Source organism: Ruegeria sp. S263, assembly GCF_056780525.1.
The window spans coordinates 1,253,513-1,309,094 of the sequence record NZ_CM165558.1 but is presented as its reverse complement, the minus strand read 5'-3'; the positions used below and the strand labels follow the sequence as shown (position 1 = coordinate 1,309,094).

The 55,582-nt window shown below is 57.3% G+C and carries 57 protein-coding genes (2 of these 57 cut by a window edge); 26 read left to right on the top strand and 31 right to left on the bottom strand.

Going from position 1 to position 55,582, the window contains the following annotated elements:
- Window positions 1-842, bottom strand: partial view of an SMP-30/gluconolactonase/LRE family protein gene (locus tag ACT2B1_RS06530; protein WP_171121896.1) — the 5' portion only. Its footprint begins 235 nt before the window's first position; only the first 842 of its 1,077 coding nucleotides appear in the window; the start codon lies at window positions 840-842; the stop codon falls past the left edge of the window.
- 94 nt (window positions 843-936) lie between these two features.
- Here ACT2B1_RS06530 and ACT2B1_RS06525 point away from each other — a divergent pair, with 94 nt between their 5' ends.
- The gene (locus ACT2B1_RS06525; protein ID WP_171122331.1) at window positions 937-2,043 is read left to right on the top strand and encodes a pyridoxal phosphate-dependent aminotransferase; all 1,107 of its coding nucleotides are present in this window, start codon (window positions 937-939) and stop codon (window positions 2,041-2,043) included.
- Window positions 2,044-2,071: 28 nt separating this feature from the next.
- On the opposite strand, the gene ACT2B1_RS06520 is transcribed toward ACT2B1_RS06525, so the two are convergent.
- The 6 genes from ACT2B1_RS06520 to ACT2B1_RS06495 all read right to left on the bottom strand — a co-directional run bounded on the left by ACT2B1_RS06520 (window position 2,072) and on the right by ACT2B1_RS06495 (window position 10,872).
- Window positions 2,072-3,262, bottom strand: coding sequence for a pyridoxal-phosphate-dependent aminotransferase family protein (locus tag ACT2B1_RS06520; protein ID WP_481668793.1), 1,191 nt, complete (start codon window positions 3,260-3,262; stop codon window positions 2,072-2,074).
- A gap of 50 nt (window positions 3,263-3,312) precedes the next feature.
- Window positions 3,313-3,945: a bifunctional 4-hydroxy-2-oxoglutarate aldolase/2-dehydro-3-deoxy-phosphogluconate aldolase gene (locus ACT2B1_RS06515; RefSeq protein ID WP_171239983.1), complete on the bottom strand. Its 633-nt coding sequence runs from the start codon at window positions 3,943-3,945 to the stop codon at window positions 3,313-3,315.
- Window positions 3,946-3,948: 3 nt separating this feature from the next.
- Window positions 3,949-5,754: a phosphogluconate dehydratase gene (edd, locus tag ACT2B1_RS06510; protein WP_481668792.1), complete on the bottom strand. Its 1,806-nt coding sequence runs from the start codon at window positions 5,752-5,754 to the stop codon at window positions 3,949-3,951.
- Window positions 5,755-5,756: 2 nt separating this feature from the next.
- Window positions 5,757-7,202, bottom strand: a complete 1,446-nt coding sequence (gene zwf / locus ACT2B1_RS06505) for a glucose-6-phosphate dehydrogenase (protein WP_171121893.1) — start codon at window positions 7,200-7,202, stop codon at window positions 5,757-5,759.
- Between the two features lie 140 nt (window positions 7,203-7,342).
- Window positions 7,343-9,586: a phosphoenolpyruvate--protein phosphotransferase gene (gene ptsP, locus ACT2B1_RS06500; RefSeq protein WP_481668791.1), complete on the bottom strand. Its 2,244-nt coding sequence runs from the start codon at window positions 9,584-9,586 to the stop codon at window positions 7,343-7,345.
- A 47-nt stretch (window positions 9,587-9,633) separates the two neighbouring features.
- Window positions 9,634-10,872 carry an aspartate kinase gene (locus ACT2B1_RS06495; RefSeq protein WP_481668790.1) on the bottom strand — a complete coding sequence of 413 codons (1,239 nt, stop codon included), beginning with the start codon at window positions 10,870-10,872 and terminating at the stop codon, window positions 9,634-9,636.
- A gap of 165 nt (window positions 10,873-11,037) precedes the next feature.
- Here ACT2B1_RS06495 and ACT2B1_RS06490 point away from each other — a divergent pair, with 165 nt between their 5' ends.
- On the top strand, window positions 11,038-11,391 hold the full coding sequence (locus tag ACT2B1_RS06490) for a hypothetical protein (RefSeq protein WP_481668789.1): 354 nt from the start codon (window positions 11,038-11,040) through the stop codon (window positions 11,389-11,391).
- Here ACT2B1_RS06490 and ACT2B1_RS06485 read toward each other — a convergent pair.
- The 5 genes from ACT2B1_RS06485 to ACT2B1_RS06465 all read right to left on the bottom strand — a co-directional run bounded on the left by ACT2B1_RS06485 (window position 11,388) and on the right by ACT2B1_RS06465 (window position 14,433).
- The gene (locus ACT2B1_RS06485) at window positions 11,388-12,026 is read right to left on the bottom strand and encodes an SDR family NAD(P)-dependent oxidoreductase (RefSeq protein ID WP_481668788.1); all 639 of its coding nucleotides are present in this window, start codon (window positions 12,024-12,026) and stop codon (window positions 11,388-11,390) included. The genes ACT2B1_RS06490 and ACT2B1_RS06485 overlap by 4 nt on opposite strands.
- Window positions 12,027-12,028: 2 nt before the next feature.
- Window positions 12,029-12,484, bottom strand: a complete 456-nt coding sequence (locus ACT2B1_RS06480; protein WP_171121888.1) for a DUF1178 family protein — start codon at window positions 12,482-12,484, stop codon at window positions 12,029-12,031.
- Window positions 12,485-12,555: 71 nt separating this feature from the next.
- On the bottom strand, window positions 12,556-13,020 hold the full coding sequence (locus ACT2B1_RS06475) for an NUDIX hydrolase (protein WP_171239979.1): 465 nt from the start codon (window positions 13,018-13,020) through the stop codon (window positions 12,556-12,558).
- Window positions 13,021-13,141: 121 nt separating this feature from the next.
- Entirely contained in the window at window positions 13,142-13,885 is a 744-nt protein-coding gene (locus ACT2B1_RS06470; protein WP_171125646.1) for an EcsC family protein, read from the bottom strand.
- Window positions 13,886-13,938: 53 nt separating this feature from the next.
- Window positions 13,939-14,433, bottom strand: coding sequence for a GNAT family N-acetyltransferase (locus ACT2B1_RS06465; RefSeq protein WP_171121885.1), 495 nt, complete (start codon window positions 14,431-14,433; stop codon window positions 13,939-13,941).
- A 72-nt stretch (window positions 14,434-14,505) separates the two neighbouring features.
- Here ACT2B1_RS06465 and ACT2B1_RS06460 point away from each other — a divergent pair, with 72 nt between their 5' ends.
- A complete protein-coding gene (locus tag ACT2B1_RS06460; protein WP_481668787.1) occupies window positions 14,506-15,111 on the top strand; it encodes a flavin reductase family protein in 606 nt (201 codons plus the stop codon).
- 139 nt (window positions 15,112-15,250) lie between these two features.
- Here ACT2B1_RS06460 and ACT2B1_RS06455 read toward each other — a convergent pair whose 3' ends face one another.
- On the bottom strand, window positions 15,251-16,885 hold the full coding sequence (locus ACT2B1_RS06455) for a SulP family inorganic anion transporter (protein ID WP_171125652.1): 1,635 nt from the start codon (window positions 16,883-16,885) through the stop codon (window positions 15,251-15,253).
- A gap of 167 nt (window positions 16,886-17,052) precedes the next feature.
- Between ACT2B1_RS06455 and ACT2B1_RS06450 the strand changes: the two genes are divergently transcribed.
- Window positions 17,053-17,613: a hypothetical protein gene (locus tag ACT2B1_RS06450; RefSeq protein WP_171239978.1), complete on the top strand. Its 561-nt coding sequence runs from the start codon at window positions 17,053-17,055 to the stop codon at window positions 17,611-17,613.
- A gap of 72 nt (window positions 17,614-17,685) precedes the next feature.
- Window positions 17,686-18,558, top strand: a complete 873-nt coding sequence (locus ACT2B1_RS06445; protein ID WP_171239977.1) for an S-methyl-5'-thioadenosine phosphorylase — start codon at window positions 17,686-17,688, stop codon at window positions 18,556-18,558.
- Window positions 18,559-18,561: 3 nt separating this feature from the next.
- On the opposite strand, the gene ACT2B1_RS06440 is transcribed toward ACT2B1_RS06445, so the two are convergent.
- Complete coding sequence (locus ACT2B1_RS06440) at window positions 18,562-19,419, bottom strand: alpha/beta hydrolase (RefSeq protein ID WP_481668786.1); 858 nt, start codon at window positions 19,417-19,419, stop codon at window positions 18,562-18,564.
- A gap of 289 nt (window positions 19,420-19,708) precedes the next feature.
- On the opposite strand from ACT2B1_RS06440, the gene ACT2B1_RS06435 reads away from it, so the two are divergent.
- Complete coding sequence (locus tag ACT2B1_RS06435) at window positions 19,709-20,674, top strand: DUF418 domain-containing protein (protein WP_481668785.1); 966 nt, start codon at window positions 19,709-19,711, stop codon at window positions 20,672-20,674.
- Between the two features lie 52 nt (window positions 20,675-20,726).
- Window positions 20,727-21,356: a LysE family translocator gene (locus ACT2B1_RS06430; RefSeq protein ID WP_171210926.1), complete on the top strand. Its 630-nt coding sequence runs from the start codon at window positions 20,727-20,729 to the stop codon at window positions 21,354-21,356.
- Between the two features lie 4 nt (window positions 21,357-21,360).
- Here ACT2B1_RS06430 and ACT2B1_RS06425 read toward each other — a convergent pair whose 3' ends face one another.
- A complete protein-coding gene (locus tag ACT2B1_RS06425; RefSeq protein ID WP_219635839.1) occupies window positions 21,361-21,534 on the bottom strand; it encodes a hypothetical protein in 174 nt (57 codons plus the stop codon).
- Between the two features lie 106 nt (window positions 21,535-21,640).
- On the opposite strand from ACT2B1_RS06425, the gene ACT2B1_RS06420 reads away from it, so the two are divergent.
- The 3 genes from ACT2B1_RS06420 to ACT2B1_RS06410 all read left to right on the top strand — a co-directional run bounded on the left by ACT2B1_RS06420 (window position 21,641) and on the right by ACT2B1_RS06410 (window position 23,047).
- On the top strand, window positions 21,641-21,775 hold the full coding sequence (locus ACT2B1_RS06420; RefSeq protein WP_255431662.1) for a hypothetical protein: 135 nt from the start codon (window positions 21,641-21,643) through the stop codon (window positions 21,773-21,775).
- A gap of 80 nt (window positions 21,776-21,855) precedes the next feature.
- Window positions 21,856-22,395 (top strand): adenine phosphoribosyltransferase, encoded by a 540-nt coding sequence (locus ACT2B1_RS06415; protein ID WP_171121877.1) that lies wholly within the window; start codon window positions 21,856-21,858, stop codon window positions 22,393-22,395.
- 169 nt (window positions 22,396-22,564) lie between these two features.
- On the top strand, window positions 22,565-23,047 hold the full coding sequence (locus ACT2B1_RS06410; protein ID WP_171125662.1) for a fasciclin domain-containing protein: 483 nt from the start codon (window positions 22,565-22,567) through the stop codon (window positions 23,045-23,047).
- Here the strand turns inward: ACT2B1_RS06410 and ACT2B1_RS06405 are convergent, their stop codons facing one another.
- Complete coding sequence (locus ACT2B1_RS06405; protein ID WP_481668784.1) at window positions 23,048-24,499, bottom strand: FAD-binding oxidoreductase; 1,452 nt, start codon at window positions 24,497-24,499, stop codon at window positions 23,048-23,050.
- A gap of 38 nt (window positions 24,500-24,537) precedes the next feature.
- Window positions 24,538-25,359 carry an MBL fold metallo-hydrolase gene (locus ACT2B1_RS06400; RefSeq protein WP_481668783.1) on the bottom strand — a complete coding sequence of 274 codons (822 nt, stop codon included), beginning with the start codon at window positions 25,357-25,359 and terminating at the stop codon, window positions 24,538-24,540.
- Window positions 25,360-25,930: 571 nt separating this feature from the next.
- Between ACT2B1_RS06400 and ACT2B1_RS06395 the strand changes: the two genes are divergently transcribed.
- Window positions 25,931-26,119: a hypothetical protein gene (locus ACT2B1_RS06395; RefSeq protein WP_481668782.1), complete on the top strand. Its 189-nt coding sequence runs from the start codon at window positions 25,931-25,933 to the stop codon at window positions 26,117-26,119.
- 106 nt (window positions 26,120-26,225) lie between these two features.
- Here ACT2B1_RS06395 and ACT2B1_RS06390 read toward each other — a convergent pair whose 3' ends face one another.
- From ACT2B1_RS06390 to coxB, 13 genes are all read right to left on the bottom strand, one after another.
- Complete coding sequence (locus tag ACT2B1_RS06390) at window positions 26,226-27,332, bottom strand: Rieske 2Fe-2S domain-containing protein (RefSeq protein ID WP_481668781.1); 1,107 nt, start codon at window positions 27,330-27,332, stop codon at window positions 26,226-26,228.
- 9 nt (window positions 27,333-27,341) lie between these two features.
- Complete coding sequence (locus tag ACT2B1_RS06385; protein ID WP_171241106.1) at window positions 27,342-27,605, bottom strand: hypothetical protein; 264 nt, start codon at window positions 27,603-27,605, stop codon at window positions 27,342-27,344.
- Complete coding sequence (locus ACT2B1_RS06380; protein WP_171241105.1) at window positions 27,602-28,192, bottom strand: TetR/AcrR family transcriptional regulator; 591 nt, start codon at window positions 28,190-28,192, stop codon at window positions 27,602-27,604. Before ACT2B1_RS06380 ends, ACT2B1_RS06385 begins: the two co-directional genes overlap by 4 nt.
- 298 nt (window positions 28,193-28,490) lie before the next feature.
- Window positions 28,491-30,353, bottom strand: coding sequence for an adenylate/guanylate cyclase domain-containing protein (locus tag ACT2B1_RS06375; RefSeq protein ID WP_171241104.1), 1,863 nt, complete (start codon window positions 30,351-30,353; stop codon window positions 28,491-28,493).
- Window positions 30,354-30,581: 228 nt separating this feature from the next.
- Entirely contained in the window at window positions 30,582-31,166 is a 585-nt protein-coding gene (locus ACT2B1_RS06370; RefSeq protein WP_171121872.1) for a GNAT family N-acetyltransferase, read from the bottom strand.
- Complete coding sequence (locus ACT2B1_RS06365) at window positions 31,166-32,428, bottom strand: M16 family metallopeptidase (RefSeq protein ID WP_171241103.1); 1,263 nt, start codon at window positions 32,426-32,428, stop codon at window positions 31,166-31,168. Before ACT2B1_RS06365 ends, ACT2B1_RS06370 begins: the two co-directional genes overlap by 1 nt.
- Window positions 32,425-33,813: a threonine synthase gene (gene thrC, locus ACT2B1_RS06360; RefSeq protein ID WP_171241102.1), complete on the bottom strand. Its 1,389-nt coding sequence runs from the start codon at window positions 33,811-33,813 to the stop codon at window positions 32,425-32,427. The genes ACT2B1_RS06365 and thrC overlap by 4 nt, the downstream gene beginning before the upstream one ends.
- Window positions 33,810-34,487 (bottom strand): SURF1 family protein, encoded by a 678-nt coding sequence (locus tag ACT2B1_RS06355; RefSeq protein WP_171241101.1) that lies wholly within the window; start codon window positions 34,485-34,487, stop codon window positions 33,810-33,812. Before ACT2B1_RS06355 ends, thrC begins: the two co-directional genes overlap by 4 nt.
- A 156-nt stretch (window positions 34,488-34,643) precedes the next feature.
- Window positions 34,644-35,459, bottom strand: coding sequence for a cytochrome c oxidase subunit 3 (locus ACT2B1_RS06350; RefSeq protein WP_171121868.1), 816 nt, complete (start codon window positions 35,457-35,459; stop codon window positions 34,644-34,646).
- A gap of 22 nt (window positions 35,460-35,481) precedes the next feature.
- Window positions 35,482-36,057, bottom strand: coding sequence for a cytochrome c oxidase assembly protein (locus tag ACT2B1_RS06345; protein ID WP_171125681.1), 576 nt, complete (start codon window positions 36,055-36,057; stop codon window positions 35,482-35,484).
- Window positions 36,057-36,218 carry a hypothetical protein gene (locus ACT2B1_RS06340; protein WP_162896804.1) on the bottom strand — a complete coding sequence of 54 codons (162 nt, stop codon included), beginning with the start codon at window positions 36,216-36,218 and terminating at the stop codon, window positions 36,057-36,059. The genes ACT2B1_RS06345 and ACT2B1_RS06340 overlap by 1 nt, the downstream gene beginning before the upstream one ends.
- Window positions 36,215-37,171 carry a heme o synthase gene (gene cyoE, locus ACT2B1_RS06335; protein ID WP_171241100.1) on the bottom strand — a complete coding sequence of 319 codons (957 nt, stop codon included), beginning with the start codon at window positions 37,169-37,171 and terminating at the stop codon, window positions 36,215-36,217. Before cyoE ends, ACT2B1_RS06340 begins: the two co-directional genes overlap by 4 nt.
- A 73-nt stretch (window positions 37,172-37,244) precedes the next feature.
- On the bottom strand, window positions 37,245-38,156 hold the full coding sequence (coxB, locus tag ACT2B1_RS06330; protein ID WP_171121865.1) for a cytochrome c oxidase subunit II: 912 nt from the start codon (window positions 38,154-38,156) through the stop codon (window positions 37,245-37,247).
- Between the two features lie 175 nt (window positions 38,157-38,331).
- Here coxB and tldD point away from each other — a divergent pair, with 175 nt between their 5' ends.
- The 5 genes from tldD (at window position 38,332) to ACT2B1_RS06305 (ending at window position 45,316) form a co-directional block, all read left to right on the top strand.
- Window positions 38,332-39,753, top strand: a complete 1,422-nt coding sequence (gene tldD, locus ACT2B1_RS06325) for a metalloprotease TldD (RefSeq protein ID WP_481668780.1) — start codon at window positions 38,332-38,334, stop codon at window positions 39,751-39,753.
- Between the two features lie 238 nt (window positions 39,754-39,991).
- Window positions 39,992-41,122 carry a DNA-processing protein DprA gene (dprA, locus tag ACT2B1_RS06320; RefSeq protein ID WP_481668779.1) on the top strand — a complete coding sequence of 377 codons (1,131 nt, stop codon included), beginning with the start codon at window positions 39,992-39,994 and terminating at the stop codon, window positions 41,120-41,122.
- A 152-nt stretch (window positions 41,123-41,274) separates the two neighbouring features.
- Window positions 41,275-43,893, top strand: a complete 2,619-nt coding sequence (gene topA, locus ACT2B1_RS06315; protein ID WP_171241098.1) for a type I DNA topoisomerase — start codon at window positions 41,275-41,277, stop codon at window positions 43,891-43,893.
- Window positions 43,894-43,985: 92 nt separating this feature from the next.
- Window positions 43,986-44,690: a CoA transferase subunit A gene (locus ACT2B1_RS06310; RefSeq protein ID WP_171121862.1), complete on the top strand. Its 705-nt coding sequence runs from the start codon at window positions 43,986-43,988 to the stop codon at window positions 44,688-44,690.
- On the top strand, window positions 44,690-45,316 hold the full coding sequence (locus ACT2B1_RS06305; RefSeq protein WP_171241097.1) for a CoA transferase subunit B: 627 nt from the start codon (window positions 44,690-44,692) through the stop codon (window positions 45,314-45,316). The genes ACT2B1_RS06310 and ACT2B1_RS06305 overlap by 1 nt, the downstream gene beginning before the upstream one ends.
- A 41-nt stretch (window positions 45,317-45,357) precedes the next feature.
- On the opposite strand, the gene ACT2B1_RS06300 is transcribed toward ACT2B1_RS06305, so the two are convergent.
- Window positions 45,358-46,218 (bottom strand): lytic transglycosylase domain-containing protein, encoded by an 861-nt coding sequence (locus ACT2B1_RS06300; protein ID WP_171121860.1) that lies wholly within the window; start codon window positions 46,216-46,218, stop codon window positions 45,358-45,360.
- 355 nt (window positions 46,219-46,573) lie between these two features.
- Between ACT2B1_RS06300 and ACT2B1_RS06295 the strand changes: the two genes are divergently transcribed.
- The 10 genes from ACT2B1_RS06295 to ACT2B1_RS06250 all read left to right on the top strand — a co-directional run.
- Complete coding sequence (locus ACT2B1_RS06295; protein WP_171121859.1) at window positions 46,574-46,783, top strand: Flp family type IVb pilin; 210 nt, start codon at window positions 46,574-46,576, stop codon at window positions 46,781-46,783.
- Window positions 46,784-46,862: 79 nt separating this feature from the next.
- On the top strand, window positions 46,863-47,069 hold the full coding sequence (locus ACT2B1_RS06290) for a hypothetical protein (protein ID WP_171121858.1): 207 nt from the start codon (window positions 46,863-46,865) through the stop codon (window positions 47,067-47,069).
- 147 nt (window positions 47,070-47,216) lie between these two features.
- Window positions 47,217-48,092, top strand: a complete 876-nt coding sequence (cpaB, locus tag ACT2B1_RS06285) for a Flp pilus assembly protein CpaB (RefSeq protein WP_481668778.1) — start codon at window positions 47,217-47,219, stop codon at window positions 48,090-48,092.
- 191 nt (window positions 48,093-48,283) lie between these two features.
- The gene (locus ACT2B1_RS06280) at window positions 48,284-49,690 is read left to right on the top strand and encodes a type II and III secretion system protein family protein (RefSeq protein WP_171210950.1); all 1,407 of its coding nucleotides are present in this window, start codon (window positions 48,284-48,286) and stop codon (window positions 49,688-49,690) included.
- Window positions 49,691-49,707: 17 nt separating this feature from the next.
- Entirely contained in the window at window positions 49,708-50,331 is a 624-nt protein-coding gene (locus ACT2B1_RS06275) for an OmpA family protein (protein ID WP_171121855.1), read from the top strand.
- A gap of 195 nt (window positions 50,332-50,526) precedes the next feature.
- A complete protein-coding gene (locus tag ACT2B1_RS06270) occupies window positions 50,527-51,762 on the top strand; it encodes a CpaE/TadZ family protein (protein ID WP_171121854.1) in 1,236 nt (411 codons plus the stop codon).
- A 24-nt stretch (window positions 51,763-51,786) separates the two neighbouring features.
- Window positions 51,787-53,232 (top strand): TadA family conjugal transfer-associated ATPase, encoded by a 1,446-nt coding sequence (locus ACT2B1_RS06265; protein ID WP_171241095.1) that lies wholly within the window; start codon window positions 51,787-51,789, stop codon window positions 53,230-53,232.
- A gap of 12 nt (window positions 53,233-53,244) precedes the next feature.
- Entirely contained in the window at window positions 53,245-54,213 is a 969-nt protein-coding gene (locus ACT2B1_RS06260; RefSeq protein ID WP_481668777.1) for a type II secretion system F family protein, read from the top strand.
- A 10-nt stretch (window positions 54,214-54,223) separates the two neighbouring features.
- Window positions 54,224-55,204, top strand: a complete 981-nt coding sequence (locus ACT2B1_RS06255) for a type II secretion system F family protein (RefSeq protein ID WP_171121851.1) — start codon at window positions 54,224-54,226, stop codon at window positions 55,202-55,204.
- Window positions 55,205-55,277: 73 nt separating this feature from the next.
- A protein-coding gene (locus ACT2B1_RS06250) for a tetratricopeptide repeat protein (RefSeq protein ID WP_481668776.1) crosses the window boundary here: on the top strand, window positions 55,278-55,582 show its 5' portion. The gene runs 220 nt beyond the window's last position; 305 of the gene's 525 nt are visible here — the first part of the coding sequence; it begins with the start codon at window positions 55,278-55,280; its stop codon lies beyond the right edge, outside the window.

Below are 55,582 nucleotides of genomic sequence, written 5' to 3'. Positions count from 1 at the left end.
GGATAAGGCATCAAAACTTCGGTCGGCACGCGCGGGCTGGCGAACGCCATCCAATAGGTGCCGTCACCCTGCGCCTCGATATTGTCCGGATAGCCTGGCAAGTTGTCCATCAGAACTGCGCGCTCGCCCGCCCTTGGGCCGGTCAGCCACAGTTTATGGACCCGCGCACGCCCGGTTTCCGCGATCAGCAGAAAATCTTCGTCCGGAGACAGCGCAACACCGTTCGTGTAGACGAACCCATCGGCCACCTTTTCGGTGCTGCCGTCGGGCGCGTACTTGGCGACATACCCGGTGTCCGATTGCTCCCAGATCGTCATCACGGATGTGGGTTTGGTACCGCCCATTGTTTCGGGGTCGAAACGATCTGAAGAGTTGGAGAAATATACCGTCCCGTCCCGGGCCACATCCAATTGGTTGGCATAGATCAACGGCTTCCCGTCAACTTCAGAGGTAAGCAACTCTAACGAACCGGGACCATTCCAACGCATCAACCCACGAAAGCTGTCCGCGATATACAGCGCACCGTCCAGGCCCGCCTTGAGGCCCAACGGGCGCCCACCAAGTTCGTCGACCTTGATGGGGGCTTCGCCGTCAATACGGAACAGAGCGCCGGACGCTGTGGTTGTATAAGCGGTTCCATCCGGCAATACGGCGATGTCTTCGGGACCCACCTCATCATCAGGAAATGCGATCAATTCAAGCTGATCCAGCGCGTTGTTTTCGGCAAACTCGCCTGCGAACTCAGGTGCTTGTGGTGGTTCCCACGCGACCGGCTCAACCTCAACCGGCCAAAAAATCAGATAGGCTAGCCCAATCAGGATCAACCCCAACAAAACGCGCATCTGCACCCCTCCCTCAACAATTTTGTGTAGGGTGGGCGGCAATCGCGCACAACACAAGGTTGCTCGCCCTGTGACCTTACGTTTATCTGCCTATATGACTGACCCACGCTACACCCCGCTTGCCCTGTCCCTGCCTGCGACCGTGCCCTTTGTTGGCCCCGAAACACAGGAGCGCCAGCGGGGTGCGCCTTTCATTGCCCGGCTTGGCGCGAACGAAAGTGTCTTCGGCCCCTCGCCGCGCGCGGCCGAGGCAATGGCAAATACTGAAATCTGGATGTACGGCGATCCCGAAAACCATGACCTGCGCCACGCATTGGCTGAACATCATGGCGTTGGGGCAGACAATATCGTCGTAGGGGAAGGGATTGATGGGCTTTTGGGCTACCTCGTCCGGCTTTTGATCGGACCCGGCGACGCCGTTGTCACCTCGGACGGTGCCTACCCGACATTCAACTACCACGTGGCAGGGTTCGGTGGTGTGTTGCACACCGTTCCCTATCGCGACGATCACGAAGACCCGGCGGCCCTGTTTGCTCTGGCCGTAGAAACGGATGCCAAGCTGGTCTATCTGGCCAATCCCGACAACCCTATGGGAAGCTGGCATTCCGGCAAGGATATCGTCGCGGCGCTGGACGACTTGCCCGACGGGTGCCTGCTGGTTCTGGATGAGGCTTACGTGGAATGCGCGCCCGAAGGGACCGAAGCCCCTGTCGCAGCCGATGATCCCCGCGTTATCCGGATGCGCACCTTTTCAAAGGCTTATGGAATGGCAGGGGCGCGCGTCGGATATGCGATTGGCGCACCCGAATTGATATCGGCGTTCAACAAGGTACGGAACCATTTCGGCATGAACCGCGCAGCGCAAGCTGGGGCGCTGGCAGCGCTGCAAGACGACGCCTGGTTAAAACGGATTCAGAACAAGATCGCTGAGGCCCGCACCCGGATCGGACAGATCGCAACAAAGAATGGTCTGACCCCCTTGCCGTCGGCCACGAATTTCGTTGCCATTGATTGCCGGCGGGACGGTAACTTTGCTAAGGCGGTTCTCGAGTCGCTTGTCGCGCAGGGTGTTTTCGTTCGAATGCCCTTTGCTGCGCCGCAGAACAGGTGCATTCGGGTAAGCTGCGGCGAGGCGTGCGATCTGGATGCCTTTGCCGCAGCTCTGCCAAAGGCGCTTGAGGCCGCAAACGCGCGCGCATGAACTGCGCCAATACGCTCGGCAGTTCGCGTTACGAAACCAACGCAGCCGCCGCAGCCTCCAACGCGCCTGTGCCGCGCGGGATCCCGAGTGCGGCCAGCCCGGTTTCAACCCCGCCCAAAATGGCCATGACCATCTGCCCATTCACATGCCCCATGTGACCAAGACGGAAACATCCGTCCCAGTCCTCCATCCCAAGGCCGATGCCCAAGGTAAGGCCCAGTTGGGTTTCCGTAAATTCCCGAAGGGCCGTGCCCCGACCGTCGGTCAGCCGCAAGGCGGTTACGGCACGGCTACGGTCTTGGCGATCTGCGACGTTCAAGTGCAAAGCACCGCCCTCGGCCCAGATTTCGCAGGCCGTCCAAATAGCTCCTGCAAGTCGTTCGTGGCGCGCCCAGACCTGTTCGATCCCCTCGGCATGGATGATATCCAAGGCAGCGCGCAGACCATATAGGTGATGGGTCGGAGCTGTCCCGTTGAAATACTGATAAAACAGCTCCGGATTAGCCCGCGGCACCCAATCCCAATATTGCGACACCCGGGGCATAGTGGCGCGCTTGGCCCGCGCCTTGTCATTAAAAAAGACAAACCCCACACCTGCAGGCGTCATCAGCCCCTTTTGACAGGCGGTGACCATGACGTCGACGCCCCAGGCATCCATTTCGAACCGATCACACCCCAGCGAGGCGATACAATCCGCCATCAAAATCGCCGGGTGGTTCAAGTCATCCAGCCACGCGCGAAGTGTTGGAATATCGTTTCGGATCGAACTTGAGGTATCCACATGCACGGCCAGAACCGCTTTGATTTCATGCGCTTTATCAGCGCGCAACGCGTCACCGATACGTTCGAAATCCCAGGCAGATGACGTGCCGAAGTCGATCAATTGCGCCGTTGCACCGATCCCTTCCGCCATCTCTGCCCAGCCGTGGGTGAACCGACCCGAAGCCGGTGCCAAAACACGTTCGCCGGGGGCAATGACGTTCGACAGGGCAGCTTCCCAAGTGCCGTGCCCGTTGGCGATATAAATTGCGACGTTGTGCTCGGTCCGGGCGATGCGACATAGGTCGCGGGTCAGCGCGGGCATCATCTCGATCAACTCGCCATCATAGATATTGGGCGAGGGACGGTGCATCGCTTGCAAAACGGCGTCGGGCATTACCGACGGCCCGGGAATAGCCAAATACTCACGCCCCTGCGCGAGAGAGTTGTGATTTTTCATGGGATCAACCTGTTAGAATTGGCCTCACCCTAACGTGTGGCCCGGCAGCGTCAATCCATCAGCTTGGACGCCTCGCGCGCAAGTGTTTCGATGCCCGCCCAATCTTGATCCAAAACCATCTGCTTTGGCGCAACCCAACTGCCACCGGCGCAGACAACGTTGGACAAAGACAGGTAATCGCGGGCATTCGCAGGCGAGACACCACCGGTTGGACAGAACGTGATCTGCGGAAGCGGAGCACCAATTGCCTTCAATGCAGGCGCACCGCCTGAAGCTTCGGCAGGAAAGAACTTGAGCATATCATATCCCTGCTCCAGCAGACGCATTGCCTCGCTTGCCGTGGCCGCGCCGGGCAAGAGGGGCAGGCCTTCGGCCTCACACGCAGCGATCAAAGCTTCAGTCGCGCCGGGAGAGACACCAAATTGTGCGCCTGCCTCTTTCGCGGCACGGACGTCATCAGGGGTCACCAGTGTTCCAGCCCCTACGACACCGCTCGGCACTTGAGACATTGCCCGGATTGCATCCAGCGCCGCAGGCGTGCGCAGCGTAACTTCAAGCGCGGGAAGCCCACCAGCGACAAGCGCCTCGGCCAGTAGGCGCGCATCCTTGGCATCGTCGATAACCAGCACAGGAACGATAGGGGCAAGCGCGCAAATTTCGCGGGTGCGTTGGGTTTTGGACATGAATTAAACTCCGAAAATGCTGGCACCAGTGTCGGCCGACCCGACATTCTGGCGGAACGCGCCAAAGAGGTCGCGGCCAACGCCGTGCTGGTTTGCCGAAAGGTCTGCGGTTGCCGGGGCGCGATCAAGTACGCCGGGGGTCATGATCTCCAATTCTCCGCTGACCGCATCTACACGCAGGATGTCGCCATCCCGTAAACAGGCGATGGGACCACCATCCAGCGCCTCGGGCACCACATGAATCGCGGCTGGAACTTTGCCCGATGCTCCAGACATCCGGCCATCAGTTACCAAAGCAACCTTTTGCCCCCTGCCCTGAAGGATCGAAAGCATCGGCGTCAGCGAGTGCAGTTCGGGCATTCCGTTGGCTTTCGGTCCCTGAAAGCGGACAACGACGATGACGTCATCCGTGAACTCACCCGCCTTGAACGCTGCTTTGACCTCTTCCTGGTCATGGAAAACACGTACCGGAGCTTCGACCACCTGATGCTCGGGCGCGACAGCAGATACCTTCATGACAGCGGTGCCCAGATTTCCGGTCAGGCGCGACAAGCCGCCTGTGGGCTGGAACGGATCCTTGGCCGGGCGCACGATCTTTTCGTTCAAGCTGTGTGCAGTGCCTTCTTCCCAGACCAGTTCACCATCTTTCAGCTTTGGCTCTTTGGTATAGTTGTGCAGACCCTGCCCAGCGACCGTCAGCGTATCGGGATGCAGCAGGCCGTCTTCAAGCAACGTGCCGATGCAATAGCCAAGGCCCCCCGCGGCATGGAAATGGTTCACATCGGCCAATCCATTCGGATAGACCCGCGCGACCAGCGGGACCACGGCGGAGATGTCCGAGAAATCCTCCCAATCCAGAACGATACCTCCGGCACGTGCCATGGCGATCAGGTGGATCAGCAGGTTCGTGGACCCTCCGGTTGCCATCAACCCGACGATACCATTCACAAAGGCGCGTTCGTCCAGCACCTGACAGACCGGCGTATAGTGATTACCCAGCGCGCTAAGTGACAAGGCACGGCGCGCGCCTTCTTCGGTCAACGCATCGCGCAAAGGTGTATTCGGGTTGATGAAGCTGGAGCCAGGAAGATGCAGGCCCATAAATTCCATCAACATCTGGTTGGTGTTGGCGGTTCCGTAAAAGGTGCAGGTGCCCGGCCCGTGATAGGCGGCCATTTCCGCCTTCATCAACGCGTCACGGCCGACTTCTCCGGTGGCAAACTGCTGACGAACCTTGGCCTTTTCGTCGTTCGGCAGGCCGCTTGTCATGGGTCCTGCAGGCAGGAACACGGCGGGCAAGTGACCAAACGCCTGCGCGCCGATGACCAGACCCGGCACGATCTTGTCGCACACCCCAAGGAACACGGCGGCGTCATACGTGTTGTGGCTAAGCGCCACTCCAGTGGCCAGCGCAATAACATCGCGCGAGAATAGCGACAACTCCATCCCCGCTTCGCCCTGCGTGACGCCATCACACATGGCGGGAACGCCGCCTGCGACCTGCGCCGTGCCACCCGCCGCACGGATCGCGTCACGGATCAGCGCCGGATAGCGTTCGAAAGGCTGATGCGCCGAGAGCATGTCGTTATAGGCGGTGACGATGCCCAGATTGCCAGCCGTTCCAGTTGCCATGGATTGCTGATCTTCACCCGCCCCGGCATAGGCATGAGCCTGACCGCTGCAGGATAGATGCGCACGGGCTGGCCCTTTGGACTTGGCGTGTTCCATCCTCTCAAGATGCGGGCCGCGCAATTCGGCGCTGCGGTCGATGATGCGCCGGGTGACGTCGGTGATGACGGAATGTACCATGATTACCCTCCGATCTGACGCCAACGGCGTCCATCGCGATGCATCAGCATCAATGCTTCTTCCGGCCCTGAACTGCCCTGATCATATTTGGCTGGCCGGTCACCCCGATCTTCCCACCCCTGAATGATGGGATCGACCCAGGCCCAGGCGGCCTCGGCTTCGTCACCGCGCATGAACAGGGTTTGATCACCCCGGATCACATCCATTACCAGCCTCTCATAAGCATCCTGAGCACGCGCATCCGTGCCCAGCGCCTCGGCGAAGCTCATGTCCAGCGACACATCTGACAGGCGGAATCCACCGGGACCGGGGTCTTTGATGGTTGTGCGCAATGTGATGCCTTCGTCGGGCTGCAACCGAATGACCAGAACGTTGCCACGCAAGGGGCCTACGTTGGGAAAAATAGTATGCGGTGGATCGCGGAAGAACACGGCAATTTCGGATTCGCGTGCACGCAGACGCTTTCCAGTCCGCAGATAGAACGGCACTCCGGCCCAACGCCAGTTACCAAGATGCACCTTTAGGGCGATATAGCTTTCGGTGCGGCTGGCCGGGTTGCCGACATGATCCAGATAACCGTCCTCTCCCTGATCAGCCCGATATTGGCCCCGCGCGATGTCCGAGGGGTCCACGGGTTCTAACGCCTCAATAACCTTGACCTTTTCGTCGCGCACCGCATTGGGCGAAAACTTGGACGGAGGCTCCATCGCGGTCAGGCACAACAACTGAACAAGATGGTTCTGCACCATATCGCGCATTGCGCCAGACTGGTCGTAGTAAGCCCCCCGCCCTTCAACACCTACGGTTTCCGCAACTGTGATCTGAACATGATCAACATGGGTCGAATTCCAAAGCGGCTCGAACAGGGAATTGGCAAAACGCAGGGCCATAAGGTTCTGGACGGTTTCCTTGCCCAGATAATGGTCGATGCGATAAATCTGATGTTCTTCAAAACAGGCACGCAACCCTTCATTCAGGGCCTTGGCAGAAGCCAGATCATGACCGAACGGTTTTTCCACCACAATTCGGCTGTCCGGTGTTGCCAGCCCGTTATCATTCAACCGCTGTGCAATGCCGGAAAACAGGCTGGGGCCTACAGACAGATAGAACGCGCGCACCACGTCGGGGCGCAATTTTTCAGCAAGGTCTGCCCACCCTGAGTCACCCAGCGCATCAACAGGGACATAGTCGACCCGGCTAAGGAACCGGTCCAATACATCCTGTTTGAACCCGGGGGCATATTTCTTCATGGATGCGCGAATCTGCTCTCGAAATGCATCACTGTCCATGTCCGACCGTGCTGTTCCGATGATACGGGCCTCTTCGGGCATTTGGTCCACTTCAAACCGGTGATACAGACCCGGCAAAATCTTGCGCTGCGCCAGATCGCCCGTTGCGCCGAACAACACAAGGTCGAACGGATTTACCGGTATTACGCGTGAAACCATCTGCAGGCTCCTTCAGTTGTCACTGGCACATCGTTTTGCCACACCAGTAATGTTATCGCTAACATTCAACGCGGGAGTATAAAAAACCATACTAAGAATCAACACTGGATTTGAAAAAAATTTCAAAATCTACGACTCGGTCACCCTTGGTTTCGCAGCCACTCCATCACAGCCGGACGAACGGATTGCTCACCCCGGTGACGCGCATCGGCAATGATCTTCCGCAGCGATTGCAAGTCGGCGCGCAACAACACGCTTTTGACAGGCCCGATCGAGGCAGGCCGCATTGACAACGAACGGATACCCATGGCTGCCAGACACAACGCCTCAACCGGGCGGCCCGCGTCTTCGCCACAAAAACTCAGCGGTGTATTCGATATGTTGCAGCGCTCGACAATACGTTCGATGAAACTGAGGAAGCTTACATTCAACGTATCATACCTGCGGCGCACCAGTTCATTTTCTCGGTCAGCCGCGAAAAAGAACTGCTTCAGATCGTTTCCCCCAATCGAGACAAAATCCACCTCATCATAAAATTTTTGAGGGGCAAAGCCCAAGGACGGGGTCTCAAGCATTGCGCCAACTTCTATTCTTTCGGGCAGGACATGCCCCAGCCGCTTTTCGCGTTCGATGGTCTTGTTGACCTCCCAACGCGCCTCGCGAAACTCATCCGCCTGCGCCACAAACGGGAACATCAGTGTCAGGGGGCGCCCGTTCGCTGCGCGCATCAGGGCCTGTAACTGCATCCGCATTACGCCGCGCTTGTCCAGACCGACCCGGATCGCACGCCACCCCAATGCAGGATTGGGTTCTTCTACGTGTTTCATGTAGGGCAGAACCTTGTCCGAGCCGATATCCAGCGTTCGGAACACCACTCGTTTTTCCCCGGCCGCGTCCAGAACTCGCTGATACTGGGTTACAAGTTCCGACCGCTTTGGCATCTGGTTTCTGATCAGGAACTGCAACTCGGTCCGGAACAGGCCCACGCCCTCGGCTCCGGAATTGTCCAGCGAAGGCAGGTCCGCCATAAGACCGGCATTCATCACGAGATTGATGCGCTCACCATCCCGAGTGACCGTCGGAGTATCCCTGATCGAGGCATATCGCTCCTGCGCCTTTGCCTGCATCGCAATCTTGTCACGAAACGCACTGACGACCGTGTCTTCGGGCCGCAATTGAACGGTGCCCTGATCCCCATCCACAAGAATATGGTCACCGTTCAGCGCCTCGGTCGTGATCCGGCCGACATGCACCACCAAGGGAATAGCCAGCGCGCGGGCAACAATCGTCGCGTGGCTGCCGACTGATCCTTCCTCCAGCACGATCCCCTTCAGAGATCGGCCATATTCCAACAGATCGCCGGGGCCGATGTTACGGGCAATCAGGATCGGATCAGGTGGCAGGTCCGCCCCGTTGGTGTTGCCCTGCCCAGTTAGAATACGCAGCAAGCGGTTGCTGAGGTCGTCCAGATCGGCGAGCCTCTCGCGCAGATAAGGGTCGGTAACCTGCCCCATCCGCGCACGCGCTTGTGACTGTTCCTTTTCAACCGCAGCTTCGGCACTCAGGCCACGGGCAATGTCCTCTTCCATCCTGCGCATCCAGCCCTTGGAGTTCGCAAACATCCGGTAGGCTTCCAGCACTTGTAACTGCTCGGTGTCGCCGTCCTTGGAAATCTCAAGCATTTTGTCGACGCCCACGCGCAGTTCCTCGACCGCTTCGGCCAGACGCTCACGCTCTCGATGGGGGTCTTCGGCGATGGGGTTGGTGACCACAACGCGTGGCTCGTGCAGCCAGACATGCCCTTCGGCGGAACCTTCCTGCGCCGGACCACCGGTTAGCTGCACAGATTGCTGGTGGCGGGGGGACAGGGCGGCGCCCTCACCCACGAACGCCCCCAGCTCGGTCATTTCGGCCAGAACCATGGCGACCACTTCCAACGCGTAAACCTCATCCGCCGAGTATTCGCGCGCATCGCGGGATTGCACGACCAGAACGCCCAGCTTTTCACCCAGACGCTGAATGGGCACCCCCAGGAAAGACGAAAACCGTTCTTCGCCCGTTTCGGGCATGTAACGGAAACCCTTGGCAGCAGGCGCATCCGGTGTGTTCACGATCTTGCCGTGCTTCGCGACGCGCCCCACAAGCCCCTCACCCATGCGCATACGGGTCTTGTGAACCGCCTCGGGCGACAGACCTTCGGTCGCGCAGAGTTCAAGAGTATCCTCATCCCGGAACAGGTAAATCGAGCACACCTCGGCCCGGATACTGTCAGCGATCAGATGAGTGATCCGGTCAAGACGTTCCTGACCGGCGGCTTCGTTCGCCATCTCTTCGCGCAGCCGCCCCAGCAGCTTGCGGGATTCTGTTTCAGTGCCGTCCGCCATGGCCCACCCAAATTAGTGCGTCAGGCGAGACCCTTGGCAGAAAATGCTCAGGCCGCCTTGTCCAGTTCAAAGGCATCATGCAGTGCCTGAACCGCAAGTTCCATGTATTTCCTGTCCACAAGGACGGAAATTTTAATCTCAGAGGTTGTGATGACCTTAATGTTGATCCCCTCATCCGAGAGTATCTTGAACATTTTTGCCGCCACGCCGGATTGCGACCGCATCCCGATCCCCACGACCGAGACCTTGCAGACGTCTTCATCCGCGACCAGTTCGGTGTAGTTCAACTCGCCCGCGTCCTTAATCGCCAGCAATGCTTTTTCCGCCCGCGCCACCTGATCGGTCGGGCAGGAAAAGGTCATGTCCGTGCGCCCCTCATCAGAGATGTTCTGCACGATCATGTCCACGTTCACGCCTTCATCGCTGAGCGCAGTAAAGATGATCGAGGCGATGCCGGGGCGGTCGGCCACGGACACGACAGTCATCTTGGCTTCGTCACGGGAATAGGCAACACCGGCCACAACATTGGATTCCATGATATCCTCCTCATCGACGACCAGTGTACCGGCCTCGTCGGATTGTTCTTCGAAACTAGAAAGAACGCGCAGTTTCACCTTATAGCGCATCGCCAGTTCCACCGAACGGGTCTGCAAAACCTTGGCCCCCAGGGAGGCCAGTTCGAGCATTTCCTCAAACGAGATTCGATCCAGCTTGCGCGCTTTTTCACAAATGCGCGGGTCGGTGGTATAGACGCCATCCACATCGGTGTAGATATCGCAACGCTCGGCCCCAAATGCTGCGGCAAAGGCCACAGCCGTAGTGTCCGACCCACCACGGCCCAGCGTGGTGATACGCCCTTCGGGGCTGATACCCTGGAACCCGGCGACGACGGCGACTTTCATACCCTCGTCGAATTTCTGGGTCAGGTTCTCGGTCGGGATTTCCTCGATCCGGGCCTGACTGTGGGCGCTGGTCGTCATCAGCGGAACCTGCCAGCCCTGCCAGCTGCGCGCCGGAATATCCATTTCCTGCAACGTCAGAGCCATCAAACCTGCGGTGACGTTTTCGCCCGAAGACACAACCGCATCATATTCGCGTGCATCAAACAGCGGAGATGTTTCGTTCACCCAGCCAGCCAACTCGTTGGTTTTGCCTGACATGGCCGACACGATGACAATCACATCAAATCCCTTGGCCACTTCAACGCCGATGCGTTTCGCCGCGCGGCGAATGCGGTCCAGATTGGCGACCGACGTGCCGCCGAATTTCATCACGAGTACGGGCATGGGGGCTAGTGTCTCCGCGCCTTGGAATTCAGGTTTCGTGCGTCTTATGTCAGGGGGGGCCCAAGGGCAAGTGTTCAAAACCGTTTAGGTCCTTGCGCTCGATCGCTTTACATCGGATCACGGGGGTGTCAGCTTGCCAACATCAGATTTACCAAGGGGTTCCCCATGCCACGTTTCGTCTTCGCTTTAGCTGTCCTTGCAACGCCCGCGCTAGCACAGGAAACCACTCTGGCCGGAACCGACGGCAAGAACTCTTTGGGCACCATCCCTTGCGCGACCATTGCAGGCGACGCCCTGCGTAGCTGCAACGCCGAGCTTAGGCGCCGTGACGATGGCGGTGCAACGCTGGCGGTAGGCATGGGCAATGGCGAGGCGCGCAACATCTATTTCACGGATGGCATCCCGGATTCGACCAATTCAACCGCCAAGCTCAGCTATGAAACGCGGGGCGACATCATGGTCATTTTTGTTGAGCCGGGAGAGGTGTACGAACTCCCCAAAGCCGCTTTGAATAATTAGTAATCGTGCGGCTGACCGTCATAGGTCTCAAAACATCCCGAAGTATCCAGAGACAGGGCTGCAAAACGGTCAACCAGACCATCCGCAGCCTCATCTACCGTGATCGCAGCCGCAGCACCGCCCATATCCGTCTGTACCCAGCCCGGATGATATATACCCACAGCAATCCCGTCGCCGCGCAGGTCTGCGGCAAGGTTACGCCCCAGATTGAGCGCGGCCGCTTTCGACGCGCGATAGATATAGCTACCTCCCGGTGCTCGCGTATGTGACGCCATTTGCGAGGACAGGATCGCGATTTTGCCTTGCGATGCGCGAAGATTGGGCAGCAAAGACTGAACGGTCAGGAAAACACCGGTCACATTCGCCGCAAATGTCTGCGCCCACATCTCGGCGGGATAACCATCAATGCGTTCCGCCTTGTCCAGATACACTCCGGCATTGCAGATCAAAAGGTCAACAGGCTGATCGCCCAATTGCGCAGCCATATCCGCATGGTGACCGGTGTCGGTCACATCCAGCACCACCTCGGCGCTGCCGTCCCGAGCGGTTCCTGTCACGTCATGGCCCTGCGCCCGATACCGGCCGGCAAGTGTCTTTCCGATGCCCCGGTTGGCTCCGGTAATCACGATATGCATGATCAGTTCGTCTTTCGGCTGGGCATGAAAGGAAGCGGTGCGACCGGCACCCCATCTTCGATTAGGGCTTTGGCCTCTTCCGGCTTCGCCTCGCCATAGATCGACCTCTCTGGTGCGTCGCCCAGATGCATTTTCCGGGCTTCGCTTGCAAAGTCCTTGCCGACGTAATCCGAATTTTCTTCGACCTTGCGCCGCAACTCGCTCAGAGCCTGCTCAACCTCCGGGGTCGGGCTGGTCATGTTCACGGCGTCTTCGGATGGGGCCGCCGTTTCGGTCCGTGCCTCAACACTGCGGGCAGAACGAACGCGCGGGGTCATGATCGCCTTCTCAACCTGCGCATCGCCGCAAACAGCACAGGTCACCATACCGGCGGCTGCCAACTTGTCGTAAGCTGTGGCCGACTGAAACCAACTATCAAAGGAGTGTCCCTTGCTGCACTTCAACGCGTATTGAATCATGATCCATCCAAAGTTCGATTGCAAAATAGATACTGACCCGCAAGCCAATAGCAAGGGTCGTTAAACCCGCGTCAGTGTGCAAACAGGGCTACCTTGCGTAACAATTGGGCAAGATCAGGTGAACGAACCCGACTGGCAGCCTTTTGCGGCGATAGCCACGCGCGCTGACGCTCATGGCATTCAGGATAAAACGCCGCCGTGGAACGGACCAAAAGCGGAAACACGTCCACCACACATAACACCGGCCCTTTCCGGCGCCGGTTTTTGTAATACAAGAAATTTCCGATCACGTCGGGCGTGCAGTCGCCGATTGCCCCCGCCTCTTCCCACGCTTCCTGTCGCGCCGTGGCTGACGGCGATAATCCATCAATCAGCCCACCCTTGGGTATGATCCAACGGCCTGACTTGCGCGTTGTCACAAGCAGGACCTCAGGGCCGTTTTCCAGAACACGATAGCACAAGGCAGCCGACTGCCTTTTGACCGGACCATGTCCGGTGAGTTGTTGATTTTGCTTCCAAAGCCTGTGCTCGATCACGCTTTGCCGCCCGTCGTCTGCCTCCGTCTCCGCAAGCCCCTTTGCGCTTTGACGCTTATTTGGTGGGACTTGGCAACAACCCTACCACATGAAGTGTTTTATTCCAAGCACTTACGGGAAATTACATACGAGCCGCCAGCTTTCGGAGCAGATCATCATGCGGAATGTCGGCATCCAGCGCCAAACGCCGCAAGCCAAAATGAACACGCGCAATCTGTTGGTAATACCGGGTGTAGACAAAATTTGTCCCTCCCCCCGCAATCGCCCCCAGAACAGGAACAGACTGCGCTGCCAACTTCTGTCCCAAGACAACGGACAATTTTGGCGCAACAGCAGCGATCAACCGCTGCATCGCGGGTCCCGTCAGGGTCAGCCGTACCGAGAAAAAACCAAGATCCGCGCCATCGTCGAAAGACAGCGGACCAGCAGCGGACAATACGCGGACACAGTCGAATTTCACGCCATCCTCCGAAGGATTAAAACCCTCTTGCGCTGCGGCACCCTGAATGGCCCGCAATAACATGGTGGTTGTCGCTGGCAGTTCCATCAATGCGGTTGAAACGCCGCCAATCCCTCCGGCCGCACCCATCGCCGTTGTCAGCGCCGTGTTGACCCAAGGCCGCTGATCCGGCACCGCCCGACGAGAGCTTTCCGCCGCATGCATGGCCATCCAAAGCGCCTGCTCAGTTGCCCCTGTCAAACCTTGCCTGACGGACGCAGGCAATTGTTCCAACAGGGATTCAGCCGATCCCCCGAGGCTGTTCAACAACTTGATACCTGGCCCACCGGCAGACTTGTAGTAGCGGGCCAAGCGGTCAAGTTCGGCTTCTGCATCCAGTTTTTCGACAAGAACCACGTCCTGCATACGTTCCCTCCTGCCCTAAAAACATTGGAATTTAGCTTTGCAAATTCAATAGCTCAGCGCGTCCAACGTGTAACAGGACCGCTCACGCCACGCCAAACGCCCGGTTCCAACTCTGCGCCCAATACACGGTCAGGGTTGGTAGGGGGCGGCATTTCCACCCCATTCAGACGCGAGAATCCAAAGCGCGCGTAATATGGGGCATCTCCGACCAACATAACCCTCTGCCAGCCCTTGTCGCGCCCGGCCTGCAACCCTTCGTGGATCAGAAAACCGCCAAGGCCCTCTCCCTGATGGGTCGGGTGAACTGCGACGGGGCCCAACAGCAATGCGTCGTGACCTCCCACATGCACGGGCCAAAACCGGATCGCGCCCGCCAGAATACCCTGCGCGTCGCGTGCCACCAAGGAAAGTCCCGAAACCGGCGGGACATCATCGCGCAGCCGATAAGACGACAGCGCCTCGCGGCCAGGCGCAAAACACAGGTCATAAAGCGCCTCGACCTCCCACCAATCGTCCGGCTCTTCCGGCCTGATCCCGAATTGCTGCACGCCTGCCCTCTTTTCCTTGCTGGAATTTGGCCTAACACTTCGTTACGCCTTGGGCAAATGCTTGGAGACCACATGTTCTATCGCCCCGAAGACGGCCACGGCCTGCCACATAACCCCTTCAATGCCATCATAACCCCGCGGCCCATCGGATGGATTTCTTCGCGAGACGTCGACGGGATAAACAACCTTGCGCCCTACTCGTTCTTTAACGGGGTTGCCTACACGCCCCCGCAGGTGATGTTCGCAACAACGGGCACAAAACATGATCAGGATGGTGGAAAAGACAGCGTCGCGAATATCGAGGCTACAGGGTTCTTCTGCGTCAATGTGGTTGCTCATGCACACAAAGACGCAATGAACGCCAGCTCAGCCAGGCTCGCGAAACACGTTGACGAATTCGAGCACGCAGGACTTACACCGATAGAGTGCGAAACGATCCCTTGCGCCCGTGTTGCGGACGCGCCTGCGGCGTTGGAATGCAAGCTCACCCAAATCGTGACGCTCCCCGGCGAGGCAAATCGCGTTGTGTTTGGGGAAGTTACCGGAATCCACCTGCGCGACGATTGTCTGAAAGACGGACTGTTCGATGTCACATCCTTCCAACCCCTGGCCCGGCTGGGGTATCGCGACTATTCGGTGGTCACCGACCTTTTCTCGCTGAATCGACCGGATGACTGAACGCGCAACAAGGGGGCTCTGCCCCCGCCGCCCTTGCAGGGCGACTCCCCCGGGATATTTCTAGCCAGATGAAGCGGGGGATCCGTACTTCATCTGGCTAGAAATATCCCGGAGCGCGAGGCAGAGCCTCGCAGAAGACTCAGTGACCGCCCAGAATTCCAGTTCGGACAGAATAGTCTACTGCGATTTCGTAATCCGGGTCATCGTCGCTATCGACCATCAGGTGACCTGCCTTGTTCAGCAGTTTGTGACAGTCGCGGCTGAGATGGCGCAGCATCACGCGCTTGCCGGCTGCCTCGTATTTGGCTGCGATGTTCTCGATGGCCTGCAATGCCGACTGGTCAACGACACGGCTTTCGGCAAAATCTACAATGACCGTTTCCGGGTCATTTGGAACATCGAACAGTTCGACGAACCCATCGGAAGACCCGAAGAAAAGCGGGCCCTGGATTTCATAGACCTTCGCACCTTTTTCGGTTTCGGATTCACGGGTGATAGCATGAATGCGCTTTGCGTTGTTCCAAGCGTAGGCCAGAGCCGAAACAATGACGCCGACGACAACAGCCACGGCTAGGTCTTCCATAACCGTAACAACAGTGACCAGAACGATGACGAATGCGTCCATCAGCGGCACCTTGCGCATGATATTGAACGAGTTCCAAGCGAAGGTACCGATCACAACCATGAACATCACACCTACCAGAGCCGCAAGCGGGATCTGCTCAATCAGGGGTGAGGCGAACAGGATGAAGACCAACAGGAACAAGGCCGCAGCGACCCCGGCGATACGTGTGCGGCCACCAGATTTCACGTTGATCATCGACTGGCCAATCATCGCGCAGCCGCCCATGCCGCCAAAGAACCCGGTGGCGACGTTCGCGACGCCCTGAGCGATACACTCCTGCGATGCACCGCCACGTTTTCCGGTGATTTCACCGACAAGGTTCAGGGTCAGCAGGGATTCGATCAGGCCAATGGCCGCAAGAATGACAGCATAGGGCAGAATGATTTCAAATGTTTCCCAGTTCAGCGGGACCATCGGAATGTGGAAGGGCGGCAGACCTCCCTCAATCGACGCCAAATCCCCGACGCGCGGAACGTCCAGACCAAAACCGATCACCAGAGCGGCCACCACGACAATCCCCGCCAAGGGTGCGGGAACGACGCGGGTAATGCGTGGCATGATCCAGATCACCGCCATGGTCAGCGCCACAAGCCCCAACATGGTATAGAGTTGGAGGCCCGAGAGCCACTCTCCGCCGCCAACGCCATGGCCGGTGTTCTCCATTGTACCGGGCACTTTGAACTGGCCCAACTGCGCCAGAAAGATGACAATTGCCAGACCATTCACAAAGCCCAGCATGACCGGGTGCGGGACCAGTCGGATAAACCGGCCCCAGTGCATAGCCCCGGCAATCATTTGCAGAATGCCCATCAAGACCACCGTCGCGAACAGGTATTCCACCCCATGTTCAGCCACCAGCGCCACCATCACAACGGCCAAAGCACCAGTCGCACCTGAAATCATACCGGGTCGGCCACCGATCAGCGCCGTGATCAGGCCCACCATGAAGGCCGCGTAAAGCCCCACCAGCGGGTGCACGCCGGCGACAAACGCGAATGCCACCGCCTCGGGAACCAAAGCCAACGCGACCGTAAGGCCGGACAACAGCTCAATCCGCAACCGCGAGACCGTTAGACCCTCGTCCGGCACCCAACGCAGGTCGGGTTTTGCAATTCGAGAGGCAAAGCTTGCCAGCATAGCTCGGGGCATTGGATGGTCCTGTCGGTCTGATCTGTTCGCGCGAAAGGGGTCTTCTACCCGGCATTGCCCCGCAAAGCCACCGCGTCCAGTGGGAGGCTGGTATGCGCCAGGCGCATATCAGGTATCTCGCAAAGTCGTGAATTGAACAGTTGAACCACCGCAGGCACCTATGCGGCATGCGATGGTTGATCCTTTTCCTACTGGCCCCGATCACTGTGCTTGCACAAGACCTGCAGGGCAATGACACTGCCAGCAATTGGCGTGTAACGCATTTCGAATCCCACGGCGTTTGGAATTCGATCTGCGATGAACGCGAAGAATACGGTGCCTTGAAACAGCGGTGCTACATCCGGCGCGCCGAGGTCTTTTCCTATCGCCCAAATTTCGGGGCGCAGTACATATTCATCACACCGGCCCCCGACGGCGTGGAAATCGAGTTTGGTATTGAACCGGGTACGCTGTTCTCGCACTCGGGCTTTCGCATTGATCGAGAACAGGGCGTTGCTTGGCGTACGCGCAGGCCGGGCTGCCTGACTGGGCTTGGCTGCACGTTCAAAGGGCCGCGCGCAGATGAAATCGTTCGGGCGATGCTGGAGGGCGTTGAATATCGCTTTGTTTTCCGCGACCGGCACGGGCAGGCGCAGGACCTGACTTGGCCGTTGCAAGAATTCGACGCAGCCTGGCAGGATTTTCAACAGCAGGCGCAAGCTCGTAACCTGTTGACGTCACAGCATTAGGCATTCCCTCTTGTCAATCAGAACGACACAGCCCACAAATCCAGATGCAGCCACCTCAACCGGAGAATTCACGTGACCCAAACCAAGATTGCAGTCATTGGCGGATCAGGCATCTACGACATCGACGGGCTGGAGAATGCCGAATGGGTCACCGTTGAAACCCCTTGGGGTGACCCTTCAGATCAAATCCTGACCGGATCGTTGTGTGGCGTGGGCATGGCATTTCTGCCCCGTCACGGGCGGGGTCACGTTCATTCGCCAACCGATGTGCCTTATCGCGCCAATATCGACGCGCTGAAACGTCTGGGCGTGACGGATTTGATCTCGGTATCTGCCTGCGGGTCGTTCCGCGAACAAATGGCGCCGGGCGATTTCGTGATCGTCGATCAGTTCATTGATCGGACCTTTGCACGAGAAAAAAGCTTCTTCAGTTCGGGTTGCGTCGCCCATGTCAGTGTCGCCCACCCGACCTGCCCGCGCCTGTCGGATGCGTGTGAAACAGCAGGCAAGGCCGCTGGTATCAATATCCATCGCGGCGGAACCTATCTGGCCATGGAAGGACCGCAATTCTCGACCCTGGCAGAATCCAAGATGTATCGGGAACAGTGGGGCTGCGATGTGATCGGCATGACCAACATGCCCGAAGCCAAACTCGCGCGCGAGGCCGAGCTTTGTTATGCATCAATCGCGATGGTCACTGACTATGACAGTTGGCACCCCGACCATGGTGAGGTCGACGTGACATCAATTATCGCAACGCTGACAGGCAATGCCGAGAAAGGCCGCGCGTTGGTCAAAGGTCTGCCGAACCTGCTGGGGGCCCAGCGCGCACCATGTCCGCACGGATGTGACCGGGCACTGGAATACGCCATCCTAACTGCGCCTGACAAACGCGACCCGGCGTTGCTTGCCAAGCTGGATGCCGTTGCCGGGCGCGTGCTCTGACGCTTATTGCGCCAGCGTTTGCTGAACTTCATCCCACAGCCCGTGGGACCAAAGGTCGTTATGGCTGCCCTCCGGGATAACGTGAAGCTGCGCGGTGTCGCCTGCCATGTCAGCCAGTGCCTGACCGTGATGCAACGGAACCGTTTCATCTTCTGTTCCGTGAAAGATCAGGGTGGGCACGGTAACGCGGTCGATTAAGTCTCGGGTCGCGAACTGATCTTTCATCAAAAGAGAAACCGGAAGGAACGGATACCGTTCTGCGGCCACGTCGACAGTTGCAGTAAATGGTGCCTCCAACACCAAGAGTTGCGCATTGGGACGCTGTTCCGCCACGGCTGCGGCAACACCCGTGCCAAGGCTTTGGCCATGCAGCACGACATCCGCGCCCTCGCCCGCCAATTTGTCGTACATCTGGATTGCGTCCGCTATCAGCGCAGGCTCGGACGGCTCGCTCTCGCTGCCGGGATAGCCGCGATAGCTGGGGGCGAACAGACCAAAGCCGCTATTGAGAATCTCGCGCATGCGATCCGCACGATCCCCCAAATTTCCGGTCTGGCCATGAAAAAACAGGACCGTCGGCGCGCCTTCTGTTGCCGGAGGCGCGCTCCACGCTGTCAGGACTGCGCCGTCTGCCATCGGGAGTGAGATCACATCCACATCCGCCAGACCGACTGCGCGGGGCTCTGGCAGGTCTCCGTCCGGCTTGAACAGCAGAGATTGCTGGTTGAGGTACATATACCCAACGATGCCAGCGTAGACCGCTGCACCAAGGACGACCGCCAAAATCAGAACGCTCTTGAATACTGCGGACCTTCCCTCGCGCTTGAACACAGTCGCGGTTTCGTTGTGCGTGTCGGTCATTGCTCTCCTCCCGGTTAGGTGCCGGATGATCTGAGTTTGGGGGAGCTGCCGCTCGTTTCAAGGTTCAGGCGCGCGGCTTAATGCAATCTTTAGACTGTTGCCGATACGCCAGACGCCCGGCCAATTCGCAGTCAACCATTGAAACTGCCTAGCTGACCTCCCGATTTGTTTACTGACCGCAGCCCCAGTTGCGCCACAAAGTTGCGACAAGCAGGGGCTGTTGAGGCAAGGACAGACATGAAACGACTAGACGCATTGGACGCCGCTCGCTTTTTTTGCATTTTGCGGCATGGTATTGGTGAATTTCCGCATTGCTGCGCAGGTTGCGCCCGGCAATGGTTGGGCATCCACCTTTGTCGATGCGCTGGAAGGACGCGCGGCGGCGCTGTTCGTCATTCTTGCCGGGGTAGGCGTGGGTCTGTCCAGCGTCCCGGTTTCTGCGCTGCTGCGGCGTGCTGCGTTTCTGTTTGTGCTGGGCCTGATCAACATGACCGTGTTCGATGCCGATATACTGCATTTTTACGCGCTGTATTTCGTGGTGGGCGCTGCGTTTCTGACCTCGACAACACGCGGCCTATGGGCAGGCGCTCTTGTAATCGTCGGTTTGGCATCCGCGGCGAACCTCGTATTCGACTATGATCGCGGGTGGGATTGGGCCACGCTGACATATGCAGACCTTTGGACAATGTCGGGGTTCTTGCGCAACACGCTGTTCAACGGCTGGCACCCCGTTCTTCCTTGGGCCGCGTTCCTTTTGATTGGAATGGCGATCGGTCGGTCAGAGCTAAACACAATCTGCATTCAGCATCGTCTGATCATGTGGGGGTTTGGTGCGGCAGTACTGGCTGCATTCCCTCAGATTCTGGTGTCTGACCCCGAACTTGCGACCTATCTGGGGACTGAGTCCATTCCGCCGGGGCCGTTCTACATCCTCGCGGGAAGTGGCACATCCTGCATGGCAATCGGGTTACTTTTGAAACTTTGGCCACTGATTGAAAAATCCGGTCTAGCCCCTGCCCTCACCACGCCCGGACGGATGAGCCTGACGCTGTATATGGCGCATATCCTGATCGGGATGGGCATTCTAGAGGCCGCCGGACTTCTGAACGGTTCGCTATCCGCGCTGCAAATCGTAACTTATGCGCTTGGGTTTTGCGCCGTGTCATCGGTTTTTGCGGTGATATGGGCGCGCAAATTCAAACGCGGCCCGCTTGAAGCGCTGATGCGCCGTGTTACCGAGCCTCGCCGGGCTTGACCTTCGCGCTTGGGCAAGGCTTGGTGTCACGACTGTCCCGAAAGGAACCCTCATGTCCCTAGAGCTTTGGCTGGCGTTTGTCGCTGCATCAACAGCACTGTTGCTGATCCCTGGACCGACTGTTCTGCTGGTTCTCAGCTACGCTTTGTCAAAAGGTCGAAGCGTCGCCGTTGCATCGGCCACTGGTGTGGCGCTGGGGGATCTTGTGGCAATGACGGCCTCGTTGCTTGGACTGGGCGCGCTGGTTCTGGCCTCAGCTACACTATTTTCTGTTCTGAAATGGGTTGGCGCGGCGTATCTGGTTTGGCTGGGGATAAAACTGCTGCGCAGCGCCCCGTCTGGCGGGCTGGAAACCGTGGAATCTGGGCGGGATGTCACGGCGCGCAGCGTGTTTGGCCATGCCGCCGCCGTCACCGCCCTGAACCCCAAGTCCATCGCATTCTTTATTGCGTTCGTGCCGCAATTTCTGCGCCCGTCAGAGCCTTTGGGCCCTCAGTTCGCAATTCTGATCGCCACCTTCGTGGGCTTGGCCTGGCTCAACGCGCTGGCCTATGCGCTGTTGGCTGATCGGTTGCGCGTTATGATCGGACGCGCGGGCGTCATCACCGCAATTACACGGTTCGGCGGATTGACCTTAATCGGTATGGGTGTGGCGACCGCGATATTACGACGCCCGGCCTGACCCGTCAGTCGCTGGCGTTTTCCTTCATGAAGCCGCGAATGAACCGACGGATTTCCCGTGCGGCCGACGTATCCAATTCCTTGCACAACTCGACAAAAGCGTCGCGTTCATCCTTATCCAGGCGCAAGACCAACTGACTGTTTTTCTTGGTAGAACCCTTGCCGTCTTTCTTTCCCACGCGCTTTGTCCCCATCAAAACCTTGATTCTTTAAGCGATGCATTGTATATACATAGCATAGAAGATGTAGTTATCGAGCAACTAACAACAAAATAGGATTATGGCAATGAACCTTCACGCAGCTCAGGCATTTCTGTTGCGAGATCAGCGTAACTGGCGCAAACCTCACCTCTCGTGGCTGCCTGCCGCATTGTATCGTTATTACGGGTTGCCGAACTCGGTTTCGAAAAACCGCAAGTAATGCGGCGGCAATCTTTTCTTGCATGACCGATGCCAATGGGCCAAACAGCCCAGCGTGTTTTCACGCCAAAGGGGTTGGACATGTCCAGAAACAAGTCGGTCAAGGATTACATACGAACAATCGTTGATTTCCCGCATGAAGGGATCATGTTCCGCGATGTCACGACGCTGTTTGCTGACCCTCGCGGGTTCCGCATGGCCATCGACCAGATGCTGCACCCCTATGCAGGCGAACAGATCGACAAGGTCGTCGGGCTTGAGGCACGCGGCTTCATTCTGGGTGGGGCAATCGCACACCAACTTAGCGTTGGCTTTGTGCCGATCCGAAAAAAGGGCAAGCTGCCGGGGACCACAATCAGCCAAGATTATAAGCTGGAATACGGCGAGGCGATTGTCGAAATCCACGATGATGCCATCCAGCCCGGCGAAAAGATCCTGGTTGTGGACGATCTTCTGGCAACTGGCGGAACCGCCGCAGCCGGTATCAAGCTGATCGAGCGGCTGGGCGGTGAGATCGTTTCGTGCTCGTTCATCATCGATCTTCCCGAATTGGGGGGCCGCAAAGTGCTGGAAGACATGGGTATGGATGTGCACGTTCTATGCGAATTCGAAGGGCTTTAGCGGTCAACCGATCACAGAATCGTGAGTGGAAACTTCAGCTCAGGCTGGCTTAGCGCCGGCCTGCCCTAGATCAACCCGACAAGATAGACATATTCAATGATCCTGTTTCGAGGGTTCACCGTACCCCTGTTGATGCCGCTGAAGGCATGCCAACAAGGGAAAGTCTATCATGTTTCGCAAACTCGCAATCGCTGGCGTAGCAAGCCTGTTCGTCTCATCAATCGCTTTCGCGGATGGTCACTCGAAAGACATCGTTGACACAGCCGTCGGTGCCGGCAGCTTTGAAACTCTTGTCGCTGCGGTTCAGGCGGCTGAACTGGTCGATACCCTGAAGGGCGAAGGCCCCTTCACGGTATTCGCGCCAACTGACGAGGCCTTTGCAGCCCTGCCCGAGGGCACGGTTGAAACCTTGCTCAAGCCCGAAAATAAAGACCAACTGGTTGCCATCCTCACCTACCACGTGGTTCCCGGCAAAGTCATGTCAGGGGACCTGTCCGATGATATGAAGGCCGCCACAGTCCAAGGCGGAGAGGTTACGATCGACCTGGACAATGGCGTCATGATCAATGACGCATCGGTCGTTCAGGCGGATATCGAAACGTCGAACGGCGTGATCCATGTGATCGACAAGGTCATTCTGCCCGACTCGTAATTACCTTCTAGCGGTCCGGGTGATCCCGGGCCGCTCTAACGTCTTCAACACCGCACCGGGGTTCATGATCCCTTTCGGATCAAGCGCCGCCTTTATGGCGCGCATCGCGTCCAGCTTGACCGGGTCTCCGTATCTTTCCAGATCCCCCACTTTCAGACGCCCTACGCCATGCTCCGCGCTCACGGATCCACCGAACGCGTGCACAAGGTCATGGACCGCGCCTTTGATTTCGGCTCTCACCCCATCAAATTCTGATCGGTCACGTCCCTGCGTAGGGAAGACGTTGTAATGCAGGTTGCCGTCGCCCAGATGCCCAAAGCAGTTGATGCGAAAGCGACCTATCTTTTCGATCACACCCGCGCCTCTGCGAATAAACTCAGGTATCTCAGCGATCGGGACCGAGATATCGTGGCTGGACACCGACCCGATTAACCTGTTGGCCTCAGGTATATGTTCGCGAACAGACCAAAGGTCCATGCGCTGCGCTTCACTCTGTGCGATCACCGCATCCACAACTAAATTTCGCGCATCCGCTGCTTCATAGAGCGTTTCAAGTGCATCTGTTGGTGACTGTCCGGCAGACAACCCGACCTCGATTAATACAGACCACTCAGGATGCGCGGTGAACGGCTGTCGGATGTCGGACAAAACCTCGGACAGGAATTGCAAACCCTGGCGGTGGATCAACTCAAACGCGCTGACGCTGTCGCCCATCTGGTCTCGGGCCAAGGCCAGCAGATCAATCGCCGCTTCGGGTGAGGCCACCTGCACCATCGCAGTTCCAGTGGCTGCCGGACGCGGAAACAGCTTAAGCGATGCTGCCGTGATGATCCCCAGCGTACCCTCGGCCCCGATCAGCAGATTGCGCAGGTCGTACCCGGTGTTGTCTTTCCGCAGGCGGCTTAGGCCATTCCAAATCTCGCCGTTCGGCAAGACGGCCTCCAGACCCAGACAAAGATCACGCGCATTGCCGTAGCGCAGCACATTGACCCCGCCCGCGTTGGTTGCAAGGTTCCCACCAATCCTGCAAGACCCCTGCGCCGCCAGCGACAGTGGAAAAATACGATTCTGACGCTGCGCAGCCAATTGAACATCTGCCAGAATTGCGCCCGCCTCGGAAATCATCAGATTTTCAGCAGGATACACGGCTCGGATTGCGGACATCCGCTCCAGCGAAACAAGCAACGGGGCCGGGCCGTCGGGCATGATCTGGCCACCAACCAGCCCCGTCCCGCCACCATACGGAACTACCGGTACAGTCGCCTCTGACGCCAACCGGACCAAAGTCGAAACCTCCTGGACCGACCGCGGCAGGGCCAACAGCCCGGCCTTACCGTGGAACCGGCGGCGAGGTTCCTCAACATATCGTTGGGATACGGGTCGCAGCACATCGTCACCCAAAGCGGCGCGAATGCGATGGGCAAAGGTATCATCTGCCGGGTGCAGTCTCATGCCCTTTCCATGCCCAAGCCGCGCCTGCGCCACAAGCCCTATTCCAGATCGATCAGGTATTGCGGCTCCAGAACAACAACGGTTGGCCGGTCGGGAAGTGTCTTCAAAGACACCGTAATTTCCGAAACCCCGTCCCGCTGCACAGGGAATTCATCGCGAATATCGACCAGAAACCGATCCAGCGAAAAGCCCGAAAACCAGTGCATCGGAATAATGACCGAGCTTTTCAACCGTTTCAGCACCTGGATCATATCCGGCAATGGCATGGTCGTACCACCATCCACGGCGGCCATTACCACATCCAACCTGCCCAGTGCCGCGAATTGTTCGTCTGACGGAACATGATGCAGATGACCCAGATGCCCGATGCACAGCCCTTCAACCTCGAATACGAAGATCGAATTGCCACGTTCTTCGATACCACTATAGGCCGAGCGGATGTCGGTTGAGACATTGCGCACCAGCATCTCACCCAGATCAAGGTAATGGTCGATACCTTGCCCGAACTCTCCCCAACCGGGCAGAACGTGCGGAATGGCTGGATCAGGATGAGCGGTCCAGTGGGTGCTGTGGGCGTGATTCATGGTGACAATGTCAGGAATCAGATCAGCACCGCCAATGAAGCCGGTGAAATCCGTCACCGCGTTCAATCCGCCCTGCGTCTGAATCAGGAAAGAGGCATGAGCGACATAGCTGATCCGAACCGAAAATTCGGGAACCGGGTCCTGCCACGAAGCCTTATGAACGTATTCAATTCCCGGCGCCGCATCGGCGATGGCAATACAGTGGCTGGGCCGCCGCTCCTGCGCCGCCGCCCCACCCGAGATCACCAACAATGCCGCTGCTACCGTCCAACGCATGACTTGATTGTAGCGCAAGCGTTCGCCAAGTCATGCCCCTTATTCTTCTGTTCAAAAATACTTCGGGGGAGGTGCCGCTTGCCGCGACGGGGGCAGCGCCCCCTACCCCGTTCGATCGGTACACTTCCCCTAACGTCGAGAAACCATCGCCCTTGAATGCGATCGCTAAGACAACGCCCCAAGCGCGAACGCCAAATTCTACCCTGAACGGCCAGTCGCCGCTGGATAGGCGGCAAGGGACGCTTCAACAGTGCCAGTCTCACTTATTCCGGAATTTCAGCTGCGCGTATTCGCTCATCAATCCTATCAGCATGACGGTTGTAGTTCCGGTTTTGCAGAAACAACGATCGGTATCTGCTGACCTAGGCGTCCGGCTCCCTTGCAAAAAGCTCACGCTTCGCCACAGCACACGCCTGCTCTTCACCAGCTTCGTGCAAACAAGTTACGAATTGGACGTATGTCGAGAAAATCGTCGGGTATTGGGCAAGTGCCGCGCGACCATGCGAAAGGTACTCAACGCCAGGTCGGTTGGAGTAGAAAATTGAACAACACATGGCGAGATGAGCTCGGAATGCCAATGGATCGCGCGGGCATAGGCGAATGGCGTGCGCGGCGCTCCGGTCATGCAGGTCTCCAAGAAGACGGGCAACATTCGCGCCGTGCCTTTGTTGTTAAAGACGCAGAGATGAATGGCACAGTAAGATACCTTGGCTTCGAACTCGAAGATGCCTTGGCAATAAGGGAGGCCATTGAAATCTGAGCCTCCCGCAACGATCCAGCGTCTTGGCCTACGTGCCAAATTCTGAAAATCTTTGGGTATCGCTCACCCGTGACTGTCGCTGGTGCTTGAGGCTTTTGCCGCGGATTTACCGCAGACCGTTCCAAGGCGCTTGATCCGCGACGTCTTCGATCTCGTACCCCATTTCTCCGACGCATGCGCAGGCATAGATATCCTCGGTCGTGAAGTCTCCGGACGTCATGGGGTCATCTTCACCAGCGGCATCATCCCCTTGGTATTTTGCACCCCCGAAATCCTTCCAGAAACCCCAGCTTTTCCACTGTTGCTTCTGAAACGCCCAGTCCGACGCATTCGCCAGCTTTGTCCGGTTCTCAATCCGTGTCAGGTCGGGGGCCAATGGCGTGATGATGAACAGGTTCCAGCTTTCTTCACTGGCACCGATACCAATGCCGGGAAACAGCATTGGAACCCACGCCCCGACATGCGGTTCGGGGATCGTGCGCGGCATAGGGATGTTTGAATCGTGGTTCTTTGCATACTCAGCCGACGGGGGTTCCCAAAAGTGGTAATGCGGCCCCTTCCACCCGTATTCGGCCTTGGCGTGGTCATACATATGCAGCGTGTTCGAATGCAGATGACTCAGGTGGTAGACGTCGATGTAGTTCTCAACAACGATCTTCCAGTTGGCCCTGATCTCGTAGCTGTTCCGCCCTTCGGCATATTCGACAAGTTCCTCAGGATTATGAGGGCCTAGGAAGGGATCAACCTCCCCAAACCATTCCGCCAAGTTCGGCGCGTCCGGGTCGGGGTGAACAAACAACATACCACGCCAGACATCCACGCTGGCCGGTTTTAAGCCCAGGCAGGACTTATCAATGCCATTGGGAAACTCGGTCGCCTCATCGGGCACCGAGATCAGGTTGCCTTCCAGATCGTAAGTCCAGTCATGATATGGGCAGGTCAGTGCCTTTTGCGTCTTGCCGACCGCGCGGATCAACTGTGTGCCCCGGTGGCGGCAAATATTGTGAAAGGCGCGAAGTCGGTGATCACGCCCCATCACAATGAACAGGTTGTTCAGGCCCGCCTGAACCGAAAGGTAATGTCCCGGGCCTTCGATATCCTCGACCAAACCCGCAAACCTCCACGTACGGGAAAAGATCGTCTGTTGTTCGCGGTCGAACCAGTCTTGCCCGGTATAAGCCTCGACCGGCAGATTGTGATACATTTTGGTCATCTCACATCCTCAGGCAAGCAGATGGGCGTATTGGGGAAACAGGCTGGCGGCGATCATCATCAGACCCAACGCTGCCCACAGACCGACGATCGCCCAATACAGGATCGGGTCCTCCGCGCGGTTGATCTCGAAAACCAGAAAGGCCTGCCCGTTCAAAAGTGTCGGGACGATCCACCAAACAAAGAGCAACCCCCAAACCCAATAGAGACCCAGCGCAGTACCCGCCAACAGTATAGGCAGCGCGATGTAGTTCGCAGCTCTGGCTCGGCTCATGGTGCGGTCTCCAATGTAGACGCAAGCATGGAGGCCGCCAATTTCAATTCCGCGCGCCATTGTGCGGGAAGCTCCAGCGGAGACAAGGCGTCCATGCTGACGAAAATCGCCGAGATTCCCTGTGTCACCGCCCGAATGTTTTCATCCGTTGCGTCCGGGCTTGCGCGTTTCAAGACGTCTTCGACAACGTCGAAGAACTCTGTAAGGCTGTCCATCAGGTCTTGTCTCAGATCCGGTCGATCCGGAACGGCTGCCACCAGCGCCTGATAGGCCAGCATTAGCCGTGGATCGGTTCCGCTATCATCGGCGAAAAGCGCGTCCACAAGATCAGACGGCGTGGCCCCGTTCGGCAAGACCTCACGAAGCCCATTCAGAGATTCCGCAAACCCGGCAACAACATATTCAGCCAACGCTGTGATCATATCATCCTTGTTGCCCAGATAATGACGCAGAAGCGGACGCTTGACGCCAGCTTCCTCGGCAATGCGCGCCAGCGTCGCCCCTTCAAGCCCATACCGCGCAACGCAGGACAGGTAAGCATCCAGAATTTCCTGGGATCTTTGGTCTTTTAGCGAAGGTCTAGGCATAAGGGCACCATAAATTGTCATGATTGATAAATAACAATCGAAAGTTATTTGTCAATCATGACAATTTACTTTCTTGTCGCCCCTTTTCACCTAACCTGTGTCGGAAGATTTTTGGCGCAGACGGAAAGGCAGCCATAGCTCTACGCGGATCTGTTCGTCATATTTGGCAGTATCAAACGTCTAGTAATGCCAATCACGCACCCCTAACGACCGTCTGCTTTCCGTCGATTCTGTTGAAACCGGTTCGTCGTTGAATAGGACAGCAGTGCGAACAAAGCGATCCTACGTAGCGGCTGCGCTACAAAGGCATTCCGGAAGATTCCATCGCTCCGAGCCAGCGATCGAGAACACCCGGTGCTATCCAAAGACCAGCATTAACGTCTCGTTCTCGGGCGACGGTCCAGTCTGGGTTTTCAGCAAGATAATCCGTCATTGCCTTTTTGGCTTCTTCGCCATTGCCAAGGCAGTTATGAATTGCAGCAAGCATCTTGTTGGCCGCTATTGGCATTGAATGAAACGCCTGAAACGTCTCAAGCGCTTGTTTACACTCTCCTACCTGCCACTGAATTCTCGCTTTTTCCCACTGAACGTCGTACCCATAAAATGGATCTACGAGTTCGGCTTCCGCGATCACTTCCAATGCCTCTTCTGTCTCGCCGATAAAGCCCAGCGTCTGCGCCAACGTGGTTCTTGCAAACGATGATGATGGATTGAGTTCGATCGCACGACGGAACGCATTTGCTGCGGCGCGAGGATCGTTGTTCATCGTCAAAGCGCGCCCCAATGCGTGATAGGCCATGAAATTATTTGGATCAAGCTCTACCCCCCGACGAGCCAGATCGAGCATCCTTATGCGTATCTTCTCTTCATCGCCTTCGATCCAACCATAGCGCAGGCCGATCCGCAGCGAGAGTGCCTGCCCAAGGTGACCCCAAGCAGAATCCGGGTAGTCTTTTAAGGATTGCTCCTGTTCCTCGATGTTCTTCAACAGGCTCTCGCGGCTGAAGTTTCTCATGATCCGGCTCTGTGCAGCATTCGCAATCATCAGCGCGCTGACATCGTCTTTCGTCATCCGCGCCACCTCGGTTTCAATAACCTTGTTTCCAACAGATTCAGCTACATTCAAACTGATCACATTGTTCGTTTTCAGCAAATCCTCGAGAGGGACATCCATATCATCGGCCCAGATATGTGCTTCGGTTTCGCCGTCAATCAAATGCGCCGAAATCTGCAGCCGTGCGCCATCGTACTGTTGCGTGCCTTCGAGAATAAAGTCGGCGCCCAATTGATCGGCAATGTCAGAGATACCCAGATCGGAGTCACGGAACTTGAAGCTGGATCGCCTTGAAATCACTTTCATCTGCGGATACCGCGCCAATGATGTGATGATCCCGCCACTCACCGCATCACTTAAGAAACCCTTGTGTTCCGGACTGCTAAAATCCTCGAAAGGTAGCACAGCGATAACCGGCGGCTTAGCAACCTCCGGTCGCAAGAAATTCACGACACCTGCGACAGCCAGAACCGCAATTGCAGCGGCCAGCAGCCACCTCTTCATCATGTGGTAGGGTAATTTGACGTCGGGTTTTGTGATCTTTGGAGGAGTGTCCAGAGCAAGCGCTTGCGAGCGCTCATCCAATTCGATCTGATAAACTTCTACCGGCGCGGAGATATTCTTAACCTCTTGCGGGCCCATAGATGAAAAGGTGAGATCGAGCTTACCGTTCACTTGATCAAAGGCAGTGCGCGTTATGCAAATGCCACCGGGGTCCGCAAGCCCTTCGACCCGAGCGGCAACATTCACGCCGTCGCCATAAATGTCGTCCCCCGCCGCAATGACGTCACCCACGTTGATCCCAATGCGAAACTGAATAAGCTTGTCTTCGGCACAACCTTTTTGGGCCGCAGTAATGGCGAATTGCACATCAACTGCAAAGCGTACCGCATCCATGACGCTGACAAATTCAACGAGGCTTCCATCTCCCATCAGCTTAACGATGCGGCCATTGTGCCGTTCGATACGGGGATCTATCTCAATACGCCGGAGGTCTTGGAGTGCCGTCAGGGTGCCGCTTTCATCGCGGCTCATTAGGCTCGAATAGCCCACGACATCAGCCGAGAGGATCGTCGTCAATCTGCGTTCATGTTCGTCGATTTCCAAGGTTCATATCTCCGCTAGGCCAAGCCTAACCCAAACAAGAACCATTCGTCGAGTAGACGGAGGTTGGCCAAAAAACCTTGGATATTGCTTCAAACGAACGGCGTCGGCTTGATTGCGCACACACCGCATTGCCGGTGGAAAATACGCGAGGGAGTAAGTGAATTGGGCTCACGCTGACAAATACGGGATGGTACCAGCCAAAAGTGCATTCGACGCCTTGGCTGTGCCCTACCCAGCGTCCGTCTTGCCGCGCCGATCCGAGCGCAGACAGGCGTACAACACATGCGTCCGCCACCGCCCGTTTATCTGTAAATAGGACTGCGCCACGCCCTCATATTTGAACGCCGACCGCTCCAACAACCCGCGCGAAGGTTTGTTTTCGGGCAAACACGCCGCCTCGATCCGGCTCAGGTCAAGTCGGGTAAACGCATGGTGCACGACCGCGCCAATCGCCTCGCGCATATAGCCATTGCGCGCATAAGCCTGCCCGGTCCAATAGCCCAGCGTCCCCGCCTGTGCCGGTCCGCGGCGGATGTTGTCCAGCGTGATCGCACCCACCAGCACATCATCCTCGCGCCGGAACAGAAACAACGGTATCGCCGTCCCACTCGCGACCGAGCGCTGCGCCCAATAGACCCGGTTGGTGAAGGACTTGCGGCTCAGGTGATCCTTGGCCCAGATCGGTTCCCACGGCGTCAGGAACTCTTTCGAGGCCCGCCGCAGCGCGGCCCAATCGTTGAAATCGGAATGAACCGGCGGGCGCAGACTAAGACGCGCTGTCTCAAGTTTCAGCTTACGTCGGCCCAACAGCATCACGCCGCACGCCTCTCCTGCAATTCTGCCAGCGTTGGCGCGCCGGATACCGGGCCGTACAAGGCCAGCGCGGCCGGAGCACTGATCGCCAGACGTTCAGCAAAATCGCGAACGTCGACGGTGCTGACAGCGTCAATTTTAGCGATTGTTTCTTCAAGCGGCGGCACGTCGCCCCAAATCTGAACCAGCCGCGCCAATCGCTCGGCCCGGTTCGATGGGCTTTCCAACCCCATCAGCATTCCGGCCTTCATCTGTGCGCGGGCACGGGCAACTTCTTCGGGGTTCATGTCATCGGCGGCGCGCTTCATCTCGTCGATGGTGATGGTCGCCAGTTCGCCAACCTGATCTGCCGAAGTTCCGGCATAAATCGTCGTGGTCCCGGTATCAGCATAGGCTCCGGTCTGCGCGAAAATCGTGTAGCACAGGCCCCGAGTCTCTCGGATTTCCTGAAACAGCCGCGAGGACATGCCACCCCCCAGCGCTGTCGAGTAAATCTGGGCCGTATAGATCGCATCATCACGGTAGCCCGGGCTTTCAAAAGCCAGCGCGAAATGGGCTTGTTCCAAATCCTTTTGCTGTCGGGCTTCCCCGCCTGTGAACCGGGCTGCTTCGGCAATCAAACCTTTGCGCGGATGCAGATGGCCGAACATCTCTTCGGCCATTTTCATCAACGCGTCGTGGTCCACCGCACCTGCCGCCGACAAGATCATCTGTTCCGGCCCATAGTGCTCGGACACAAAACCGGACAGATCCTCACGCGAAAACGCCGAGACCCGCTCGGTCGGCCCCAGAATGGTGCGGCCTAAAGGCTGGTCGTGATAGCTCTGCTCTTGCAGCCAGTCGAAAATCACATCGTCGGGCGTGTCATATGCCTGACCGATTTCCTGCAGGATCACGCCGCGCTCAACCTCGATCTCGCGCGGGTCGAAAACCGGGTTCAGAACGATGTCGCCGATCACGTCCATGGCCAGCGCCACGTCATCTTTCAGAACACGCGCGTAATAGGCCGTCACCTCGCGCGAGGTATAGGCGTTGATATATCCGCCCACATCCTCGATCGCTTCGGCGATTTGCAGCGCGGAACGCCGCTCGGTTCCCTTGAACGCCATATGTTCAAGGAAATGCGCGATGCCGTTCTGTTCGATCCGCTCATGCCGCCCACCGGCGGTCACCCAGATGCCGATGGCCGCAGATTGCAGCCCCGGCATATGTTCACTGACGATCCGAAATCCGTTCTTCAGCTGGTCTTGTCTGACAGTCACTCGGCGATATGCCCTTTGATATGATCCTCGAGGGCACCCAGATCATTGGCAATCCGCGTTACCCGTTCCGGACGTTCATACAGATCAGACATGCGGGATGGAAGAGGCGGATGCTCCCCGCTCGCCTTCTCGACCGCCGCCGGGAATTTCGCCGGATGTGCGGTGGCCAAAGTGATCATCGGAACCTCTGCCTTGCGATGCTCCTCACCGACCTTGATACCAATGGCCGAGTGCGGGCAGACCAGCTCAGCGCTATGGGTCAGCGTCTGCTTGATGGTCTCAAGCGTTTCATCCTCGGACACACGGCCAGAGTCAAAGCTTTCGCGCAGCGCCTCCATTGCGCCTTGGCTGACGTTAAAGCCGCCAGTCTTCAGTTCATCCATCAATTGTGCCACGGCGCTGCCGTCCTCGCCATAGGCATAATACAGCGCCCGTTCAAAGTTCGAGCTGACCTGAATATCCATCGACGGGCTGATCGAAGGGATGGTGTCGCCTTTGAAATACCCCTCACCCGAGAGGCAGCGATGCAGGATGTCGTTCTGGTTCGTCGCCACCACCAGACTGTCGATGGGCAGGCCCATACGTTTGGCCAGATAGCCCGCAAAGATGTCGCCGAAATTGCCGGTGGGCACGGTAAAGCTGACCTTGCGATGCGGCGCGCCAAGGCTGACGGCGGCCGAGAAGTAATAGACGATCTGCGCCAGCACCCGCGCGAAGTTGATCGAGTTCACCCCAGCCAGTTTCACCCCGTCGCGGAAGTCGAAATCGTTGAACATATCCTTCAGCGCCGCCTGACAATCGTCGAAGTCACCATCCACAGCCAGCGCATGAACATTGCTGTCGGCAGGCGTGGTCATTTGACGGCGCTGCACCTCGGACACACGGCCATGCGGGAACAGGATGAACACGTCCACAGCGTCCAGCCCCCGGAACGCCTCAATCGCGGCAGATCCGGTATCGCCACTGGTCGCGCCCACGATGGTCACGCGGTCATTGCGCCGTTTCAGGGCCACTTGGAACAACTGACCGATCAGTTGCATGGCGAAGTCCTTGAAGGCCAGTGTCGGCCCGTGGAACAATTCCAGCAGAAAGTGGTTTTCGTTCAACTGTTTCAACGGCGCGCGGGCGTCGTGACCGAAGCCTTCATAGGCTCGCGCGATGATGTCTTTGAACTCATCTTCCGAGAACGAGCCGCTGACATAGGGCCACATCACGCGAAACGCGATTTCTTCATAGGGCAGACCGGCCAATGCCGCGATCTCATCATGGCTCATCACCGGAATCTCGGCGGGCAGGTACAGGCCACCGTCGCGGGCCAATCCAGTCAGCATCGCCTCTTCAAAGGTCAGTTCCGGCGCTTGGCCACGGGTCGAGATGTATTTCATTGCGTTTCACTCTTTGCAGGGGCGCGGTTGCGCCACAGGAAATAACCGGTCATCGCGGCCCAGACCAGAGCCAGACCAAACCATGTGATTGCGTATTGCAGATGATCGTTTGGGATGCCCGCCGTATCCACTGGCAAGGGCGTTATGCCGGGATCGGTTTCCGATCGGGCGATCAACAGTATCGGCTCTGCCCCAAGCGCAGCGGCCAGATTGGGTACGTCGCGCGCGAACCAAATGTTGGCGTCGATATCGGCGTCGGGCGTATAACTGTCGATCTCATCCGGCCAGTGTAGGTTACCGGTCACGGTCATCGGCCCAATCAGACGCTCAGCTTGTTTTGCCGATGTCGGCACAAAACCGCGATCCACCAGAATGGTGCGGCCGTGCGTACTGAACGACTGAATAATCCGATAGCCCGCCCCGACCTGTTTGACCGAAACAAGTATATGGATTTCACCCGGCTCAATATCACCCGAAATCGTGACTGGCAGGTATTTGTCGGTATCTGCTGAAACGGTCTGCGGAAGGTCTACGGGTTCAGCCGCAATGCGTGCGTCGATCTCTGCCAGCACACCCTCTTTCCAGGCGAGCCGCTGCATCTGCCAGATGCCTAGCGAGATCAGCACGCCCAGACCGGCGACACCAAAGATCAGCAGGAACAAAATGCGGCGCATGGCGGGGTCGTGACCTTATTGCAGAAACCGGCGTCTTGTTAAGGGCGGAGCGGTCCCGATTGCAACCACGCAATTGTATGGGGCGCAATCTTGCGTCCAAGTAAGGAAAAAGCCGCCCCAACGGGCGGCTTTTGCATTTGGTTCACCTGATCAGCGTCACATCAACGGGGCTTGTCCCCAGATGTAGACAGCGAAGAACAGGAACAGCCAGACAACGTCAACGAAGTGCCAGTACCATGCGGCGGCCTCGAAACCCACGTGCTTTTCTGGGGTAAAGTCACCGCGAAGGGCACGGATCAAACAGACCGTCAGGAAGATCGTCCCGATGATGACATGCGCGCCATGGAAACCTGTTGCCATGAAGAAGTTCGAATAGAACTGATCGCCGCCGAATTCCCAGCCTTCATGGGCCAGCAGTTCATAGTATTCAAACGCTTGTAGGAAGGTAAATGCGATACCCAGTACAATGCCGATCGCCAGGCCATTGATCAAAGCCTTGCGATCATTGTCATGTACCAACGCGTGGTGCGCCCAGGTAATCGCGCAACCCGACAGCAGCAGGACCAGAGTGTTGATCAGCGGCAGGTGGAACGGATCAACCGCGTGGATATCCGGCTGAATGTATTCGGTGCCGGCATAGTCGTACATCGGATACATGCGATGCTTGAAGAACGACCAGAACCAGGCAAAGAAGAACATCACCTCGGACATTACGAACAGGATGAAGCCATAGCGCAGGCCGATACGCACAACCGGCGTGTGATCGCCCGCACGGCTTTCGGCCACCACTTCGGACCACCAGGCGAACATGGTGTAAAGAACGGCCACCAGACCCATCCAGAACATGAACGACGTAACGCCGTGCATCCACAGGACGGCTCCGAAAAGCATCACAAAACCACCGATCGCGCCGATCAGCGGCCAGATCGACGGGGCCAGAATGTGATAATCATGGTTTTTAGCGTGTGCCATCAGCGTCCCTCACCTAAAGGCATTAGTTCGTTGTTGTATCAGCCTGCGCATCGAGGGCGGCATAGCCCTCGGGCAGGTCAATTTCGTAGAATGTATACGACAGAGTGATCGTATGCACATATTTCGCTTCCAGATCCTCGACCATTTCAGGGTCGACGAAAAAGCTTACCGGCATCTGAACCCGCTCGCCGGGTTCAAGCACCTGTTCCTCAAAGCAGAAACAAGCGATTTTCTGGAAATAGCCACCCGCAGAATACGGCGCGACATTGTAAGACGCCTGCCCCGCAATCGGGCGATCGGTCGGATTATATGCCTCATAAAAGGCCAACCCGGTCTCGCCGATGCGCACTTCCATCTCGCGCTCGACCGGTTTGAATTCCCACGCCATATCTTTGGCTTTGGACGCATCAAAGCGGACGGTGACAGTACGGTCGAGAATGTCCTCGGGCGCGGCCTCGGCCACACCGGTCGTGCCGCCAAACCCGGTGACGCGGCAGAACCAGTCATAAAACGGCACCGCAGCCCATGCGAGGCTTCCCATCAGGATCACCACGCCAACGGTCTGCGCAACAGTCTTCTGAGGACCTGACAGCGCCATCAGTTCTGCACCTCTTGCGTGGCCATATTGAAGTCGGTGCCCGAGACTTTGACGATCGTCAGACCGAAGATGATCACGATAAACGCGGCCAACGTCAGGCCAACACCCAAATTGCGGCTGAACCGGCGCTGATGCAGTTCATGGCTTTTTCGCAAACTCATGACCAGCCTCCCAGACCATAGGGTCTCAGTAACGCCTCGATCAGAATCGCGCCGAAATGCAGGAAAAGGTACAGCAGCGACAACTTGAAGAAGCTCCGCTCAACCTTGAAGTTGTCAGCTTCTGAGTCGTCTTCGGTCCGACGCGCGATTGCCCATGCGCCCCGCAGGAACAAGGCATTCATCACGACGGCTACGGTCAGATAGATCGGGCCGCCAATGCCCGAAAACGCGGTACCTACGGCCAGCAGCGCCAAAAGCGCAGTATAGATCAAAATGTGCCAGCGGGTTGCACGGCGACCATGCGTTACGGTCAGCATCGGCACACCGGCATCGTCATAGTCCGAGCGCATGAACAAGGCCAGGGCCCAGAAATGCGGCGGCGTCCACATGAAGGTCAGAGCGAACATAAGCCACGGTTCGATCGACATCGAGCCCGTGGCAGCAACCCAGCCGATTACCGGCGGGAACGCCCCTGCTGCGCCACCGATTACGATGTTCTGGGGCGTCAAGCGCTTCAGCCACATCGTATAGACGACAACGTAAAAGAAGATCGTGAACGCAAGGAATGCCCCTGCGAACCAATTGGTTGCCAGCCCCAGCATGATGACGGACAGGCCCGACAGCGCCAGCCCCAGCGACAGCGCCTCGCGTTCCTGCACTTTTCCAGCCGGAATCGGGCGGCCCTTGGTACGTTTCATCACCCGGTCGATATCTGCATCCCACCACATGTTCAGCGCGCCAGACGCGCCGCCACCGATAGCGATGAACAGGATCGCACAGAAACCGACGAACGGATGCACCGATACCGGCGCCGCCACCAGCCCCACCAAAGCCGTGAAAACCACCAAAGACATCACACGTGGTTTCAGCAAAGCGAAATAATCGCCAAAGCTGGCCTCATCCACGTGCGCCGTGGCGGTCACTTGGCTGGCATTGATGCTTGCGTCGCTCATGTCCGGTCCTTTTGGGGCAAAAGCTGCGCGATCCCCGCGCAGCCTGCTTGTTTCAATCTAGGCCGTTTGCGGCTTAGTTCGAGGCAACCTGATACGAGGCTGGCTGACCCGCGTACTCTTCCAGAGCACCCTGCAGCCATTCCTCATAGGCCTCTTCGCTAACCACTTTGACGGTGATCGGCATATAGGCGTGGTCCTTGCCGCACAGTTCCGAACACTGGCCGAAATAGACGCCTTCTTTATCGGCCTGGAACCAAAGCTCGGCCAGACGACCGGGAACACCGTCCTGCTTTACCCCGAAGGACGGGATGGTCCATGAATGGATCACGTCTGACGCGGTCACCTGCATCACAACGATCTTGCCAACCGGAACAACGACGGCAGTGTCCGTGGCCAGCAGCCACTCGTCTTCACCATAGCCGGAATCTGCAAGCTTGGCCCGCATCGCATCATCCAGAACGAACGGCGTGACATCTGCGTCAGCCGGGCGCGCACCCTCGTCCAAGGTGGCCGGGTGGCCCAGCAGATAGCTGTCGAAGGCAAAGTCATGGTCAACGTATTCGTAGGTCCAGTACCACTGGTTGCCAACGACCTTGATAACCACGTCACCTTCGGGAATTTCCTGCTGCTTGAACAGAACCGGAAGTGAGAAGGCGCCGATGAAGACCAGAATCAGGATCGGGCCCAAGGTCCAAGCGATCTCAACTGGGGTGTAGTGAGAGAATCGCGCCGGCGTCGGGTTTACGCGGCTATTGTAGCGCACGATGCAGTAGACCAGCAGTCCGGCAACCAACAGGCAGATGGCGGTGATGATCACCAAAATCATTCCGTCCAGCCGGTGAATCCCCTCGGCCAGGCTGGTGGCTGCGGGTTGGAAACCCAAACCGCCATCAACCGGCTTGCCAATAATTTCAAGCTCCTGAGCCATGGCAGGCAGGCTGGAGAGGGCTGTCATGAGCCCCGAAAGCATCAAAGCATTCTTCATTTTCTGTCCTGATCGTTTGATCTTTGCGTCCCTGGCGAAAAGGTGTGAATTGGTCGCACCTCTCCCGTTGTCTTTGGCAGCGTTAAAAACCATATTCCGGGTGGTAGATAAAGCAAAATGCTTGCGTCAAACAGACGCTATTTTTGATCTGGATCAAACTCGAAAGGTCCCACCCATGACGAATGACCCGTTTCGCCCCTTTGAAAGCGCCCTTCCCCACGACGAAGCGCTTGCCGTTTTGCAATCTGCCACCGCCGGGGCCGAGGACGGAGAGTTGTTTGTGGAACGCCGAAAATCAGAAGCTCTGGTCTTTGACGACGGGCGTTTGCGCACTGCGTCTTACGATGCCTCCGAAGGGTTCGGCCTGCGCGCGGTTCAGGGCGAGGTGGCGGGTTATGCACATTCCACCGACGTCTCGATCCTGGCGCTGAAACGTGCTGCAGAGACAACGCGCCTGGCCGTCGGCGATGGTGGCGGCACCTTGGCCAGAGCGCCACGCGCCACCAACACACGCCTTTATACGGACGAGGACCCGATCGAATCCGCCAGTTTCCCGGTCAAGATCGAGACCCTGCGCGAGATTGATGCCTTCGCCCGCGATCTTGATTCCCGTGTCGTTCAGGTCAGCGCAACGATTGCGGCTGCCGTGCAAGAGGTCGAAATTCTGCGCCCAGACGGCGTGATCGTCCGTGATGTACGCCCGATGACTCGCCTGAACATATCGGTGATCGTCGAGCAGAATGGCCGGCGCGAAAGCGGCTCGGCAGGCGGGGGCGGTCGTGTGGGTCTGGACAGGCTGATCGACCCTTCCGACTGGCAGGACAAGGCACAAGAGGCACTGCGGATCGCACTGGTCAATCTGGACGCCATCCCAGCGCCCGCGGGTGTGATGGAGGTCGCGCTTGGCCCCGGCTGGCCCGGTATTCTGCTGCACGAAGCCATCGGACACGGGTTAGAGGGGGATTTCAACCGCAAGGGCAGCTCGGCCTTTGCAGGGTTGATGGGTCAGCAGATCGCCTCCAAAGGCGTGACCGTGGTGGATGACGGCACTATCCCGGACCGTCGCGGCTCGATCTCGGTCGATGACGAGGGTACGCCAAGCTCGCGCACCGTTCTGATCGAGGACGGTATCCTGACTGGTTACATGCAGGACCGCCAGAATGCGCGCTTGATGGGGGTTGCGCCCACCGGAAATGGCCGCCGACAAAGCTATGCCCATAAACCGATGCCGCGTATGACCAACACCGTCATGCTGGGCGGCGACGCGGACCCCGCATCGCTGGTGGCCGATATCAAGGACGGTATCTGGGCTGTTGGCTTTGGTGGCGGGCAGGTGGATATCACCAACGGCAAATTCGTCTTTTCCTGCACCGAGGCCTACCGGGTCGAAAATGGTAAGATCGGTGCGCCGGTCAAAGGCGCGACCTTGATTGGGGACGGCCCGTCTGCCCTGAAGCGTATCCGCGGGCTGGGCAACGACATGGCGCTAGATCCTGGCATGGGCACATGTGGCAAGGACGGCCAATGGGTGCCAGTCGGCGTCGGGCAGCCGACTGTTCTGATGGACGGCCTGACTGTCGGCGGATCGGCGGCATAAACTAGAATCGCGGCGAATTTTGTGGGGCGCAGGGTTAATACTGCGCCTCGATTCCTGCTTGCGCTGTCCAGCGGCGCTCAGGCCACGCTTGCGACGCGTTTATATTTTCCATTGATTTTCAGATTGTTACGCGAAAACACTAGTTCAACCTACAAAAATACCAGAAAAATTTGAACGGATTCAGAAGCTGTTAACCACTCCAGCCGTAAACCAGTTCTGCAATCAGGCGGAGCAACGGATGACCGAGGAGCAGCTTTCTTCCAATCACCCCACACTCCCACCCACCACGGAAGAGGATCGGTTTTCCTGGCTTCGTCTGTTGCGCTCGCGCAAGGTTGGTCCAGCGACGTTTCGTCGACTGCTGCGGGAACATGGCTCGGCGCAGAATGCGCTGGCCGCGCTGCCTGAAATGGCGCGCGCTGCCGGAATAAAAGGGTATGAAATCTGCCCGCCCGGCGTGATTGAGGCGGAACTCAAGGCCGCAAAAGCCGCCAACGCGCGGCTTTTGTGCCTTGGGGCCGCTGACTTCCCGACCGCTTTGAATGACCTGAATGATGCACCGCCGATGTTGTGGGCAGTCGGTGATGTATCACTGCTGCAAAACCCATCGGTTGCAATGGTCGGCGCACGTAATTGTTCATCGTTGGGTGCGCGCATGGCGCGCGGGCTGGCTACCGATCTGGGCAAGCATGGATATGTGATTGTCTCCGGTCTTGCCCGCGGGATCGACACGGCGGCCCATATCGCGGCGCTGGACGCTGGCACTGTGGCTGTCATGGCCGGAGGGGTCGACGTGATCTATCCGTCAGAAAACACCGATCTGGCCCATAAAATCGCCGAAAACGGATTGCGGGTGTCGGAACAACCCATGGGCGTGACGCCTCAGGCCCGTCATTTCCCGCGCCGCAACCGGATCATCTCGGGCCTTTCACAGGCGGTTGTGGTGGTCGAGGCCGCGGCCAAGTCCGGCAGTCTGATCACTGCGCGCGACGCATTGGATCAGGGGCGCGAAGTTCTGGCCGTGCCCGGCCACCCCTTTGACGCCCGTGCCGCGGGGTGCAACCTGCTGATCCGCGACGGCGCGACTCTGGTACGCTCGGCGGAAGACGTTATCGAAGCGCTGCCCAAACGTGAAATACCTTCACCCGTTCAAGCCGAACAGCACCCCCGAACAGACAATTCTGAAGCTAACGTAGAATCGCTGCACGTGGCGATCCTGACGCGCCTCGGGCCGTCCCCGATTGCCGAAGATCAACTGATCCGCGATATTGCGGCCACTGCCGGGGAAATCGGCCCGGTGCTGGTAGATCTGGAATTAGACGGGCGCATCCAAAGACAACCCGGCGGACTTCTATCGTTATCGGCCTGATCGAACGAATGCGCCATTGTTCTACCCGTATCACTTTGAAATCACCGCCAAATCGCTTTGGCAAAAGGAACGCATTGACAATTCGCTCTTGCCCTCCACATTTTGCACCATCATAGAAGGCGCCAAATTCGTCGAGCGAGGTTTTCCCTTAAATGCCTGTAGTTGTTGTAGAATCCCCTGCCAAGGCCAAAACGATCAACAAATATCTTGGCGATGACTACACGGTTCTGGCGTCTTATGGTCACGTGCGTGACCTGCCGCCCAAGGACGGATCGGTCGATCCTGACCACGAATTCGACATGAAATGGGAGGTTGGCAATGACAGCCGCAAGCATGTCAAAGCGATCGCCGACGCGCTGAAAGAGGACAACGCCCTGATCCTCGCCACTGACCCTGATCGTGAGGGCGAGGCGATCAGTTGGCACCTGCAAGAGGCGCTGACCAAGCGCCGCTCGATCAAAAAGGACACGCCGGTCAGCCGCGTGACCTTCAACGCGATCACCAAGGACGCCGTGACCGAAGCGATGCAGAACCCCCGTCAGGTCGATATGCCTTTGGTCGAGGCTTATCTGGCCCGTCGCGCACTGGATTACTTGGTGGGCTTCAACCTGTCCCCCGTCCTGTGGCGTAAGCTGCCCGGTGCGAAATCGGCGGGGCGTGTGCAATCCGTCTGTTTGCGTCTGATCGTCGAGCGCGAGATGGAGATCGAGGCGTTCAAACCGGTTGAATACTGGTCGGTCAAAGCGCTGTTCGAAACGCCGCGTGGTCAGACCTATGAGGCGCGTCTGGTCACTCTGGCCGGGAATAAACTGGATAAGCACGACCTGAAGAACGCCACGCAGGCCGAACTGGCCGTTCAGGCAATCACCAGCCGCGCTCTTACCGTGACCTCGGTCGAGGCGAAGCCTGCGGCGCGCAACCCCAGCGCTCCATTCATGACCTCGACCCTGCAGCAGGAAGCCAGTCGCAAATTCGGCATGGGCGCGCGCCACGCAATGCAGGTGGCACAGCGGCTGTATGAAGCCGGCTACATTACCTATATGCGGACCGATGGCATCGACATGGCCCCCGAGGCTGTGGCCGCCACCCGCGATACCATCACCGACCGCTATGGCGCGGAATATGTGCCTGACAGCCCCCGCATTTACAAGAATAAGGCCAAGAACGCGCAGGAAGCGCACGAATGTATCCGCCCTACCGACATGTCGCGCGACGCCAACGATTTGAAGGTGACGGATGAGGATCAGCGAAAGCTGTATGATCTGATCTGGAAGCGCACCATCGCCTGCCAGATGGCCGCTGCCCGGCTGGAGCGGACCACCGTTGAGATCGGCAGCGATGATGGTCAGGTCGGCCTGCGCGCTACCGGTCAGGTTGTCATGTTCGACGGATTCATGCGCGTCTATGAGGAAGGCCGCGACGATGTGGCCGATGACGACGACAAGCGCTTGCCCCAGATCACGCAGGGCGATCCGGCGCGGTTTGCAAAGGCCTCGCTCAAGGATCAGTTCGCCAAGGCCGAGGACAAGGCCGCGGTTCTGTCTGAAAACGAGGCGGTTCTGGCCCTGCAACACCACACGCAGCCCCCCCCACGCTATACCGAGGCCACCCTGGTCAAACGAATGGAGGAACTGGGGATCGGGCGCCCCTCCACCTATGCCAGCATCGTGACCACGATTCAGGACCGTGAATATGTGCGCAAGGACAAGAACCGGCTGATCCCCGAAGAAAAGGGCCGGATCGTTACGATCTTTTTGCTTAATTTCTTCCGACAGTATGTGGGATACGAATTCACCGCCAATCTGGAAGGTGAGCTGGACGATGTCAGCGCGGGCGAGCGTGACTACAAAGACCTGCTGGGTAAGTTCTGGCGCGATTTCTCAGCCGCGATTGGTGAGACATCGGAACTGCGCATTTCCGAAGTGCTGGACAAGCTGGACGAGGCGCTGGCCCCGCAGCTTTATCCACCTCGTGAAGACGGCTCTGATCCCCGTGTCTGCCCGAAATGCGGTGTAGGTCAGCTGCACCTGAAAACCTCGCGCACAGGCGGGTTTGTGGGCTGCGGCAACTATCCGGAATGCACCTATACCCGCCCCATCGCGGGCGAAGGGGCCGAGGGCGATGAGCGCCTGCTGGGTGAAGATGCAGGCGATGAGATCTGGCTGAAATCCGGTCGGTTTGGTCCTTATGTACAGCGCGGCGAACCCACGCCCGAGAACAAAAAGCCCCCCCGTGCGTCCCTCCCCCGTGGGTGGAGCAAGGATGACATGGATCTGGACAAGGCGCTGACACTGTTGTCTTTGCCTCGCCAGATCGGCGAACACCCCGATGGCGGCATGATCAGCACGAATTTCGGACGTTTCGGGCCATATATCATGCACCAACTGCCGGACGAGGCGAAGCCGGTTTATGCCAATCTCAAGGACCCGAACGATGTGTTCGAGATCGGGATGAACCGCGCAGTCGAATTGCTGGCCGAGAAACGCGCAAACCCGGGGCGCGGACGGCGTGCGGCGGCAAAACCGCTCAAGGAACTGGGCGATCACCCCGATGGCGGGGCAATGCAAGTGCTGGACGGGCGCTATGGGCCATATGTGAAATGGGAAAAGGTTAATGCAACCATTCCCAAGGACATCAAGCCCGAGGACGTGACGCAGGAAATGGCCATCGAACTGGTCAACGAGCGCGCCGCCAAGAAAGGCACTAAAAAGAAAGCTGCGCCGAAGAAGAAGGCAACGGCCAAGAAGACGACCAAAAAGGCGGCCTCATAGGTAGAAATACCACCACCCCCTTGGATTCGTTGACTTCCCCGTGACGTGGCGGCACAACCTGCCCATCACCATGTCATTGGGGGAGTTTCTTCATGAAAAAAGTCTATGCCAATGCCACCGATGCGCTTGATGGCGTGTTGTCGGATGGCATGCTGATTGCGGCGGGCGGGTTTGGCCTGTGCGGCATTCCCGAGCTTCTGCTGGAAGCAATTAAAGAGTCCGGCGCTCAGGACCTGACATTTGCGTCAAACAACGCGGGTGTTGATGATTTCGGCATCGGTATCCTGCTGCAAACCAAGCAGGTCAAGAAAATGATCAGCTCTTACGTTGGCGAAAACGCCGAGTTCATGCGTCAGTACCTGGCCGGAGAGCTTGAGCTAGAGTTCAACCCGCAGGGCACTCTGGCTGAGCGTATGCGCGCTGGTGGCGCTGGTATCCCCGGTTTCTACACCAAAACCGGCGTGGGCACCGTGATCGCCGAAGGGAAAGAGCACAAAGACTTCAACGGCGAGACTTACATCATGGAGGAAGGCATCTTTGCCGACCTCGCGATCGTCAAGGCGTGGAAGGCCGACGACACTGGCAACCTGATCTTCCGCAAGACTGCGCGTAACTTTAACGTCCCCGCCGCGACTTGCGGCAAGATCTGCGTGGCCGAAGTTGAAGAGATTGTCCCACGTGGTTCCTTGGACCCCGACGCCATCCACCTGCCCGGCATTTATGTGCACCGCATCATTCAGGGTAGCCACGAAAAGCGCATAGAACAGCGCACCACCCGCAAGAAGGAGGACGCATAATGCCTTGGGACCGAAATCAGATGGCCGCCCGCGCAGCGCAAGAGCTGGAAGACGGCATGTATGTAAACCTCGGGATCGGAATTCCGACGCTGGTGGCGAACTATGTCGGCGACAAGGACATCACTCTGCAATCGGAAAATGGCATGCTGGGCATGGGCCCCTTCCCGTTCGAGGGCGAAGAAGACCCCGACCTGATCAACGCAGGCAAGCAGACGATCACCGAACTGTCCCGCACATCTTATTTCGACAGCGCCACATCCTTTGGCATGATCCGGGGTGGCAAAATCGCCGCTGCCGTGCTGGGCGCGATGGAGGTTGACGAAGAGGGCGATCTGGCCAACTGGATGATCCCCGGCGTACTGGTCAAAGGCATGGGCGGCGCGATGGACCTTGTGGCCGGCGTTGGCCGGGTGATCGTGGTGATGGATCACACCAACAAGCACGGCAAGTCCAAGCTGCTGAAGAAATGCACCCTGCCCCTGACCGGCAAAAAGGTGGTGAACCGAATTATCACCAATCTGGGCGTTCTGGATATCGTGGACGGTGGGCTAAAGATCGTCGAGACCGCCGAGGGCGTTACCGAAGACGAAATTCGAAGCGCCACCGAAGCAACCATCGTCAACTGACAAGCATCACGGAAAAGGCCCACCAGAACGGCGGGCCTTTTTTAGTTCTGCGTCTGGAACACGCACCCGTCCGAGATCAGCTCAGGCGGCGTGGAACACAAAGCCCGTGCTATCTGAAACGCGGCCAGCACTTTGGGAACGTAATTGCGCGTCTCGGAATAAGGTGGGACCCCACCGTGTTTGCGTACCGCGCCTTCACCGGCGTTGTATCCGGCAAGAACGAGGATGGGATCGTTCCCGAACTCTTCCATCAACCAGTTCAGGTATTTCACACCGCCAGAGATATTCTGGCCCGGGTGGAAGCTGTCTTTCACGCCAAACCGTCTGGCCGTCGCAGGCATCAATTGCATCAGGCCCTGCGCCCCGGCGGAACTGACCGCATCCGAACGGCCCGCGGATTCCACGGAAATCACAGCCAGCACCAAGGCGGGTGAGACATTCGTGCCGACGGTGGAGCGAAGAATCTCAATCCCCTGCTGCTGCGCAATGTTCTGAAGCGTCTGCAATCGGGGCGAGGCGACATTGATCGCAGCCAGCGCGTTTATCGCCTCATCCAGGCGTCCCGCGCCAGATCGCGCCAAGTCGGGCGAAATCTTTTCCCAGAACTCCTTGTAGGAACCGGTGGGCTTTTCGGCCCCTCCCGGCAGGCTAGGGGGCGCAACACGAGTCCGCGCAATAATCTCGGGAACAGCGATCTCGGTTCCAGTACTTGGAGCGAAAGGCGCTGTGGCATGTTCCTCGGGCGAGATTTGAACCGTGATCTTAGGGCGCGTACCCGGCTTTGGCGCTTTGACTCGTTTATATACGCCTCTTGGTTCTACGGATTGCGCAACAACAGGTGCAGGGCTGAAAAACAACGCAGCCACAACACCGACGCAGAATATTGCGTCCCTGAGATTCATTTTGCCCGCCTCATGCATTTATCTTTTGATTGATTTGAACCCCAGAACCGGCCCCAAAACCAGAAAAACCACCGGAATTGGGGCATTTTCGCCTCATTTGGCGCAATTTTGCATCGGGCGAATGGGTCGCCTCAACTAATTTCGCATTTTTTATCTTTATATTTCAGTTGCTTGACAAAAAAATTACCGGAAAGTTAACATTCGGCGAAAAAAAAATGGTTTTGGCCCAATTCCTGCCACGCACGCCAGTCAAACATAATGCCATACCGAGACGGTCAAGAGCGGACTGAGAGACGAAGCTCTGTAAGACGCCGAGGTTTGACAGACTATTTTGATCCTTTAGGAGGGACGTAACATGATCAAGTTCATCAAGAACTTCCGCAAAGACGAAGACGGCGCCGTAACAGTTGACTGGGTCGTTCTGACCGCAGCTATCGTTGGCCTGGCAGCCGTTGCTTACACCCAGGTTGGCGCAGGTACTTCGGACCTGGCCGGCGAAATCGACACGGCTCTGTCGGGTGTATCCGTAAGCGTTCCGGCAATTGGCGGCGCAGCAAGCAACTAATAGCCCGAACAGCATTTTAAGAGGGGTCGCGTTCGTCAGATTGCGACCCTTTTTTTATCTCAAAAAGCTGGATTGAAAAATGAACAGAATCGCAAAATATCTATTTGGTGAAGATGGGGCCATCACCGCCGACTGGGTTCTTTTGACGGCGGGTCTGGTCGGCTTTGGCGCAATTATCTTCGTAAACCTTTCTCCATCCATTCAACACGTGGACAATCAAACCGGCAATGCGCTCAGAGGTGCCGAGGTGCGAGACCCCAGTTTTCAGATACCCGTATCCGAGTAACGCTTGATTGGATCGACCGAAAATCCACGGACGCAAAAAAAATCAAGGATTGTCCCCCTTTTCGACACAATTCACGATTAGCGAGGGATGAGCTGACGCGCATTCGTTGCGACGTCATGAGTAAACAGAATAAGCGAGGGGACGCGAATGCGTGTAGTATTTGGACTAGTCCTGATTATCGGGGTGGCTCTGGCCGGTGGCGCAGTCTATTTGGCACAAGACTACATCTCCAAAACTCAGGCTGAACTTGAAAAAGAGAAGCGCGCCGCGCAGGACGCGCTTGCGAATGTAAAGACAATCACAACAATTGACGTCTTGGTCTCGAACCGCGCGCTGAAATACGGCGAGCGCCTGACCGAGGAAGACATTCGCGTTGTGCAGTGGCCCGAAGATGCGATTCCCGAAGGCACCTTTTTGGGATTGGCGGAATTGTTTCCCGAAGACAAAAAAGGCGACCGCTTTGTCCTGAGAGCAATGGAAAAGGACGAAGCCCTGATGGAAGTCAAGGTGACCAAGCCCGGAGAATCGGCTGGCCTGACTTCGCGTATTGAAAAAGGGAAACGCGCTTTTGCAATCAGTGTTGATGTTGCATCGGGTGTATCGGGTTTCCTGCGTCCGGGTGACAATGTCGACGTTTACTGGACGGGATCGGTGAGTGGTGCAATCGCTGGCAACAGCGGTGAAATCACGCGGCTGATTCAAACCAACATTGAACTTATCGCGGTTGACCAAAAGGCGGGCTCCGACCTAACAGGTGCAACCATCGCGCGCACCGTCACGGTCGCGGCGACGCCTGAACAAATTGCTGCCCTGGCACAGGCGCAGAACACAGGTCGACTGTCTCTGGCACTGGTAGGAGTTCAGGACGAAACCGTCGCAAGCGCGGTTGAAGTGGACCAGAGAAAGCTGTTGGGAATCAAAGAAGCCGCCCCTGCTCCGGTGCAAGTCCAGGAAGAAGTTTGCACGGTAAATACCCGGCGCGGAGGAGAGATCGTGAAAACAGTGATTCCCTGCACAAACTGACGCCAAATCAGCGATTTAGACGTACAAGCCGCGCATCTTGCGCGGCTTGTGTTATTTTGGATGTTGCGCATTATCCACATAAGGAAAATTCCAGAAACCATTGATTATTGCAATAAATTCACAAGTCGCGCAGTGTTAACTGGCATAAGGCACTAGACCTACAACGAGGCGTGATCGGAGAGGCAGGTCACATGAAAATACAATCTTGGATTAGCGCGACCCTTTTGGGGTTGGCGCTTGTAATGAGTTCCGTCGGCGATGCCGCCTGGGCTCAAAGTTTGCGCGTGGTTAAGAAGGGTACGGCGGAAACGCTCGATGTCCCGATGAACCGCGCCATTGTCGTAGAGAGTGAGGAACCGTTTGCCGAACTCAGCATCGCCAACGCCGGCATTGCTGATATTTCGTCGCTTTCGGACCGCACGATTTATGTTTTGGGTAAAGCCCCCGGCTTGACCACCCTGACGCTGTTTGACGGGGCGGGCAACTTGCTTGCCAACGTTCGCGTCCGCGTATCTCCGGACGTTTCGGAGTTTAAAGAGCGTCTGCGGCAGATCCTGCCAAGCGAACCGATCGAGGTCCGCACGGCAAATGACGGGATCGTGCTGTCCGGCACTGTTTCCAGCTCGGCCAAACTGGCCCGGGCACTGGAACTGGCAGAGCGCTACGCGCCCGAGCGTGTTTCGAACCTGATGTCGGTTGGCGGCGTTCAGCAGGTCATGCTGAAGGTACGCTTCGCCGAAATGAGCCGTTCAGTCGCAAAAAGCCTTACAGCATCGCTGGGCTTTGGCGGTAGCGACGTAACGGGTGGTTTCAACACCTTGAACAACGCTTTGTCGCTACAAAACGCGATCAACAACAACATTCCGGTGTCTCAGACCAACACAGGCGCGATCCTGTTCGGTTTTGGTGCCGGTTCGACGCAAGTTCGCCTGTTGTTGGAAGCACTTGAGGCAAAGGGCCTGGCGCGCAGCTTGGCGGAACCCAACCTGTCTGCCCTGTCCGGGCAGGAAGCTGAGTTCCTCGCGGGTGGCGAAGTACCAATTCCGGTCCCTGCCGATGACGGCAACATCGCGATCGAGTATCGGGCCTTCGGTGTTCAGATTATCTTTACTCCGCGCGTTGTGGACGGTGATCTGATCAACCTTGAGATGGGCACATCTGTTTCAAGTATCGACAATAACTCGGACTTTACGATTGCAGGTAACAATGTTCCTTCGTTCGTTGCACGTCGGACCAAAACAACGGTCGAACTGCGCGACGGTGAAAGCTTTGCAATCGCGGGCCTGATCCAAGACGACTTTGCGGACCTGAACAACCAGGTGCCGTGGCTGGGCGACGTCCCCGTTCTTGGTGCCCTGTTCCGCAGCGCCGAATATCAGCGTCAGCAAACCGAACTCGTCGTCATCGTAACCGCACACCTGGTGTCGCCGACTCGCGGTGAAGCTCTTGCTCTGCCGACGGATCGGGTCAAACCGCCAAGCGAGTTCGATCTGTTCATCAACGGCCGGACCGCAAGAACCGAACGTCTGGGTTCCGGTGGTGCGTCTGAAGTCGCCAAGCAAGACTTCGGTAGCTCATACGGCTACGTGCTGGAATGATAAGGAGGATAGGACCAATGCAGAAGTGGATCATCACACTGGGTCTTTCGGTCGCTGTCGCCGCATGTACGCGTGAGGCCGGATATGAAGTTGACCAAGGTGCGTTCGGAAATGCGACTCTGAACAATTCGCAAGTCATGACTGGCGAATTGACATATGCCCAAATCCTGGGCCGTAGGTTCGCAGCCGAAGTTCCAACGCAGATCAACTTTGCCTTTGACAGCGCGCAGTTGGATGCCAGCGCACAGCGCATCCTGCTGCGGCAGGCAGACTGGATCAAACAGTTCCCCGAAGCGCGCTTCCGCGTTTACGGTCATACGGATGCTGTTGGATCCCAGTCCTACAACCAAAGCCTCGGCCAGCGTCGTGCAGACGCAGCGGTTGCCTTCCTGACACGTCAGGGCATCTCGCGGTCGCGACTGGAAGCCGTTGTTTCCTTTGGCAAAACTCGACCCTTGATCGACACGCCGAACAGAGACCGCCGCAACCGGCGTACGGTTACAGAGGTTTCAGGCTTTGTTGATCGCGCACCTCAGCTGTTGGATGGCAAGTACGCAGAAGTCATCTATCGCGAGTATGTCGAGAGCGCGACCAACCTGAGCTACATCACTGATGTAGACGCGACAGACATCTCTGAATAATCTTTTGAATTGGGCGACATCGTCGCCCAATTCCCAACAATTGGTTCTTTTGCGCCTAATTCTTGCCTAAGTTCCAAGCCACATTTTCAACAATTGGGTGAACTGCGACCGGATAAGGCCGCAACAGGGCAACAGAAGCCTGACCGGACCATTTGGTTCGCGAAGGTTGCTGCCCTCTCGACGAGGACTGTGTTAATGACCAGCGCAACGACGCAAGATGATAAAACCGCTATTCTGGCCTGCACAATAAGCCGGGACGTCCAGAATTTTGATCTTCTGATCGAAGACATGGAAGCCGCTTTGGGTGAGCGTTGGGGCGACTTGGGGTTTGCCGAGGCTTTGGCCTTTTTTGGACAGCCTGAAGCCGATCACCTTGAGTTCGTTGCCCTAGCTATTGACGGCGAAGACGAAGACAACCTTACCCTGATGGGTGAGATCATCACGCAGGCCAAGGAAAAGAAGATCAAAGTTGTCCTGATTGCCGAGGACGTGACGCCAGCTTCATTGCACCAGTTGCTGCGCAAGGGCGCGGATGAATTTGTCCCCTACCCTTTGCCAGAAGGCGAGTTGCAGGAAGCAATCGAGCGTATGAACAAGCCCGACCCGGTCGTTTTGGCGCAGGAAGCGGCCGTTTCGCTAGCGCAGGGCGAATCAAAAGAAGGCGCTTTGTTTGTGACCCACGGTCTGGCCGGTGGCGTCGGATCGACGACTCTGGCGGTAAACCTGGCTTGGGAGCTGGCTTCGATTTCGGAAAAAGAGGCCCCGTCTGTCTGCCTGATCGACCTGGACCTGCAATACGGCACTGTTTCGACCTATCTGGATCTGCCGCGCCGGGAAACTGTTTTTGAGATGCTCTCGGACACGGCGTCAATGGACGATGACGTGTTCTCGCAAGCCCTTCAAACTTATGAAGAAAAAATGCAGGTCCTGACGGCACCGTCTGATATGGTCCCGCTGGATCTGATCACATCAGAGGATATTCAGCGCGTCATTGATACGGCACGCCGGCACTTTGACTATGTGGTTGTGGACATGCCCACAACACTGGTTCAGTGGTCCGAAACCGTTCTGCAAGCTGCACATGTGTATTTCGCATTAATTGAACTGGATATGCGGTCCGCGCAGAACGCTTTGCGCCTGAAACGGGCACTTCAAGCCGAAGAGCTTCCATTCAACAAGCTGCGTTTTGCGATGAACCGTGCGCCTAAATTCACGGATCTGAACGGAAAAAGCAGGATCAAACGCATGGGCGAGAGCCTTGGCATTTCGATCGACCTGCAATTGCCCGATGGCGGAAAGCCGGTGATGCAAAGTGGCGACCATGGTCTGCCGCTGGCCAGTTCTGCCGCCAAGAACCCGCTACGTCGTGAAATTGCGAAGCTTGCGAAATCTCTTCACAGCCTGGGCAGCAGCAGCGCCGAGGCCGCATAACACAATCCCAAAGGGAGAGCCGCCGTGTTTTCAAGATACAAGAAACAGCCCGAAGCGCAGCCGGTTCAACCGGCGGAACAAGCGCAAGCCGCAGCGCCCAAACCCGCTGCTGAACAGGTCCCTTCCGCGAATGCCGTCGCGCGTCGCCCTGTGAAAAAGAAGGCAGCAGAGCCTGCAGCCTCTGATCGCGAGCGCAAACGCAAAGAGCGCCTTGGCGAGATCAAGATCGAGTTGCACCGCGAACTTCTTGAAAACCTCAACCTCGCGGCGCTTGAAAACGCAGGCGAATCCGAACTGCGCGCTGAAATTAGCGCAATTGCCAGCGAAGTTCTGGAACTCAAGAACATCGTTCTAAACCGCGAGGACAGATCGCAGCTTACCAAGGAACTGTACGACGAAGTTACAGGACTTGGTCCTTTGGAGGCGTTGCTGCAAGACGATACGGTCAACGATATCCTGGTAAACGGACCTCAGCAGATTTTTGTTGAGCGTGCGGGCAAGCTGGAAATCAGCGACATCACGTTCAAAGATGAAAAGCACCTGATGCGGATTATCGACAAGATCGTGTCCGCTGTGGGTCGTCGCGTAGATGAATCCAACCCATATGTTGACGCCCGTCTTGCCGATGGTTCGCGTTTCAACGCAATGGTTCCTCCGATTGCCGTTGATGGTTCTTTGGTTTCCATTCGTAAGTTCAAAAAGGACAAACTGGGGATTGACGATCTGGTCAATTTCGGAGCGTTCACCGAAGAAATGGCCGCCTATCTGCAGGCAGCGGTTTCAACCCGCCTGAATGTCATCGTTTCTGGCGGTACGGGTTCCGGTAAAACGACAACGCTGAACGCCCTGTCCAGCTTTATCGACGATGCCGAACGTATCCTGACCATCGAGGATACCGCGGAACTTCAGTTGCAACAGACCCACGTGGGCCGGATGGAAAGCCGCCCACCGAACGTGGAAGGCAAAGGCGAAGTCAGCCCGCGCGACTGTCTGAAAAACGCCCTGCGTATGCGCCCCGACCGCATCATCGTGGGCGAGACGCGTGGCGCCGAGGTCATCGACATGCTGCAGGCCATGAACACCGGTCACGACGGCTCGATGACTACGATCCACGCCAACTCGGCCCGCGACGGTATTTCACGTTTGGAAAACATGATCGCAATGGCCGGTATCGAAATGCCCATCAAGGCGGTCCGCAGCCAGATTTCATCTGCTGTGAACCTGATCGTACAGGCCAGCCGCCTACAGGACGGCTCGCGCCGGATGACCTCGATCACCGAGATCACCGGCATGGAGGGCGATGTGATCTCGATGCAGGAAATCTTTAAATTTCAACGCGTTGGATTGACCCCAGACAACAAGATCATTGGTCATTTCACAGCAACCGGCGTTCGCAGCCACTTTTCAGAACGCTTCCGTTTGTGGGGCTTTGACCTGCCCCCGTCCATTTACGAACCAACGACGATGTAAGGAGAGCCAGATATGCAACTGCCGTTTGAGGCCCTTATCTATGTTGTTATCTTCGTCGCTGTTCTGGCGTTGGTCGAAGGTATCTATCTTGTCGCATTCGGCAAATCCATCAGTCTGAACAGCCGGGTCAACCGGCGCCTGGACATGCTGGATAAAGGTGTCGGGCGCGAACAGGTTCTTGAGCAGCTGCGGAAAGAAATGCAGCAGCACATGAAAACCCAGAGCATCCCGCTCTATTCTCTGCTGGCTGACAAGGCGCAGAAAGCAGCGATTGCATTTTCACCCCATCAGTTGATCGTGATAATGGCATTGTTGTCGGGGTTTGCGTTTGTTGGGCTGAGTATCGGCACAGCAACAGACACTTACCTTCGCATTGCAATCTCGATCGCAATCGGTGTCGGTGGCGTCTATGCATGGGTGAACCACAAAGCGTCGAAACGGATGGCCCTGCTGGAAGAGCAGTTGCCTGACGCCGTGGAATTGATGGTGCGTTCGCTGCGCGTTGGTAACCCTTTTGTGTCTACGATCCAGATCGTTGCAAACGAAGTTCAGGATCCTCTGGCCACCGAATTCGGCGTGATTGCAGACGAGTGTGCCTATGGTCGCGACGTCGGCGAAGCCCTGAAGGACCTGGCCGAGCGTCTGGATATGCAGGACTTGCGCTTCTTGTCTGTGGCCGTGGGAATTCAGCAGCAATCAGGTGGTAACCTTGCCGAAATTCTGGCTGGTCTGGCCCAGGTGATCCGGGCGCGCTTTCGGCTGTTCCGCCGCGTTAAGGCAATCACTGCCGAGGCAAAATGGTCCGGCAAGTTCCTATCCGGTTTCCCGGTCTTCTGTCTGATTTTCATTCTGGTGAAAGACCCGGGTTACTATGACGATGTTCTGGACCACGCATGGTTCATTCCCGGCTGTTTCTTCGTTGGGATCATGCTGACGCTGAACCTGATCGTCATGCGCATTCTCACAAACATTAAGGTCTGAGGTAAGTATCATGGAGTTCTTGGCTCAAATTAACGACCTGCTGAAAGATAACCTGGGTGAATTCGGGCCCTTGATCGTCGTCGGCGTGCTGGGGGTCTTTATGATCCTGGTTGCGGTTCCGCTGATGATCAATCAGCCCGAAGATCCTCTTAAAAAGCTTCAGCGATCTAACGCGGCTCCGAAGAAGGGCAAAAAGGAAAAGCGGGACAAGTTGCGTAATGCAAGTCGCAACGAACAGCTTGAAAAGTTTGCGACATTTCTTGAACCGCAAAACGAAGAAGAACTGTCGGCCATGCAGCTTAAGCTGCGTCAGGCCGGATATCACTCAAAGGATGCCGTCCGATTCTTTCACTTTGCCCAATTCGCGCTGGGGATCGTCGGTATCCTGATCGGTGTGATGTTGGTGACAGTGCTGGCCGGGGACGAGGAATTCACACCCTCGCAAATGGCAATTCGTGTGATCATTCCGGCAACCGCAGCCTATTTCCTGCCGCGCTACTGGATCACACGCCGCGTAGCCGAGCGGGAAGAGGCGATCGTTGCCGGTTTCCCCGATACGCTGGACCTCATGCTGGTTTGCGTTGAGGCCGGGCAGTCTCTGGACCAGGCCATCGTCCGAGTGGCAACTGAAATGAAAGCTTCCTACCCTGATATTGCACAGGAATTCGAAGTCGTTGCCTACGAGCTTAAGGCAGGTAAGGATAAAGACACCGTCCTGCGCGACTTTGGCACGCGCTGTGGGGTGCAGGATGTCAGCTCTTTCGTTACGGTGATGATCCAATCGGCAACCTTTGGTACGTCAATTGCCGAGGCTTTGCGGGTTTACGCCAGCGAAATGCGTGACAAACGCGTGATGCGCGCGGAAGAGGCCGCTAACAAGTTGCCAACCAAAATGACACTTGCCACAATGATGCTGACGGTGCCGCCGTTGCTGGTCATTCTTGTTGGACCTTCGGCAAAGGGCATCGCAGACTTCGCAGGTGGCAACTAGGGGAGCCTTCAGCCCTATGATTTCAACAAGCAGGTGCGTCCAACTCGGGATTCGCCGCGCACTAGGGGCCGCTATGGTGATGACCATGGTGGCCTCTTGCACGGAAACCAGCGTTTCGGACCAGTTGGATCCACCGGGTATTGATCCGAAGGGGCAAGTTGAAGACCCGTTGGTTGTGGGCAATCGCCTTTTGGTGGCCGGAGAATATGACCTGGCGCTAGATTCATTTGCCCGCGCGGCCCTGGATCAAGGTATGACACCGGAAATCATGGCGGCGATGGGCACCGCAAACCTTGGCCTCAGGCAGCTCAAGCCGGCTGAAACCCTGCTGCGTCGTGCCGTCGCCGATGAACCAGACTGGCCGGTGGCGTGGAATAA

What these genes read in the sequence shown, in the direction of transcription:
- ACT2B1_RS06295 (WP_171121859.1), top strand. Translation starts at nt 46,574, where the DNA reads ATGATCAAGTTCATCAAGAACTTCCGCAAAGACGAAGACGGCGCCGTA.
- ACT2B1_RS06370 (WP_171121872.1), bottom strand. Translation starts at nt 31,166, where the DNA reads ATGCTGTTGGGCCGACGTAAGCTGAAACTTGAGACAGCGCGTCTTAGT.
- thrC (WP_171241102.1), bottom strand. Translation starts at nt 33,813, where the DNA reads ATGAAATACATCTCGACCCGTGGCCAAGCGCCGGAACTGACCTTTGAA.
- ACT2B1_RS06280 (WP_171210950.1), top strand. Translation starts at nt 48,284, where the DNA reads ATGAAAATACAATCTTGGATTAGCGCGACCCTTTTGGGGTTGGCGCTT.
- ACT2B1_RS06495 (WP_481668790.1), bottom strand. Translation starts at nt 10,872, where the DNA reads ATGCCCGTACTCGTGATGAAATTCGGCGGCACGTCGGTCGCCAATCTG.
- coxB (WP_171121865.1), bottom strand. Translation starts at nt 38,156, where the DNA reads ATGAAGAATGCTTTGATGCTTTCGGGGCTCATGACAGCCCTCTCCAGC.
- cpaB (WP_481668778.1), top strand. Translation starts at nt 47,217, where the DNA reads ATGCGTGTAGTATTTGGACTAGTCCTGATTATCGGGGTGGCTCTGGCC.
- edd (WP_481668792.1), bottom strand. Translation starts at nt 5,754, where the DNA reads ATGGTACATTCCGTCATCACCGACGTCACCCGGCGCATCATCGACCGC.
- ACT2B1_RS06485 (WP_481668788.1), bottom strand. Translation starts at nt 12,026, where the DNA reads ATGCATATCGTGATTACCGGAGCCAACCGGGGCATCGGAAAGACACTT.
- ACT2B1_RS06390 (WP_481668781.1), bottom strand. Translation starts at nt 27,332, where the DNA reads ATGACCAAAATGTATCACAATCTGCCGGTCGAGGCTTATACCGGGCAA.
- ACT2B1_RS06305 (WP_171241097.1), top strand. Translation starts at nt 44,690, where the DNA reads ATGCCTTGGGACCGAAATCAGATGGCCGCCCGCGCAGCGCAAGAGCTG.
- ACT2B1_RS06275 (WP_171121855.1), top strand. Translation starts at nt 49,708, where the DNA reads ATGCAGAAGTGGATCATCACACTGGGTCTTTCGGTCGCTGTCGCCGCA.
- ACT2B1_RS06350 (WP_171121868.1), bottom strand. Translation starts at nt 35,459, where the DNA reads ATGGCACACGCTAAAAACCATGATTATCACATTCTGGCCCCGTCGATC.
- ACT2B1_RS06345 (WP_171125681.1), bottom strand. Translation starts at nt 36,057, where the DNA reads ATGGCGCTGTCAGGTCCTCAGAAGACTGTTGCGCAGACCGTTGGCGTG.
- ACT2B1_RS06490 (WP_481668789.1), top strand. Translation starts at nt 11,038, where the DNA reads ATGCCACGTTTCGTCTTCGCTTTAGCTGTCCTTGCAACGCCCGCGCTA.
- ACT2B1_RS06405 (WP_481668784.1), bottom strand. Translation starts at nt 24,499, where the DNA reads ATGAGACTGCACCCGGCAGATGATACCTTTGCCCATCGCATTCGCGCC.
- ACT2B1_RS06395 (WP_481668782.1), top strand. Translation starts at nt 25,931, where the DNA reads ATGCCAATGGATCGCGCGGGCATAGGCGAATGGCGTGCGCGGCGCTCC.
- ptsP (WP_481668791.1), bottom strand. Translation starts at nt 9,586, where the DNA reads ATGGCGGACGGCACTGAAACAGAATCCCGCAAGCTGCTGGGGCGGCTG.
- ACT2B1_RS06525 (WP_171122331.1), top strand. Translation starts at nt 937, where the DNA reads ATGACTGACCCACGCTACACCCCGCTTGCCCTGTCCCTGCCTGCGACC.
- ACT2B1_RS06385 (WP_171241106.1), bottom strand. Translation starts at nt 27,605, where the DNA reads ATGAGCCGAGCCAGAGCTGCGAACTACATCGCGCTGCCTATACTGTTG.
- ACT2B1_RS06520 (WP_481668793.1), bottom strand. Translation starts at nt 3,262, where the DNA reads ATGAAAAATCACAACTCTCTCGCGCAGGGGCGTGAGTATTTGGCTATT.
- ACT2B1_RS06440 (WP_481668786.1), bottom strand. Translation starts at nt 19,419, where the DNA reads ATGACCGACACGCACAACGAAACCGCGACTGTGTTCAAGCGCGAGGGA.
- dprA (WP_481668779.1), top strand. Translation starts at nt 39,992, where the DNA reads ATGACCGAGGAGCAGCTTTCTTCCAATCACCCCACACTCCCACCCACC.
- ACT2B1_RS06380 (WP_171241105.1), bottom strand. Translation starts at nt 28,192, where the DNA reads ATGCCTAGACCTTCGCTAAAAGACCAAAGATCCCAGGAAATTCTGGAT.
- ACT2B1_RS06310 (WP_171121862.1), top strand. Translation starts at nt 43,986, where the DNA reads ATGAAAAAAGTCTATGCCAATGCCACCGATGCGCTTGATGGCGTGTTG.
- tldD (WP_481668780.1), top strand. Translation starts at nt 38,332, where the DNA reads ATGACGAATGACCCGTTTCGCCCCTTTGAAAGCGCCCTTCCCCACGAC.
- ACT2B1_RS06290 (WP_171121858.1), top strand. Translation starts at nt 46,863, where the DNA reads ATGAACAGAATCGCAAAATATCTATTTGGTGAAGATGGGGCCATCACC.
- ACT2B1_RS06355 (WP_171241101.1), bottom strand. Translation starts at nt 34,487, where the DNA reads ATGCGCCGCATTTTGTTCCTGCTGATCTTTGGTGTCGCCGGTCTGGGC.
- ACT2B1_RS06470 (WP_171125646.1), bottom strand. Translation starts at nt 13,885, where the DNA reads ATGCAGGACGTGGTTCTTGTCGAAAAACTGGATGCAGAAGCCGAACTT.
- ACT2B1_RS06255 (WP_171121851.1), top strand. Translation starts at nt 54,224, where the DNA reads ATGGAGTTCTTGGCTCAAATTAACGACCTGCTGAAAGATAACCTGGGT.
- zwf (WP_171121893.1), bottom strand. Translation starts at nt 7,202, where the DNA reads ATGGTTTCACGCGTAATACCGGTAAATCCGTTCGACCTTGTGTTGTTC.
- cyoE (WP_171241100.1), bottom strand. Translation starts at nt 37,171, where the DNA reads ATGAGCGACGCAAGCATCAATGCCAGCCAAGTGACCGCCACGGCGCAC.
- ACT2B1_RS06430 (WP_171210926.1), top strand. Translation starts at nt 20,727, where the DNA reads ATGTCCCTAGAGCTTTGGCTGGCGTTTGTCGCTGCATCAACAGCACTG.
- topA (WP_171241098.1), top strand. Translation starts at nt 41,275, where the DNA reads ATGCCTGTAGTTGTTGTAGAATCCCCTGCCAAGGCCAAAACGATCAAC.
- ACT2B1_RS06260 (WP_481668777.1), top strand. Translation starts at nt 53,245, where the DNA reads ATGCAACTGCCGTTTGAGGCCCTTATCTATGTTGTTATCTTCGTCGCT.
- ACT2B1_RS06455 (WP_171125652.1), bottom strand. Translation starts at nt 16,885, where the DNA reads ATGCCCCGAGCTATGCTGGCAAGCTTTGCCTCTCGAATTGCAAAACCC.
- ACT2B1_RS06400 (WP_481668783.1), bottom strand. Translation starts at nt 25,359, where the DNA reads ATGCGTTGGACGGTAGCAGCGGCATTGTTGGTGATCTCGGGTGGGGCG.
- ACT2B1_RS06270 (WP_171121854.1), top strand. Translation starts at nt 50,527, where the DNA reads ATGACCAGCGCAACGACGCAAGATGATAAAACCGCTATTCTGGCCTGC.
- ACT2B1_RS06415 (WP_171121877.1), top strand. Translation starts at nt 21,856, where the DNA reads ATGTCCAGAAACAAGTCGGTCAAGGATTACATACGAACAATCGTTGAT.
- ACT2B1_RS06515 (WP_171239983.1), bottom strand. Translation starts at nt 3,945, where the DNA reads ATGTCCAAAACCCAACGCACCCGCGAAATTTGCGCGCTTGCCCCTATC.
- ACT2B1_RS06435 (WP_481668785.1), top strand. Translation starts at nt 19,709, where the DNA reads ATGGTATTGGTGAATTTCCGCATTGCTGCGCAGGTTGCGCCCGGCAAT.
- ACT2B1_RS06410 (WP_171125662.1), top strand. Translation starts at nt 22,565, where the DNA reads ATGTTTCGCAAACTCGCAATCGCTGGCGTAGCAAGCCTGTTCGTCTCA.
- ACT2B1_RS06460 (WP_481668787.1), top strand. Translation starts at nt 14,506, where the DNA reads ATGTTCTATCGCCCCGAAGACGGCCACGGCCTGCCACATAACCCCTTC.
- ACT2B1_RS06450 (WP_171239978.1), top strand. Translation starts at nt 17,053, where the DNA reads ATGCGATGGTTGATCCTTTTCCTACTGGCCCCGATCACTGTGCTTGCA.
- ACT2B1_RS06340 (WP_162896804.1), bottom strand. Translation starts at nt 36,218, where the DNA reads ATGAGTTTGCGAAAAAGCCATGAACTGCATCAGCGCCGGTTCAGCCGC.
- ACT2B1_RS06480 (WP_171121888.1), bottom strand. Translation starts at nt 12,484, where the DNA reads ATGATTCAATACGCGTTGAAGTGCAGCAAGGGACACTCCTTTGATAGT.
- ACT2B1_RS06300 (WP_171121860.1), bottom strand. Translation starts at nt 46,218, where the DNA reads ATGAATCTCAGGGACGCAATATTCTGCGTCGGTGTTGTGGCTGCGTTG.
- ACT2B1_RS06420 (WP_255431662.1), top strand. Translation starts at nt 21,641, where the DNA reads ATGAACCTTCACGCAGCTCAGGCATTTCTGTTGCGAGATCAGCGTAAC.